A 57671-nucleotide genomic window follows, 5' to 3' on the forward strand; every position below is an offset into this window, starting at 1 on the left:
GGAAAGAAAGTTACACGGTCCGTCGGACGCCGTTCACAGGGGGGTCGATTTTCCGCATCGCCGCAGGTCAGCGACCTCATGGCGCCGCCACCCCGCCACCCCGGCACGCTGGGCCGACGGGCCGCAGGCGCGGCGTCGTCGCACCCCGTCCGGGACCGGGCCGGCGCGTGTGATCGGGACATCGGGGACAAACGATAACCGTCGTGGTTATCGTTCCGGTGACACACTCGGACGGACCCGGCTCCGCCACCCCCCTGCTCGCGATCGAGGCGCTGACGGTCACCGTCGGCGGTCGCGACGTCGTCGACGGGGTGGGCCTGCGGGTCGGACCGGGTGAGCGGGTCGCGCTCCTCGGCCCGTCGGGGTCCGGCAAGTCCTTGACCGCTGCCGCGGTGCTCGGGCGCCTCCCCGCCGTCGCATCGCTGCGGGGCCGCGTCCTGCTGGGCGGTACCGACGTGGGCGCGGTCCCGGCCGCGCGGCGGGACCGCGCGGTCCGGCTGGCGGCCGTCGGGCAGGACACCCGCACCGCGCTCAATCCCCTGGTGGCGGTGGGGACCCAGCTGCGGGCCGCGGTGCGGGCCAACGGGGGTGACGACCGGCCCGGGGCCCTGCGGGAGGCCCTCGCGGCGACCGGCATCGAAGACCCCGGCCGCGTCCTGGGCGGGCATCCCGGCGAGCTGTCCGGCGGGCAGCGCCAGCGCGTGCAGCTGGCGCTCGCCCTGGCCTGCCGCCCGCACCTGCTGGTCGCGGACGAGCCGACCACGGCCCTGGACCCGGTCAACCGGCGGCGCGTGCTCGACCTGCTGGCGTCCGGCCTGGCCGGTTCCGGGACCGCTCTGCTGTTCATCAGCCACGACACCGCCGCCGCGCACGAGCTCTGCGACCGCGCCGTGCATCTGCGCGGGGGGCGCGTCGTCGATCCCGCTCCCCTGCCGGCGCACACCCCGCGGCCCGCTCCCGCGGCGTCCGCCGGCCCCGGTGGCCCGCTGCTCGTCGCCCGTGGCCTGCACCGCGTCCACCCCGGGCCCGGACGGCGTCGCCCGGCGCCGGTGCCCGCGCTGCGCGGGGTCGACCTCACCGTGCACGCGGGCGAGCGCGTCGCCCTGGCCGGGACGTCGGGGGCGGGGAAGTCCACGCTCCTCCGGATCCTGCTCGCCCTCGAGCCCGCCGACGCGGGGTCGGTCACCGCCGACGGCGCGGACGTCCGTCCCGGACCCGTGCGGCGGCTGCGTGCCTTCCGCCGCGCCGTGCAGTACGTCCCGCAGGATCCCGCCGGGTCGCTCGACCCACGGATGACCGCGCGCGAGCTCGTCGCCGAACCGCTGCGCCGCCTCGAGGGCCCGGCCACCCGGTCCGCGGCCGGGCGGACCCGTGCGGCCGCGGCCGCGCTCGACGACGTCGGCCTGCCCGCGGCGCTGGCCGACCGGCGTCCGGGCGAGCTGTCCGGGGGCCAGGCCCAGCGGGTCGCGCTGGCGCGCGCGCTCGTCGTCGGGCCGCGCCTGCTGCTCGCCGACGAGCCGGTGAGCGGGCTCGACCCGGCGCTGCGCGACCAGGTCGTCGACCTGCTCGCCGACACCTGCGCCGCTCGCGGCACCGGGCTGCTCCTGGTGTCGCACGACCTGGCGGTCGCGGCGGCGCTCTGCCCGCGCACCGTCGTCCTGCACGACGGCCTGGTCGTCGAGGACCGGCCGACCGCCGAGCTGCTCGCCGCGCCGCAGCACCCCGCCGTCGCCGCGCTCGTCGGCGCCACGGCTCCCCTGTCCGTCTGAACCGTCCCGCCACCCACGAACCCGGAGGACACCTGTGTCCCGACCCCGCCGCATCGCGGCAGCCCTCGCGCTCGGAGCGTCCGCGCTGCTGCTCACCGGATGCTTCGCCGCCCCACCGCAGACCGGCGGGACGGGCGCGGTCGGCGACCGCGTCGCCGTCGCGATGCTGCAGCCGCCCCGCTCCGGCCTGACCCCCTTCAGCGACGACGCGTTCAAGCTGTCCCGCTGGCGCACCGCCGAGACCCTGGTGCAGCTCGACGCCGCCGGCGACGCCCTGCCGATGCTCGCCACCTCCTGGTCCCGCGTCGACCCCACGACCTGGCGGTTCACGTTGCGCGACGACGTCGTCTTCCACGACGGCACCGCGCTGACCGCCGCGCACGTCGCCGACGTGCTCACCCGTGCGACCCGGGCCTCGCCGCCCCCGCGGATCCTCGACGGCGTCGACCTGGCCGCCCGCGCCGACGGCGACGACGCGGTGCTGGTCACCACCGGCGTGGCCGACCCGCTGGTCCCGCAGCGCCTGTCCAGCCCGCAGCTGTCCGTGCTCGCCCCCGCCGCCTACACCGGGGACCGCGTGGACCCGGTCGGGCACGGCTCCGGCCCGTTCCGGCTCACCGCGGTGCAGGGCACCACCTCGGCCACCCTCGACCGCCACGACGGCTACTGGGGCGAGCCCGCCCGCGTCGCCGGCGTCGACGTCACCTTCGTCCCGGACGGCACCGCCCGCGCGGCGGCGCTGCGCACCGGCACCGCCGACGTCGTCGAGGCCGTCCCGCCCGGCCAGTACCCGCTGCTCGACCCCGCGCTGGTGCACGAGGTCCCCATGCCGCGCACCAACACGCTCTACCTGAACACCGCCCGCGGCCCGTTCGCCGACCCCGCCGTGCGCGCCGCCGCCCGTGCCGCCGTCGACCGCGCCGCACTGGTCGCGAGCGCCTACGAGGGACGCGCGGACGTCGCGCAGGGCCTGCTCGGGCCCGCGCTGCCGTGGGCCGCGCCGCTGCGCGACGACCCCTCCTACGCGCAGGCGCTCGCCGCCCGCCCCGCGCCCGCGGCGGTGCGCGGCGTGCCGATCACGCTGGGCACCTTCACCGACCGCAGCGAGCTGCCCGAGGTCGCGGTGCTGCTGGAGCAGCAGCTGGAGGCGGCCGGGTTCGTCGTCACCCAGGACGTGCGCGAGTACGCGGCGATCGAGGCCGACGCGCTCGACGGCGCGTTCGACGCGTTCGTGCTGTCCCGCGCGACCGTGCTCGACTCCGGCGACCCCGTCGCCTACCTGGCCAGCGACTTCGGCTGCGGCGGCGGGTTCAACATCTCCCAGTTCTGCGACCCGGGTGTGCAGGCCGCGCTGGAGCGCGCCGCGGGCACCGAGGCCGGACCGGAGCGCCGCGCCGCGACCGCCCGCGCCGAGGCCGCCGTCCTCGCCGCCGACGCCGCCGTACCGCTGCTGCACGAGCGCGTGATCCAGGGCGAGTCCGCGCGCGTCGACGGGGTCGCCCGCGACCCCCGCGAACGCGATCTGGTCACCACGGACACGGTGCTGGGGGCGCCGTGACCGCGGTGGCCGTCCCGGCACCGGTCCGGCCGCGGCGGTCCGGGCCGCGCGACGGCGCCGTCGTCGCGCTGTCGCGGGTGCTGGCCGGGGCCGCGGTGGTCGCCGGCGTCGGTGTGCTGCCCTGGCTGTCGCAGCGCTCCCCCGAGCTCGCCGTGCTGCGGGCCCGCTCCGCCGAGCAGGAGGCGACACCGGCGGCGCTGGCCTCGATCCGCGCGGAGCTCGGGCTCGACGCCGGGCCGTGGGTGGTCGTCGGGCGCTGGCTGTCCGGTGTCGCGACCGGGGACCTGGGCTCCTCGTGGGCCTCCGGTGCGCCGGTGCTCGGGTCGGTGCTGTCCGGGCTCGGGGTGTCGCTGACCCTGGTGGGCTTCGCGCTCGTCGTCGCCGCGCTGGTGGCGGCGGTGCTGGTCGTCCCGGCCCTGCGCCGCGGTGTGCGCGGCGCGCGCGCCGGGACGGCGGGGGGCTCGGGTGCGGCCGGCGCCGCGCTGACGGCACTGCCGGAGTTCCTGCTCGCGACGTTCCTGCTGGTGGTCGTCGCGGTCTGGCTCGGCTGGCTGCCACCCTACGGCTGGGCGGGCCCGCGGTACGCGGTCCTGCCCGCGCTGGCGCTGGGCCTGCCCGCCGGCGGCCTGGTCGGACGTCTGCTCGCCGAGTCCGTCGCGTCCGCGGCGACCGAACCGTGGGTCGGCACCTGGCAGACCGCCGGGTTGCCGCGTCGGCGGACCGCCGCGGCGGTGCTGCGCCGCGCGACCGCACCGGTGCTGCCCCAGATCGGGCTGGTGCTGGTCGGGCTCACCGGCGGGGCCGTCGCCGTCGAGCAGGTCTTCGCCGTGCCCGGGCTCGGGCGCACGACCCTCGGCGCCGCGGCCACCCTGGACCTGCCGCTGCTGCAGGGCGGGGTGCTGGCCCTGCTCGCCGTCGCCGTGCTCGCCGGCGCCGGGGCGGGGGCCGCCCGCCGGGCGGTGCTCGGCCGGGCCGCCCGCACCGGTGACGTACCCGTCCCCACCGCGGTGACGGCGGTGCGCCGCTCCCGCTGGGTCGTGCCCGGGGTCGCGGGCGGGGTGCTCGCGCTCGTCGTGCTCGCCGGGCTGCCGCGCGACCCGTTCACCTCCGCCCACCCGCGGCTGGCCTCGCCCTCGGCGGCCCTGCCGCTCGGCAGCGACGCCGTCGGGCGCGACCTGCTCGCCCGGGTCGCCCACGGGGCGCTGCTCACCACGGGGACCGCGTTGCTGGTCGTGCTGGTGGCGCTGGTCGTCGGCGTGCTGATCGGGCTGGCACCACGGATCGCGACCGGGTTCGCCGAGGTCGCGAACGCGGCGCCGCCGGTGCTCGCCAGTCTGGTCGTCGCCGCGGTGCTCGGCCCCTCGGCCGTCGGGGCCGCGGTCGGCGTCGCCCTGGTGAGCTGGGCGCCGCTGGCCGCGCACACGGCGTCGCTGGTGGCCGAGATCCGGGCGCAGCCGCACGTGCGGGTGCTGCCCGTGCTGGGCGTCGGGCCCGCCCGCGCGCTCGGGGCGCACGTGCTGCCCGCCGCGGCCGGCCCGCTGGTGCGGCACGCGGTGCTGCGGCTGCCGGGCACCGCGCTCGCGCTGGCCTCGCTCGGGTTCCTCGGCCTCGGCCCGCAGCCGCCGAGCCCGGAGTGGGGACGGCTGCTGGCCGACGGCATGCCCTACGTCGAGCGCGCCCCCTGGGCCGTGCTGGCACCGGCCGGGATGCTCGTGCTCGTCGCGGTGCTGGCGGTGTCGCTCGCGGCCGCCGGACGGCGGCCGCGAGCGCGCTGAGTCAGGCCGCCCGGGCCGCCGCCGGGCGGCGCCGCAGCCCGCGGCGCTCCCGGCGGTGCTCGGACTCGCGGATCCCGCGGGCGGGCAGCGACAGCCGCCAGATCGACCGTGTGGCCTGCCAGAACTGCCGCGGGAACGGGCCCGTGGTGTAGGGCAGGTCGTACTTCTCGCACAGCGCCCGGATCTTCACCGCGATCTCCGGGTACCGGTTCGACGGCAGGTCCGGGAACAGGTGGTGCTCGATCTGGTACCCGAGGCTGCCGGACATGACGTGCATCAGGCGGTTGCCGGTGAAGTTGGCCGAGCCGAGCAGCTGACGCAGGTACCACTCGCCGCGCGTCTCCCCCTCCAGCTCCTCCTCGGTGAAGACCTCGGCGCCGTCGGGGAAGTGCCCGCAGAAGATGATCGCGTAGGACCAGATGTTGCGGACGACGTTCGCGGTGGCGTTCGCGGTCAGCGTGGAGACCGCGGCGGGGCCGGTGAGCAGCGGGAACAGCAGGAAGTCCTTGCGCATCTGCCGGGCGTGCTTGCGGCCGACGTCGAGCAGCTTGCGGCGGAACTCCTCGGGGTCCTCCAGCTGCATCTTCAGCAGGCCGTCGACGTCGAGGTCGTGCAGCGACACACCGTGCTCGAACAGCAGCATCAGCAGGACGTTCCAGAAGGGCTGCCCCAGGTAGGCGGGGTGCCAGGGCTGGTCGGCGCGGACCCGGAGGATCTCGTAGCCGACGTCCTTGTCCTTGCCGATCACGTTCGTGTACGTGTGGTGCAGGTAGTTGTGCGAGTGCCGCCACTGCTCGGCGGGGCACACGTTGTCCCACTCCCACGTCGACGAGTGGATCTCCGGGTCGTTCATCCAGTCCCACTGGCCGTGCATGACGTTGTGCCCGATCTCCATGTTCTCCAGGATCTTCGCGACCGAGAGCATGGCGGTGCCGGCGAGCCAGAGCGGCGGGATCCGGCTGCCGAACAGCGTGACCCGCGCGGCGACGTTCAGCCGCCGCTGCCAGGTGATCATCGTGCGGATGTAGTCGGCGTCGTGCTGGCCGCGACGCTCCTCGACGTCGGCGCGGATCGCGTCGAGCTCGTGCCCGATCGCCTCCACGTCGGCCTCGGTGAGGTGGGCGAACTCCTTGACGTCGGAGATGGCCACGACGTTCCTCCTGGGTGAGCGGTGTCGGGTCTCGGTGTCAGATCTCCAGGACGCAGTCACCGGCGGCGGCGGTGATGCAGGTCTGGATCCTCTCGGCGGGGGTGTCGGGGTCGCCGCGGCGTTCGGTGCCGTCGCGCAGGTCGCGCACCGAACCCGACCGCAGGCCGACGGTGCAGGTGTGGCAGATGCCCATCCGGCAGCCGTAGGGCAGGTCGAGGCCGGCCTGCTCCCCGGCGTCGAGCAGGGTGGTGGCGCCGTCGATGTCGACGGTGGCGTCGGCGTCGCCCGAGGAGGTGGCGGCGGAGCCGCGCCGGACGAAGGTGACCGTGCCGCCCTCCGCCTCACCCCCGCGCAACGACGCGGAGAAGCGCTCGACGTGCAGCGCCGCGCCCCGGCCCGCGGACTCCCACAGGTCCTCGGCCTCGTCGAGCATCGCCTCCGGGCCGCACGCCCAGGTGCTGCGCTCGCGCCAGTCCGGGCAGTACTCGGCCAGCCCGTCGGGGGTGAGCCTGCCGTGCTCACCGGTGAGGTGCAGCTGCACCCGCAACGACGGGTGCCGCGCGGACAGGGCGTCGAGCTCGTCGGCGAAGATGACGTCGCCGTCGCGCGGGGCCGAGTGCACGAGCACCACGTCGGTGACGGTGTCGCGGCGGTCCAGGGTCCGCAGCATCGCCATGATCGGGGTGATGCCGCTGCCCGCGGTGAGGAACAGCAGCCGCTCCGGTGGCGGGTCGGGCAGCACGAACTCGCCCTGCGGCAGCGCCAGGCGCACCACCGTGCCGGGCCCGACGCCGTCGACGAGATGGCGGGACAGGAAGCCCTCCGGCATCGCCTTCACGGTGATCGAGATGTGCCTGCGGTCGCGGCGCGGCTCGGAGGTCAGCGAGTAGGAACGCCAGTGGAAACGGCCCTCCACCTCGACGCCGATCCCGACGTACTGGCCGGCGCGGTGGTCGAACGACCACCCCAGGCCGGGGCGGATGACCAGTGTCGCGGCGTCGGCCGTCTCGGGCACGACCTTCACCACCCGCCCGCGCAGCTCCCGTACCGACCACAGCGGGTTGAGCAGCAGCAGGTAGTCGTCGGGCAGCAGTGGCGTGGTGAAACGGGCGGCCGCCTTGCGTGCGCGGCGCAGCCCCCTCGGCAGTACGGCGTCGGTCATGACCCACCTCGTCGTCGCGGTCGGGGACCATCGGACCCGATCTCGGTGGCGACGGCAAGTTGGGACGGCGACACCCCCGTCACCAGTGACGACGGCGTCGGCCTCCGACCTGCGGGAACGTTACATCGGTTTCTCCGTCAACGATGTCGAGATCGACTGTCTAGGATCGTCCGGGTGGCGGACTTCCCGATCGAGGAGCTGGCCCGCCGGGCGGGGATGACCGTGCGGACGGTGCGGTCCTACATCACGCGCGGGTTGCTCCCGCCGGGCGAGCGGGCCGGCCGGGCCGCCCGCTACACCGACACCCACCTCGACCGGCTGGACCTGGTCAACGGGCTGCGCCGGCGCGGCTTCTCCCTCGGGGCGATCGAGGTGCTCGTCACCCAGGACCCCGAACGGACCGCCGAGGAGGCGCTGCGGCTCTACCGCGGGATGCTCGCCCCGTGGCAGCCGGAGGAGCCCGTCGAGGTCGACGGGACGGAGCTGCCCACCCACCTCGGGCTCGACCCGGACGCGGTGTCGGCCGACGAGCTGGTCCGGCACCTGTGCGCGACGGGTGTCGTCGAGACCGCGGCGCACGGAAGGCTGCGCATCCTGCGGCCCGACCTCGCCCGGGCCGCCGCGGAGGCCGTACGGCTGGGCATCCCGCCCGCCGCGCTGGTGGGGCTGCGCCGGCGCCTCGACGACCACACCGGCGCCGTCGCCGAGATGTTCGTCGAGCTGTTCGCCCGGCAGGTGTGGGACGAGCACGTCGAGGCCGGGCTGCCCGCCGGCGACGCGCCCCGGATCCAGCAGACCGTCGAGCAGCTGCAGCCGGTCGCGACGCTGGCGCTGCTGTCGTCGTTCCGCTCGCGCATGCAGGACGCGATGGACGCCTTCATCACCCGGATCTCCGACGACATCTCCCCCGAGGCCGGACGCGCGATGGGGATCCGGACGACGGACCTGGACGATCGTTGACTCTTCAACGATGATGCGCCGGTGAGCACCGTGACGACGGACGTCCTCGTGATCGGCAGCGGGCCCGCGGGCTCCTCGGCCGCCCTGTTCCTCGCCGGTCTCGGCGTGGACCACCTCGTGATCACCAAGTACCGGTGGACCGCCGACACCCCGCGAGCGCACATCACCAACCAGCGCACCGTCGAGATCCTGCGCGACCAGGGGGTGGAGGCCGACGTCGTCGCCGAGGGGACGCCGTCGCACCTCATGGGCGAGACGGTGTTCTGCACCGCGCTCGCCGGCGACGAGCTCGGCCGGGTCCGGACCTGGGGCACCCACCCCGCGCGGCGCGCCGACTACACCCTGGCCAGCCCGTCGTCGCACTGCGACCTGCCCCAGAACATCCTCGAGCCGATCCTGGTGGGCCGGGCCGCCGAGCGCGGCAGCCGGGTCCGCTTCGACACCGAGTACCTGCATCACGTCCAGGACGAGGACGGCGTCACCGTCACCGCGCGCGACCGGCTCACCGGGGCGGAGCTGACGATCCGGGCCCGCTACGTGATCGGCGCCGACGGTGGGCGCAGCGCCGTCGCCCGGGACGCGGGCCTGCCCTTCGACGGCCGCGGCGAGCTCGCGGGCAGCATGAACATCGTCTTCGACGCCGACCTCACCGCGCTGGTCGAGCACCGGCCGAGTGTCCTGTACTGGGTGCTGCAGCCCGGTGCCGACGTCGGCGGCATCGGGATGGGCGTGCTGCGCATGGTGCGGCCGTGGACCCGCTGGATGGCGATCTGGGGCTACGACCTCGCCGGTCCCCCGCCGGAGCTCGACGACGCCGCGGCGACGGCGATCGTCCACGACCTGATCGGTGACGACTCCGTGCCGGTGACGATCCGCTCGACCTCGGTGTGGACGGTCAACGAGCAGTGGGCCACCCGCTACCGGTCGGGCCGGGTGTTCTGCGCCGGTGACGCCGTGCACCGCCACCCGCCGTCGAACGGGCTGGGCTCCAACACCTCGATCCAGGACTCCTACAACCTGTGCTGGAAGCTCGCGATGGTGCTGCGCGGCACCGCCGGGCCGGGGCTGCTGGACTCCTACGACGCCGAGCGCGCCCCCATCGGCGAGCAGATCGTGCGTCGCGCGAACCGCTCGGTGGAGGAGTTCGGCCCGATCTTCACCGCGCTCGGGCTCACCCCGGGCGCCGATCCCGAGGCCATGCGCACCTCGATGGCGGCCCGCGCCGACGACTCCCCCACCGGGGCCCGGCGGCGCGCCGAGCTGCGGGCGGCGCTGGAGGCCAAGGACTACGAGTTCAACGCGCACGGCGTCGAGATGGGTCAGGCCTACACCGGCCCCGGCGTCGTCGCCGACGGCACGCCCGAGCCGCCGCCCGAGCGCGACCCGGAGCTGTTCTACCGGCCGACCACCCGGCCCGGGCACCGGCTGCCGCACTGCTGGCTGGGCCGCGACGGGCACCGGGTCTCCACCCACGACATCACCGGCAAGGGCCGGTTCGCCCTGCTCACCGGCATCGCGGGCGGCGCCTGGGCCACGGCCGCGGACACCGTCGCCGCCGAGCTGGGGATCGACCTGGCCGCGCACGTGGTCGGCCCGGGCCGCGAGCACACCGACCTCTACGACGACTGGGCCCGGCTGCGCGAGGTCGGCGAGGACGGCTGCGTCCTCGTCCGCCCGGACGCCCACGTCGCCTGGCGCAGCGACGCGCTCGTCGCCGACCCGGCGGCCGCGCTGCGCGAGGTGCTGGGGAGCATCCTGGACCGGACCCCGGAGGTGACCGCATGACCGGCTTCGTCCACGACCCCTCCCCCGCGCGGGTGGTGTTCGGCCCCGGCACGCTCGACGACCTCGCCGCGGAGGTGACGCGGCTCGGCCGGTCGCGGGTGTTCCTCGTCGGCGGCCGCCACCCCGCGGGCGCGGCGGACCGGGCGCGGGCCGCGCTCGGGTCGCTGCTCGCCGGGCACTTCGACCGGGCCGCCGTGCACACCCCGGTGACGGTGACCGACGAGGCGCTGGCGGCGTTCACCGCGGCCGGGGCGGACTGCGTCGTCGCGATCGGGGGCGGCTCGCAGATCGGGCTGTCCAAGGCGCTCGCGGTGCGGACCGGTGCGGACCAGGTCGTCGTCCCCACGACGTACTCGGGCTCGGAGTGCACCGCGGTGCTCGGCGAGCTGGGGGTGGACACGCCGGGGGTGAAGACCACCCGGACCGACCCGGCGATCCGGCCGGAGACCGTCGTCTACGACACGACGCTCGTCGCCGACCTGCCGTCGCGGGTGGGGGTGCCGAGCGCGGTGAACGCGCTGGCACACGCCGTCGAGGCCCTGTGGAGCACCGACCGCGACCCGCTGACCGACGCCGCCGCCCTGGAGTCGGTGCGGCTGCTCACCGCGGGGCTGCGCGACGGCGACACCGACGCGCTGCTGCGCGGGGCGTGGCTGGCCGGGACCTGCCTGGACCGGGCCGGCATGGCGCTGCAGCACAAGCTCGCCCACACCGTCGGCGGCTCCCTGGACCTGCCGCACGCCCCGACCCACGCGGTGCTGCTGCCGCACGTGATCGCCCACAACGCCGCCGCCGCACCGCGGATCGCCGAGGCGCTCGGACCGGACCCGGCCGGGACGGTGTTCGACCTGCTCGTCGCCGCCGGCGGGCCGACGTCGCTGGCCGGGCTGGGCGTCGACGAGGCCGACCTGGACCGGCTCGCCGACCAGGCCGTCGCGCGGCCGTACCCGAACCCGGTGCCGGTGACCCGCGACGGTGTGCGCGCCCTGCTCGGGCGGGCCTGGGCCGGGGAGCGGCCGGGCGACCCGGTGCGCGCCACCCTGGACGCGCTGACCGCGCAGGTCACCGCGTCGTTCGGCGGGCCCGACGAGCGGCTCCGCACCCTGCTGGCCGCGCTCGCGGCCACCCTGCACGGCTACGCGCGCGAGCACGACCTGACCCAGGACGAGTGGCAGGCCGCGATCGACTTCCTCACCCGGACCGGGCACCTCACCGACGAGCGGCGCCAGGAGTTCGTGCTGCTCTCGGACACCCTCGGGCTGTCCAGTGTGGTGGACGTGCTGACCAACTCCCGCACCCCGGACACCACGTCCTCGGCCGTGCTCGGGCCGTTCTACACCGACGGCCCGCCGGAGCTGGACCAGGGAACCGACGTCTCCGCGGGGAAGAAGGGCACCCCGCTGTGGGTGGACGTGGTCGTCACCGACACCGGTGACGAGCCGGTCGCCGGGGCGGTCGTCGACATCTGGCAGTCCGACGAGGACGGCTTCTACGACCTGCAGCTGCCCGAGACCGAGGGCCCCGTCCTGCGCGGCCGGTTCCGCACCGACGACGCGGGCCGGCTGCGGTTCCGCTCGATCCTGCCCGCCGCCTACCCGATCCCGGCCGACGGACCGGTCGGGGAGATGCTGCACGCCACCGGACGGCACCCCTTCCGGGCGCCGCACCTGCACTTCCTCATCCAGGCGCCGGGGCACCGGCAGCTGATTACGCAGCTGTTCGTCGCCGGTGGGGAGCACCTCGACTCGGACACGGTGTTCGGTGTGAAGGAGGACCTGGTCGTGGACTTCGCGCCGCGCAGCGGCCCGATGCCCGACGGCGTCGAGCCCGACGGGGAGTGGCGGCTGCTGGAGTTCACCTTCCGGATCGCCCGCGATCGCTGATTCCTGCCCGATTCCGGGCAGATTCCTGGCTCTCCGCCCCACGGCCGGTCAGGATCGGCGGCGTGGATCCGGATCTCGTGCGGCACGTGGCCGCCACCACCGGGCTCGCCGAGCCGGTGGCGGCCCGCGTGGTCGCCGACGTCGTCGCCTACTTCGGCGAGACCACCGAGGAGTTCGTCCGCCGCCGGCACCGCGAGCTGCAGGCCCGCGACCGGCGCAACGACGAGATCTGGCCGCGGATCGCGGCCGAGCTCGCCGCGCGGGTGGTCGGCCCCGGTGACGTCTCCCAGCGGCGGCTGCGCCGGATCGTCTACGGCTGAGCGGACGACGGGGGAACGTGCATGTGCGGGATCGTGGGTTACGTGGGGCCGCGGGAGGCGGCGGGCGTGCTGCTCGACGGGCTGTCCCGGCTGGAGTACCGGGGCTACGACTCGGCGGGCCTGGCCGTGGCGCACCGCCGGAGGGTGACGGTGCGGCGCACCGCCGGGCGGGTGGAGGACCTGCGCACGCTGCTGGGTGACGCCCCTCCCCCGGGCCGGTCGGGCGTCGCGCACACCCGGTGGGCCACCCACGGCGAGCCGAGCGAGGCCAACGCGCACCCGCACACCGACGCGTCCGGGCGGGTCGCGATCGTGCACAACGGCATCGTCGAGAACGCCGACGCGCTGCGTGCCGCGCTCACCGCCCGCGGGGTCGTGCTGCGCAGCGACACCGACTCCGAGGCGCTCGCGCACCTGGTCGCCGAGGCCCTCGACGGCGGGGCCGCGACCCTCGCCGATGCGGTGCGCACGGCGCTCGCCGGCGTCGAGGGCACCTACGGCCTCGCGGTGCTCGACGCCCGCACCCCCGACGAGATCGTCGTCGCGCGCAACGGCAGCCCGATCGTGCTCGGCATCGGCGACGGCGAGATGGTCGTCGCCTCCGACCTGGCCGCGGTCGTGCGGCACACCCGGAAGGTCGTGTTCCTCGACGACGGCGAGATCGTCACCGTGCGCGCCGACGGCGTCGAGGGCTCCACCCGGATCAGCCCGACCACCGTCGACACCGGCTCCGAGGACTACGCGCTCGGCGGGCACCCCGACTTCCTGGCCAAGGAGATTGCCGAGCAGCCCGACGCGCTGCGCCGCGCGCTGGCCGGGCGGCTCGACACCCGGTTCGCCACCGCCCGCCTGGGCGGGCTCGGGATGGACCCGCGAGAGCTGCGCGGGGTGCGCCGGGTGCTGTTCCTGGGCTGCGGGTCGGCGTACTACGCCGGGGAGATCGGCGCCGGGCTGGTCGAGCAGCTGGCCCGGATCCCGGCGGCGGCCGAACCGGCCGGCGAATTCCGCCACCGCAACCCGGTCGTCGACCCGGACTGCCTCTACGTCGCGGTCAGCCAGTCCGGCGAGACGGCCGACACCCTCGCCGCGGTGCAGGAGCTGCGCCGCAAGGGCGGCCGGGTGATCGGCGCGGTGAACGTGATCGGGTCGGCGATCTCCCGCGAGTGCGGCGCCGGGGTGTTCCTGCACTCCGGGCCGGAGGTGTCGGTCGCCTCGACCAAGGCCGTCACGACCATGAGCGTGTCGTTCGCGATGCTCGCGGTGCTGCTGGGCCGGGTGCGGGACCTCTCGGTGGCCGACGGGCGGCGGCTGCTCGACGGGCTGGCGGCGCTGCCCCGCCACGTCGAGGCCGTCCTGGCCGAGGACGCCGCCCACGGCACGGTCGCCGCGGTCGCGCAGCGGTGGGCGCACGCGTCGTCGATGTTCTTCGTCGGGCGCACCCGTTGCAGCCCGGTCGCGCGGGAGGGCGCGCAGAAGCTCAAGGAGGTCTCCTACTGCCACGCCGAGGCCTACCCCGCCTCCGAGCTCAAGCACGGCCCGCTGGCGCTGGTCACCCCGGACATGCCCAGCGTCGTCGTGGTGCCCGACGACGAGCTGCTCGCGAAGAACGTCGGCACGATCGAGCAGATCCGGGCCCGGGGCGGGCCGGTGATCGCGGTGACCGACGCCGAGCTGCCCGCCGGGCTCGCCGACGCCGTGCTGCGGGTGCCGCGCACCGAGCCGGAGCTGGCGCCGATCCTGCTCGGGATCCCCCTGCAGCTGCTGGCCCGGCACGCCGCCGTCGCGCTCGGACGCGACGTGGACCGGCCGCGGAACCTCGCGAAGTCGGTGACGGTGGAGTGAGGGTCCTCGGGCTGCACGTGGCCGCGGAGCGGGGTGCGCCGATGCACGACGTCGAGCGGGTCGAGGTGGTCGCGGGCAGCGGTGTCGTCGGCGACCGGTACTTCGGCACCCGGCACCGGCACGTCTCGGTGCAGAGCCGCGACGAGCTCGACGCCGCCGCCGACGCGCTCGGCGCCCCGGTGCCCTCGGGCGGCACCCGGCGCACCGTCACCGTCGACCACGGCACCGTCCCGACGACGCCCGGCACCCTGCTGCGGCTCGGCGACGTCGAGCTGGAGGTGGTGCGGAAGGCCGCACCGTGCCGGGTGATGGAGACCGCCGTCGGGCCGGGGGCGCGCCGCGCGCTGCACGACCGCGGCGGCGCGGTCTGCCGGGTGCTGACCTCCGGCGCGATCGCCGTCGGCGACCCGGTGCACATGCCCGCCGGGACGTGACTCGTCCGGTCACCGACGGTCACCCGTCGGTGACGCGGAATGCCTGCCGACCGTCACGGGATCCCCGTACGTGCGTTGGAGAGGTGACGGACTTCGACGAGCGGGGAGCGCCGGTGACGGATCCGATCGGGCGCCGGCGGGCGGCGGGCATGGTGGCGGGGCTGGTCGTCCTGGCCGGGGTCGCGGGCGCCGGGGTCGCCGCGGCGGACGCCGGCGCGACCGCCGCCTCGGAGACCTCCTCGGGTGCCGCCGAGGGTGAGAACAGCCAGGTCGCGCGGCAGGCGCACGCCGAGGCGCAGGTGCCGGGCACGCCGTGCTCGGTGTCGGCGCGGGCGTGTGTCGACCTGGACTCGCAGCGGGCCTGGCTGGTCACCGACGGCGTCGTGTCCTACGGCCCGGTCCCGGTCGCCTCCGGCGGGGCGGGCCAGGAGACGCCGGTCGGACACTCGTTCCGGGTGTACCGCAAGGCCGCCGACCACCGCAGCGGCGAGTTCGAGACACCCGACGGGGAGCCCGCCCCGATGCCGTGGTCGGTGTTCTTCGCCGACGGCGGGGTCGCGTTCCACGGCGGCGACCGGGAACGGGCGTCGGCGGGGTGTGTGAAGCTCGACCCGGAGCCGGCGGAGGAGTTCTTCGCCGGGCTCCGGGTCGGGGACAAGGTGCAGGTGCTCAGCGCCGCCACCGAGCGCGAGCACCGCGCCGCCCTCAGCTGACCGGGGCCTCCGCCACGGTGCGGCGGCGGACGAGCAGCGACAGCAGGACGGCCAGCACCCCGACCCCGCCGGCGACGGCGAACGCGGCGTGCAGCCCGTCGGCGTCCGGGGAGGCCCCGGCGGCGCTCGCCGAGCCCAGCGCGGCGACGGTGACGAACAGCGCCGTCCCCAGCGCGCCCGCGACCTGCTGCAGCGTGGACAGGATCGCGCTGCCGTGGGAGTACAGCTCGTCGGGCAGCGAGCCGAGCGCCTCGGTCATCAGCGGCGTCATCATCAACGCGAGCCCGCCCATCAAGACCAGGTGGAAGCCGACGACCACGCCGAGCGGGGTGCCCGGACCGAGGGTGGAGAACAGCAGCAGGCCGGTCGCCATCAGCACCGCGCCGGGGATCACCAGCGGGCGGGCGCCGACGCGGTCGAACAGCGCGCCGACCGGGCGGCCGAGCAGTCCGAGCAGCAGCCCGCCGGGCAGCACCACGAGCCCGGAGACCAGCGTGCTCGTCCCGAGCACGGTCTGCAGGTAGAGCGGCAGCAGCACCGCGGCGACGCCGATCAGCGACAGCAGCACCAGCGCGGTGAGCACCAGCGCCACGACGAACTGGCGGCGCCGGAACGGGCGCAGGTCCAGCAGCGCGCGGTCGGAGCGCATCAGCCGCAGCTGGCGCAGCACGAACACCGCCAGCGCGACCAGCCCGACGACGACCGGCGCCCACGGCGGGAGCCCCCCGCCGCCGTGGCCGCCCAGCGAGGACAGCCCGTAGACCAGGCCGCCGAACCCGACGGCGGACAGCAGCACCGAGACCACGTCGAGCGGGACCGGGCGGCCGCCGCCGTCGATGCGCAGCCACCGGGCGCCGGCCGCCGTGGCGAGCACGGCCAGCGGCAGGACCAGCCAGAACATCCAGCGCCAGCCCAGACCGGACAGGATCGCGCCGCCGATCGTCGGGCCGATCGCGGGCGCGACCGCGATGACGATCGTGATCGTGCCCATCGTCGCGCCGCGGCGCTCCGCGGGCACCAGACGCAGGATCGTGGTCATCAGCAGCGGGATCATCATCGCCGTGCCGCCGGCCTGCACGATGCGGCCGACGAGCAGCACCGCGAACCCGGGCGCGAAGCCGGCGATCGCGGTCCCCGCGGTGAACAGCCCGAGCGAGGTGAGGAAGACCTGCCGCGGGGTGAAGCGGTCCAGCAGGTAGCCGGTGGTGGGGATGACCACGGCCATCGTCAGCAGGAAGCCGCTGGTCAGCCACTGGGTGGTGGTGGCGGGGACACCGAGGTCGACGCTCAGGTCACGCAGCGCGACGCTCAGCACGGTCTCGTTGAGGATCATCACGAACGCGGCGCCGACGAGGACGGCGATCAGCGGTCCGGTCCGGATCGCCGGTACCGGTTCGGTACGGGACGGGGTGGTGGTCACGCGGGATCTCCTGCCCGGGGAAGGGTCGTGGTGGCCGCGCGCAGGGCGCGGCCGAGTCGGTCGACGGGGTCGGCGCACCGGACGCCCGCGGCGAGCTCGACGGCGAGGTCCTCGCCGCTGATCCGCAGGGCGGCGGCGACGGCGGCGGCGTGCACCCGGACGTCCAGGTCGCCGGGTTCGCGGCCGGCGCGGGCCGCGATCACCTCGGCGAGCACCGGCTCGGCCCGCTCGTGCACCGCCAGCCACACCGCCCGCAGCCCGGGCTCGGTGCGCGACAGCGCGATGACGGCCATCGCGGCGTCGGCGTCGGCGGCGTCGACCGGGTCATCCGGCGGGCGGTACTCGGCGAGCAGGTGCTCGTCGAGGCCCACCCCCGCCGGCCAGCGCCGCAGCGTCGCGACGACGGCGTCGATGCTGCGCGCCAGGAGCGGCTCCACGCAGCTCTCCTTGGTGCGGAACCAGCGCCACAGCGTCCGGCCGGACAGCCCGACCTCCTCGGCGATCCGCTCGCCGCTGGTGGCGTGCACGCCGTGCTCCCGGAACAGCGCCACAGCCGCACGGGAGATCTCCAGGCGCTGCAGCTCGCGCCGGCGGTCGCTCATCGGCGCCCGCCCGCGTCTGGTGTCGTCGAGTGTCTTCATGTCACTGCCTGACAGTAATGAGATCGGCCGGGACCGACCACGAGACGATCGTCTCACAATGCCTTTTTGGCAGTTTGTGCCACGCTGGTCGAGCACGTGATCATGCAACGTCGAGGGAGCCACGAGCGTGACGACGACCGGGACCACCGACCCCACCGCGGCCGACCTGGACCGGCCGCGGGAGCGCTACCGCGCCGAGCGCGACCGCAGGCTGCGCCCCGACGGCACCGCCCAGTACCGGGCGTCGACCGGGGAGTTCGGCTTCTACGCCGACGACCCGTGGTCCGGGCCCACCGAGCGCGACCCGGTGGACGACGAGGTGGACGTGCTGGTCGTCGGCGGCGGCTTCGGCGGACTGGTCGCCGCGGCCCGGCTGCGGCAGGCCGGCCACGAGCGGATCCGGATCGTCGACGTCGCCGGGGACCTCGGCGGGACCTGGTACTGGAACCGCTACCCCGGCATCGCCTGCGACATCGAGAGTTCGATCTACCTGCCGCTGCTGGAGGAGATCGGCGGGATGCCGAGCCGCCGCTACCCACCGGGCGGGGAGATCCGGGCGCACGCCCGCGCCATCGGCGAGCGCTTCGATCTCTACCGCGACGCCCTGTTCCACACCGAGGTCACCACCCTGGTCTGGGACGACGACGCGCGGGCCTGGCAGGTCGGCACCGACCGCGGCGACGAGGTCACCGCCCGGTTCGTCGTGATCTCCTCCGGGCCGTTCAACCGGCCCAAGCTGCCCGGGATCCCCGGCATCGCCGACTTCGCCGGGCACACCTTCCACACCAGCCGGTGGGACTACGGCTGGACCGGCGGCGACGAACGGGGCGGCCCGCTCGACCGGATCGGCGACCGCACTGTCGCGGTGATCGGCACCGGGGCGACGGCGATCCAGTGCGTGCCGCACCTGGCCGGGGCCGCGCGGCACCTCTACGTCGTGCAGCGGACGCCGTCGTCGGTCGACACCCGCGACGACGCCCCCTACGACGAGGCCTGGTGGCGGGCGCTGACCCCGGGCTGGCAGCGCCGCCGTCGCGAGGACTTCCTGCACCTGATGGACATGCGCCCGGCGCCGCACGGTTCGTCCGGCCCCGACGGCGTCGCGGACAGGTGGACCGACACCGCCCCGATCCGGGGCGCGCAGCGGCTCGCCCGGACCCGGGGCACCGAGGATCCGGCCGAGGCGCTCGAGATCGCCGACGCCGAGAAGATGGACGAGATCCGGTCCCGGGTCGACGAGATCGTCGCCGACCCGGTGACGGCCGCGGCGCTCAAGCCCTGGTACCGCCAGATGTGCAAGCGGCCCACCTTCAGCGACACCTACCTGCAGACCTTCAACCGACCGGACGTGACCCTGCTCGACACGGCCGGGCAGGGCGTCGAGCGGATCACCCGCGACGGCCTGGTGGTCGACGGCGTCGAGTACCCGGTGGACGCGATCGTGTTCGCCACCGGGTTCGAGCTCGGCGCGGACCCCGCCACCCGGGCCGGCGCCGACATCCGCGGTCGCGACGGCGTCACCCTCGCGGAGCACTGGGCCGACGGGCTGTCCACCCTGCACGGCTGGGTCAGCCGCGGCTTCCCCAACCTGTTCCACGTGGGCGCCGGGCAGAACTCGGCGTCGGTGAACTTCGCGCACGTGCTCGACGAGCAGGCCGGGCACATCGCGGCGGTCTGCGCCGAGGCCGCGCGGCGCGGGGTGCGGGTCGTGGAGCCGACCGCGGCGGCGGAGGCGGCGTGGGTCGCCACCATCCGCGAGCGGGCCCGCGACCAGCACGCCTTCCTCGCCGGGTGCACGCCCGGCTACTACAACTTCGAGGGCCGCCCGCGGACGCGCAGCGAGCAGTTCGGCGGCGGCCCGGTCGAGTTCCACGAGATCCTGCGCGACTGGCGCGCCGGTGGGATGGACGACGTGCTCTCCGGCGGGGACGCGTGAGCGTGCGCCCGGTCGCGGGACCGGACCGGGGACCCGTGCGGACCGCACCCGGGCTGCGCGCCGCGCCGCTGTGCCCGCCGAACCCGCTGTGGGCCTCCAACGGGATCGTCACCGGTCCGGACGGCCGGCTGTGGATCGCGCAGTTCCTCGGCGGGACCGTGTCCGCCTTCGACCCGGCGACCGGCGGGCTCGAGACGGTGCTGGGGCCGGACGGGCCGCTCACCGCCCCCGACGACCTCGTGTTCGGCGCCGACGGCGAGCTGTTCGTGGTCGACCTGCCCGCCGGGCTGGTGTGGCGCCGGGCCCCCGACGGGGCGACGGCCGTCGTCGCCGACGGGATCACCGCCCCGGACGGGATCGCCTGGCACCGCGGGCGGCTGTTCGTCAACGAGCTGTGCCCGGACGGACGGCTGCTGGAGATCGACCCGGCGGGCGGGCCGCCGCGGGTGCTCGCGACCGGGCTCGCGCTCGGCAACGCGATGGAGGTCGGCCCGGACGGGCTCCTGTACTACCCGCACCTGCTCTCCGGCGAGGTGTGGCGGGTCGACCCCGACGGCGGCACCCCCGAACGGCTGCTGACCGGGCTGGACCGGCCGGTGGCCGTGCGCTTCGACCCCGCGGGACGGCTGCGCATCCTGTCCAACGGCGACCGCGGCGCCCTGTGGACCGCCGACGGCGGGCGGGTCACCGCCACCCTCGACACCGGCGTCGGCGGCGCGGACAACGTCGTGTTCACCGCCGACGGCGCGGCCTGGGTGACCGGCGCCTTCCACGGCGGGCTGGTCCGGGCCGGTGTCGACGGCACGGTGACCACGGCGCTGCCGGCCGGCCTGTGCGGCCCCTGGGGCGTGGCCGCCGACGGTGCGGGCGCGCTCGTCGCCGACCACTTCTCCCTGGCCCGGGTGGCCGGCGGCGCCGTCACCGCGCTCGGCGACGTCGTCACCGAGGTCCGCGGCGGGGTCCGCGGACTCGCCCGGCACCACGGTGACACGGTCGTGACCACCGGCCCCGGGGTGTGGCGCGGGTGTCCCGGCTCCTGGACCCCGCTGGCCGACGGGCTGGCCGGGGCGACCGGCGTCGCTTCCTGCCGGGACGGGCTGCTGGTCGCCGAGACCGGCGCCGGGCGGGTCCTGCACCTCGCCGACGACGGCACCGCCACCGTGCTCGCCACGGGTCTCGACGGGCCGGTGGACGTGGCCGTCGACGGGACCGGCACCGGCTACGCCACGCTGACCGGCGGCGGACAGGTCGTGCGGCTCACCCGCGACGGCGACGCCACCGTGCTCGCCGCGGGTCTGCACCGGCCGGAGGGGATCGCCGTGGCCGGGGGCGCGCTGTGGTGCGCCGAGGCCGCCGCGGGACGGCTGCTGCGGATCGACCCGGCCGACCGGACGGTCACCGTCGCGGCGTCGGGGCTGCCCTTCGACGTGCGCCCACCGCACGTGCCCGCGGACTGCCGCAGCGGTGCGGCAGCCCGGCCCGCCCCGTTCGCCGGGGTCGCCGCGGCCGACGACGGCTCCGTGCTCGTCGCGGTCAACGGCGCGGGCTACGTGCTGCGGGTCGGCTCCTGACCGGCCGCGCGTTCGCCGTCGACGCCGTGGGTCGCGGCGTCGACGGCCGCCGACAGCCGCTCGCGCAGCTGCGCGGCCGGTGGGCGGCGCCCGTCGGCGGTGGCGGCGGCGATGTCCTCGGTCGCGACCCGCAGCGCCCCGTTGAGCGCGGCGGCCTGCACCCGCACGGCGACGTCGCCGGGATCACGGCCGAACCGGCCGGCGAGGATCCCGGCGAGGACCGGCTCGGCCCGCTCCTGCACGACCAGCCAGATCGCGCGCAGCGCGGGCTCGTCGCGGCTCATCCGGATCACGGCGAGCACGAGGTCGCCGTCGTCCGGGCCCGCGTCGGGGTGCTCGGCGTAGTCCGCGGCGAGATGCTCGGTCAGCCCGACGCCCGCGGGCCAGCGGGTCAGGCTCGCGGTGAACGCGTCGGTGGCCAGGCTCAGCACCGGCTCGACGCAGCTCTCCTTCGTGCGGAACCAGCGCCAGAACGTGCGCGCCGACAGCCCGACCGCCTCGGCGATCTGCTCCCCGCCGGTCGCGGCGACGCCGTTCTCGCGGAACAGCCGGATCGCGGCCCGGGAGATCTCCAGGCGCTGCAGGGTGCGGCGACGGTCGCTCATCGGCCGCCGTCCGCGCCGGACCGCCGTCCCCTCCGTCACACCGCACCCCCGAGTGCTCGCCGGGCGGTCAGCCTAGACGGCGGGCGTTGGCCCGCACCCGGGTGCGGATCGGCTCCAGCGCCCGCTCGAGGGTCGCAGGCCCCGGCTTCGAGGTGACCAGGACGACCGCGGCCCGGGAGAACCCGTCGACCTTCTCGGCCCACATCCGGTGGAACTCGCGGACCTCACGCGCCGGGGGCGGGAAGCCCGAGGTGAGCATCCGGGCGGTGCGACGCGCGATGACCAGCGGCGCGAACACCGCGATCTCGGCGAGCGAGAGGACGGCACGAGTGGTGGCGGGCACGGGACGGACGGTAGCCCCTGCCCCCGACACCCACGGGCCGCGCGCCGGTCACCGAGGGCTCGCCGCCGGTCACCGCCGGTTCGGGTGGCGACACCCCCTCCCGCGTTAACGATGGGGCGCGGGGCCACGACAGGTAACCGAACGCGACCCCGGGGAGGGCTCACACGCATGGCCGTCGAGACGTTCTGGGACGGGCTGGAACGGCGCATCGCCGCCGGCGAACCGCCGTACGGGGAGCACCCGGGCGTCGCGCCGGACGGGGTGACACCCGAGGCGCTGCGCCGCGTCCTGGACCTCGAGGCGCACCACCTGCGCCGCTCCGGCACCGCGCCGGTCGCCCAGCACCTGCTCGCCGGGGCCGTCCTGGCCGGGGAGGCCGCGCTGGCCGGGGCCGCCCGGGCCCGGCTCACCGCCCAGGGCGTCCCCGCGCTGACCACCCGCTGGCGCACCCGGCCGCCGTCGGCCGCGCTGAGCCGGGTCCTGGAGGGCCACGGGGACGCGGTCGTCGCGCTGCTCGCCGGACCGGACGGCCTGTTGCTGTCGCTCGACGCCTCCGGTGAGAGCGGTGCCTGGGACGCCGGGACCGGGCACGCGGTCCCGGACCCGCTCGCCGGGCCCGGCGGTCCGCGGCCCCCGGCCTCCGCGGTCCACGCCCGGACGGTCGCCCTGTCCCCCGACGGCGGCCTGGTCGCCCTCGCCGGTGACGACCCCGAGGTGCGGGTGCTGGCCACCGACGGCCCGGCCCGCGGCGCCGAGGTCACGACCCTGGCCGGGCGGCCCGGCCCGGTGACCGCGCTCGCGGTGACCGGGACCGCCCCGACCCGGGTGGTCGCGGGCGGCGCCGACGGCGCGGTGCGGGTGTGGGACGTGACCAGCGGCGCGGCCGTCTCGGTCGCCCGCGGCCACGCCGGCCCGGTGACCGCGCTGACCGCGACCGGCCAGGGCACCGTCGTGTCCGGCGGGGTGGACGGCACGCTGCGGTCCTGGGACCCGGCCACCGGGGCCCCGCTGGGGCTGCTGGAGGGCGGGCCCGCCGTGGTCGCCGTGCTGGTGCCGACCGCGGGGCAGCTGCTCGCGGCCACCGCCGACGGTGCGCTGCACGTGTTCGCACTGGTCGACGGGGTGCCGCAGGACGCGGTGCGGCTCGACGTCCCCGGCGACGGCGTCGCGGTCACCGCGGCCGCGTGCGCCGGTGAGGGCCGGGTCGTCGTCGGGCGGGTGGACGGGACCGTGCAGCTCGTCCCGACCAGCGGCCCCGGCCCGGTCGCCGAGCTCGCCGGGCACGGCGCCGCGGTGCGGGCGGTCACCGCCGACGCCGCGGGCACCGTCGTCGCGACCGGGGACGACCACGGCCGCGTCCTGGTCTGGGACTCGGCACGGGCCCGGCCGGGTGCCGGCGGGCACGCCGGGGTCTCCCCCGCGGTCGGTGCGGTCGCCGCGGGCCCGGGCCTGGTCGTCTCGGCCGGTCGCCGCTCCGACGGGCTGCTCGCGCACGACCCGGCCACCGGCGCGCGCCGCTGGGGCGCCCCGGCCGGTGCGGGCCCGCTGTGGTTCGACCCGTCCGGCACGAGGCTGTTCGCCGTCACCGGGGCCGCGACCGTCGAGGAGCGCTACGCGACGACCGGGGTGCGGGCCGGTGCGGTGTCGCTGCCCGGCCGTGTGCTGGCCGGGCGGGGCGCGCTGGTCGTGACCGGTGAGCCGGACGGCACGGTCGCCGTGCGCGACGCGCGCAGCGGGCGGGCCTTCCGCACCACCCGGCTGCCGTCGGCACCGCGGGTGGCCGCGCCGACCCCCGGTGGGGCGACGGTGCTGCTCGCCGCGGACGGCCTGCTGGCCTGCTGGCGGCCCGCCTCGGCGGAGGTGGTCACGGCGGCGCTGCCGGCCGGGCTGGTCACCGCCGTCGCCGTCGACGACGACGGCTGCCACGGCGTGGTCTGCGACGCCGACGGCCGGGTGCACGTCTGGCGGGCCGGGTCGGCCGCGGTGACGACGGTGCGCGCCGACGCGGCGCACCTGACCGCGGCCGCCGGTGCGGGCCGGTGCCGCGCGGTGACCGCGGGCTCGGACGGCACGGCGGTGCTGTGGGACCTGACCTCGGCGACGGCGCTCGGCCGGGTGCCGCTGGACGCGCCGCTGACCGCGGTCGCGGTGGGGGGCGGGACGGTGGTCGTCGGCGACGGGTGCGGCGAGGTGCACTGCCTCGACCTGCTCGCCGGGGCCGCCGCGGCCGTCCCGGACGGTGTCATCCCCGAGCAGGGCGGCGCGGCCGTGGTCCCGGCGCCACGCACCGGGACCACGGACCGCGAGGCGGCCGCTCAGCTCAGCGAGTAGCCCTCGAACTTCTCCCGCAGGGTCTTCTTGGAGAACTTGCCGACGCTCGTCTTGGGCACCTCGTCGATGAACTCGACGGCGTCGGGGAGCCACCACTTGGCGACCCGGCCGGTGAGGAAGGCGAGGAGCTCGTCGGCGGTGAGGGTCTCGCCGTCCTTCACCACGACGCAGGCCATCGGGCGCTCCACCCAGCGCTCGTGCGGGATCGCGATGACGGCGGCCTCGGCGACCTTCGGGTGCGCCATGATCTCGTTCTCCAGCTCCACCGAGCTGATCCACTCACCACCGGACTTGACCAGGTCCTTGGTGCGGTCGACGAGCTTGACGTAGCCCGAGCCGTCGACGACGGCGACGTCGCCGGTGCGCAGCCAGCCGTCGGAGGTGAACTGCGTGCCGCCGCCCTCGCCGCGGTAGTACTCCGAGGCGATCCACGGGCCCGCCACCTGCACCTCACCGCTGGTGGTGCCGTCCCAGGGCTGCTCGGCACCGGTCTCGGGGTCGGCGATGCGCAGGTCGACGAGCGGGACCGGGGGTCCCTGCAGGGCGCGCACGGTGGCCTTGTCGTCGTCGGACAGGTCGTCGTGCTGGGAGCGCAGCACGCCCAGGGTCGCCACCGGCGAGGTCTCGGTCATCCCCCATCCCTGCAGGACCGGCAGGCCGATCGCGGTGCGGAAGCCCTCCGACATCGACTTCGGCACCGCCGAGCCGCCGCAGAGCAGGACCCGCAGCGACGAGCAGTCGTACTCGCCGAGCCTGGGCAGCAGGCCCATCCAGATCGTCGGGACGCCCGCGGCGACGGTGACCCGGTGGTCCTGGATCAGCGTCAGGACCGCGTCCGGGGTCATGCCGGGCCCGGGCAGCACCAGCGAGGTGCCGGCGAGCAGGCAGCCGTAGGGCAGGCCCCAGGCGTTGGCGTGGAACATCGGGACGACCGGCAGGACCACGTCGCGCTCGCAGAGCCCGACGCCGTCGGCGAACAGGGTCGCGAGCGAGTGCAGCAGCGTCGAGCGGTGCGAGTAGACGACGCCCTTGGGGTTGCCGGTGGTGCCGGAGGTGTAGCACATGGCGGCGGCGGTGTTCTCGTCCTCCACCACGAACCGGCCCGCGAACGGCTCGGCCGCCGCCAGGAGCTCCTCGTAGATCCGGATGCGCGGGTCGTCGGGGATCTCGGTCGGCGCGCCGTCGTCGATGACGACGACGTGGCGCACCGTGGTCATCCGGTCCACGTGCGGCCAGAACAGGCCGAGCAGGGAGCGCTCGACGAACACGACCTCGTCCTCGGCGTGGTCGGCTACGTAGACGAGCTGGTCGGGGAACAGCCGCAGGTTGAGCGTGTGCAGGACCCGGCCGGTGCACGGCACCGCCAGGTACAGCTCCAGGTGCCGGTCGGTGTTCCAGCAGAACGTCCCGACCCGGCCGTCGGCGGAGACGCCGAGGGTGTCGAGCACGGTGGCCAGCCGGCGGGTGCGTACGGCCCACTCGGCGACCGTGGTGGTGCGGACCGTCCCCGCCGGGGTGGCGGTGACGATCTCCTTGTGTCCGAAGTACTGCTCGGCACGGTGGAAGACGTGCGGCAGCGTCAGGGGACGGTCCTGCATCAGACCGAGCATCGTTGCTCCTGGGGGCTTCCGGGGTGGGGTCGGCCCGACCCTACCGTAACTCGAGATATGGATTGGACTATCCGGTCACTGCATCCGGGGGTCGGGAACGCGGCGTCCGGAGTAATCGGACACCCACTGTCAGCAGGCGTGACGCACTGTCCTAACGTTCTTCCCGACGTCCGCGAACCGTCAGGTTCCGGACGCGAGCACGCAGGGTCAAGCAACCGGCCCGGCATCCCGGGGTCCACCCCGGGAACCGTTTCCGCAGACATCATCTGCCGGACGCGCCGGGCCAGGTCTCCGGTGCCGCTCGCCGCGGCACCCGCCGAACCGTCGCGTTCCGGCGCGGCGGAGGTCAGATGCTTTCCGGGCCCTCGGACGCGCAGATCCTGCGCGCCTGCTGCGACGATCCCGTGTTCCGTGCCACGCGCTCCCCGTACCTGGTCGTCGACGGGGAGCTCACGGTCGTGGGGGCGAACGCGGCCTTCTGTGCGGCGACCCTGCGCACGTCCGGCGAGCTGGTCGGCAGGCCGCTGACGGCCGCGCTGCCGGACGACCCCCACCGGCCCGGCGCCGACGGCGTCGCCAGGCTGACGGCGTCGCTGTCGCGGGTGCTGCGCCTCGGGCTGCGCGACCACCTGCCGGTGCAGCGTCACGACGTGCCCGCGGCGACGGGCACGCCCGGCTTCGTCGAACGGGTGTGGGTCACGGTGAACTCCCCGCTGGCCGCCCCGGACGGGCGGGTCATCGGGGTGCTGCACCACGTCGAGGACGTCACCGGGTTGATCAGCCCCGGCGCCGACGGCAGCGACCTCCCCGCCGCGGCGCTGGCCCGCGCCCTGGACACCGAGAACAGCCACCTGCGGGCCCGCTTCGCCCGGCACGTCAGCATCGAGCAGGCGAAGGGGGCCCTCATGGCCCAGCGCGGCTGCTCCGCCGACGAGGCGTTCAGCCTGCTGCGCCGGCTCTCGCACGAGACGAACCGGAAGCTGCACGTGGTCGCCGAGGCGCTGCTGGCGGACACGGTCGGGCAGCGGCCCTGAGTCGTCACCACCCGTTCGCCCGCAGACCGTGCCGGAGCGCGATCACTGGGGCACGATGGGTGGTCACGAGTCGATCGACGGAGGCGACATGGTGGACCCGCACGCGGCCGTCCCGGGCCGGACCGCAGGCACGCTGACCGGCCGGTACCTGCTGGTGCTCAGCGATGACCTGGTGGCCGACCACGACACGGCACGCTCGGCGGTGGCGGAGCTGACCGGCCTGTCCGAGGTGACCAGCAGCCGCGACGACACCCCGGGGGCCCACCCGACGCTGTTCGCCCGGCTCGGCGTCGCCGTCGCCGAGCTGGACCCGGCCCGGCTGCGCACCGTGCGGGCCGACCGCCGGGTGCTGTCGGTGGAGCCCGAACGCGTGCTGCGCGCCCTGTCCGGGCCCGGGCTGAGCGCCGACTACCTGCGCGGGTTCGCCGACGCGGCGGGCTTCCTGGCCGAGCGCGCCGCCGCGTCGGAGACCGCCGACGCGCCCGTCGCGGCCCGGTTCGCCGACAACGACCAGGTCACCTGGGGGCTGCAGGCCACCGGTGCGGACCTCGCCGCCGAGACCGGCGCCGGGATCACCGTCGCCGTCCTCGACACCGGCCTCGACCTCGGGCACCCCGACTTCGCCGGGCGGCAGATCGAGTCGCGCTCGTTCGTCGACGGCCAGGAGGTCGCCGACGTGCAGGGGCACGGCACGCACTGCATCGGCACCTCCTGCGGGCCGCTCGCCCCCGGTTCGGGACGCCGCTACGGCATCGCCCACGAGGCGAGGATCCTGGTCGGCAAGGTGCTCGGTGACGACGGCTCCGGCACCGACGCCGGCATCCTCGAGGGCATCGAGTGGGCGATCTCCTCCGGCGCGCAGGTCGTCTCGATGTCGCTGGGCGCGGACCTCGACGAGGTCTCCGCCGCCTACGAGAACGCCGGGCGGCGCGCGCTGGACGCGGGCACCCTGATCGTCGCCGCGGCCGGCAACAACGCCGAGCGCTCGGCCGGGAACGTCGGTTTCGTCGGTGTCCCGGCGAACAGCCCGTCGATCATGGCGGTCGCCGCGGTGGACGCCGCGCTGGCCATCGCCGACTTCTCCGCGGCCAGCTCCGCGGTCGAGGGCGGGCAGGTCGACATCGCCGGCCCCGGTGTGGACGTCTACTCGTCGTGGCCGATGCCCCAGCGCACCAACACGATCTCGGGCACCTCGATGGCCACCCCGCACGTCTCCGGGATCGCGGCGCTGTGGTCGCAGCGCACCGGAGCCCGCGGGCGCGACCTGTGGACCCAGCTCACGCAGGCCGCCCAGCGGCTGCCGCTGCCCTCGGGCGACGTCGGCGCGGGACTCGTCCGGGCCCCGGGCCGATGAGCACGACCGGGAGGCTGCTGGTGTCGGTGGCCGACGGGCACGTCGCCGACGACGTCGCGCGGGCCTGCGCGGCCGCCGGGCTGCAGGTGGAGAAGGTGCTCACGGGGGTCGGGGTGGTCGTCGGGACGTGCGACGACCCGGACGTCCTGCGGGGTGTCACCGGGGTCGCCGCGGTCGAGCCCGACCGCGAGGTCCACCTGGACCGCGATCAGCCGGGGCCCGCGTAATCGGTCGACGCGCGACCCGTACGTCCGATACGGTGGTGCCAGTCGATCGCGCCCGGTGACACGCCGGCCGCGACGAACCGCCCGGACCGTCCCCGGGAGGCGCCCACCCGGCGCCCCGGCCACGGCCGGTGCCACCGACCCCGTACCGGCACCGCGCGATCCCGCGCGGCGCGGCACTCCGCCGCGTACCGGACACCACCTCGACCGAAACGACCATTCCTGTGCAGGCCTCCGTCCACCCACCCGTCACCGACCCCACCGTCCGGGGCGCCGTCGACCGGCTCACCGCCGAGTTCGCCGGTCGTTTCTCCCCCGACCTCGTCGACCACGTCGTGCGCGGCTCCCGCCGCGACCTCGACGTCGTCTCCGCCGCAGCGCTCCCCGAGATGGTCGAGCGCCTGGCCCGTCAGCGGCTGATCGAACACCTCTGATCCGTCCGGCCCCGTCGCCGGGCAGGATGGTCGCCATGTCGCGTCCGCTGTCCGGTCTGCACGTCGTCGAGTGCGCGAGTTTCGTCGCCGGTCCCACCGGTGGCATGACGCTCGCGCAGCTCGGGGCCTCGGTCGTCCGCATCGACCCGCTCGGGGGCGGCCCCGACCACGGTCGCTGGCCCGCCGCCGGGCACGGCACCGGCGACTCCTACTACTGGGCCTCGCTGAACAAGGGCAAGCGGTCGATCAGCATCGACCTGCGCTCCGACGAGGGCCGTGAGCTCGTCCTGGGCCTGGCGACGGCGCCGGGCCCGGACCGCGGTGTCCTCGTCGACAACGTCGTGGGCCGCCGCTGGATGGCCAACGACGCGCTCGTCGCGCGTCGCCCGGACCTGGTGCACGTGCGCGTGCAGGGCTACCCGGACGGCCGACCCGCCGTCGACTACACCGTCAACGCCGAGGTCGGGATCCCGCAGATCACCGGCAGCGAGGAGGGCGCGGCCCCGGTCAACCACGTACTGCCCGCGTGGGACCTGGTCACCGGCATGTCGGTCGCGACGGCCGTGCTCGCCGGGGTGTACCAGCGCTCCCGCACCGGCGCCGGGGTGTACTCCGAGATCGCGCTGTCCGACGTGGCGCTGGCCGGCGTCGCGAACCTGGGCTGGCTCTCCGAGGCCGACGAGCGCGGGCACGAGCGGCCGCGGCACGGCAACCACGTCTACGGCAGCTTCGGTGTCGACTTCGCCTGCTCCGACGGGAACCGGGTGATGGTCGTCGCGCTGACCCCGGCGCAGTGGAACGCCCTGGTGTCGGTCACCGGGACCGGTGACGTGTTCGCCGCACTGGAGCCCGCCCTCGACGCCGACCTGACCTCGGAGACCGAGCGCTACCGGCTGCGCGAGACGATCGCGGCGGTACTGCGGCCGTGGTTCGCCGCGCGCGACTCGGCGACCGTGGAGTCCGAGCTGAACCGGGCCCGCGTGCTGTGGGGCCGCTACCAGGGGATGACCCACGTCGTCGCCGAGCACCGCGCCGGAGGGCACCCGCTGCTCGCCGATCTGGCGCTCCCCGGGGGCGCCACCGGTATCACCGCGCGCTCGCCGATCCGGTGGGACGCCGACCACGGTGACCCCGGCGCCGCCCCCGAGCTGGGCCGGGAGACCGACGAGGTACTCGCCGACGTCCTCGGTCTCGACGAGCGCACCATCGGCGGGCTGCACGACCGCGGCGTCGTCGGGTAGAGAATGCCCGTGACCGACGCACAGCTGACCGAGGCGCGGTGGACCCACGTCGCGCTGCCCACCGGCGACCTCGACGCCGCCATCGACTTCTACACGACGATGACACCCCTCACCGTCGTCGAACGCTTCTCCGACGACGCCGGGCGGAGCGCCTGGCTGTCCAACGCCGGTCAGGTGGAGACGCCGATGGTGCTGGTCCTGGTGTCGTTCGACGCCGAGCAGGGTGGCGAGCTGGGGTTGCTGCGCCCCTTCGCCCACCTGGGGATCGAGGTGCCGACCCGCGACGACGTCGACGCCGCCGCCGACCGCGCCCGGGACGCGGGGTGCCTGCACTGGGAGCCGCGGCAGATGCCGGGGCCGGTGGGGTACATCTGCGCGCTGACCGATCCGGACGGGAACGTCGTGGAGTTCTCGTACGGGCAGAAGGTGTTCACCTCGGTGCGGGAGAAGTGGGGCTGAGGTCCCGGGGTTCGCGTTGGGGCCCGGTCGAGCCCACCGTCCCGACCGGGTGGGGCTGTCGGAGCGCCGCTGTTCAGGGGCACCGAGGTCGGTCGTCGGGCGGCGTGCCCCCTGGTCGCACCTGCGTCGTGCTCGTGCCGTCGGTCGTGGGCCTTGCCGGCGGGGCCGACGACGAACGGGTTGATGCGCGATCTCCACCCCACCAGCCGCCCCCGGGGAGTCGGGTGATCCCGTCCCCCGCCACCTGGCCGGCGGTGGTCGCGCCGTCCAGGTGAGAACCGGTATGTAGGCGCTTCCCTCTCGTGCCGGAGACATCACCCCAGCTCAAGGATTCGCGATAGCGAACGAAAACTAGCGATCGAACACACGTTCGAGTATCGTCGACGGTGTGACCGCCACCCAGGAACCACCCGCCCACGCCACCGGCGTGCTCGCAGGCGGGTTCCCCTCGGGTGACCTCACCCTGCTCCGGTTCCACCTCGACCACGCCCTCGCCGCCGACACCTCCACGTTGTCCGAAGCCGAGCTGATCGACCAGATCCAGGAGATCGAGTCGCTCCGGGCTTCCCTCGCCGCCCTGCAGACGGACCGGATCCGCGCCTTCGCCCAGGCCCACGTCGACAGCCACCGCGTCGACGACCGGACCGACGTCGACAAGATCCACCGCAGCGTCGTCGCCCAGATCCAGCTGGCCTGCCGGGTCTCCACCACCGAGGCCCGCACACGCGTCGCCGACGCCCGCGATCTGCACGCCGGGCTCGACGACGTCCGGCGCCTCCATGAGACCGGGCAGCTCAGCGCCGCCAAGGTCACCGCGATCGCCGTCGAATGCCGCGACCTCGACACCACCCAACGCGCGCGGGTCGACGCCCGGCTCGCTGCCGTGCACGACCTCACCCGCTACGGCATCGGGCGCCTGCGGGCGATGACGCGGCGTCTGGTCGCCGAGATCGCTCCCGACCGGTTCCGCGCCCGCGTCCACGCGGCCAGGGTCGAGCGCCGGGTCATCCTGCGGCCCGCGCCGGATGCGATGAGCTACCTGACCGCGTACGTGCCGGTCGAGCAGGGCGCCGCCTGCCTGGCCGCGCTGCAGAAGGCGTTCGTCGAGGTCCAGGTCGACCCGCAGCCCCTGACCCGCACCCGCGGGCAGGTCCTGGCCGACACCCTCGTCGAGCGCGTCACCGGGCAGGCCACCGCGACCGCTGTGAACCTCGAAGTGCAGGTCACCGTCCCGGTCCAGGCCCTGCTCGACCCACGGTCCCCACTCCCCGCCGAGATCCCCGGCCTGGGGCCCGTCCCGGCCGACCTGCTCGCGAACCCCGAGGGCGCCAAGTCCCTGCGCCGCCTGCTCACCGACCGCGGTCTGGTCATCGGCGGCGACTCCCGACAGCGCACCTTCACCGGACTCCTCGCCACCCTCGTGAAAGCACGCGCGGAGAACCGGTGCACCGAGCCCTACTGCGACGCTCCCGTCCGCCATCTCGACCACATCCACCGCGACGCCGACGGCGGACGCACCGAGCTGGAGAACGGGCGTGGACTGTGCGAGTTGCACAACCACGTCCGCGAACAACCCGGCTGGAACGTCTTCCGCGCGCCCGACGGCATCGTGGTCACCGTGACACCGACCGGACACAGGTACTGCGGTCCGGCACCACAACCGCCACCGCGTGCACCGACATGACCTCGACGCCGCGCGCACCCCACCGATCCGATGGGGTGCGCGAGGTGGTGGCGAGCGGGTCAGGAGGTCGGGGCGGACAGGTCGTAGACGGTCTGACCACCGACGGTCGTCGCCGTGTAGTGCTCGGCGACCCAGGTCGCGATCCGGCTGCTCGTCGAGTCGCTCTGCCCACCGGGGCCGCCGCCCTGGCCGCCCGCCACGTAGTAGGCGATCCGGCCCTGCTCCACGTAGGACCGGAACTCGGCGAGGGTGACGGCGGAGTCGCTGCCGGCCCACCCACCGGTCGACATGACCGCGGTCCCACTCGCCAGCTCCAGCGACGCGGCGGTCTGGGAGGTGGCGACCGCAGCCGCCCAGGTCGTCCCGGACGAGGACCGGGTCGCGGTGAGCAGTGAGGTCAGCTCCAACGAGGTCGCGCCGCCGGAGCCGGGCCCGCCACCGCCCTGCCCCGGGGGCGTTGCCCCGGCACCACCGGACCCGTCCGCGCCGACGGCCGCACCCGGGCCGGCCGGGCCCGAGCCGGGACCGCCGGACGAACCGGCGGTGGTGCCGAACGAGCTCGACACCGTCCCGACCGAGGGGATGCTGCCGGTGTGCCCGGTCGACGCCGTCGCCACCGCGTACACTCCGGTCCCGAGCATCCCCGCCACCAGCACCGCGACCAGACCGGACCGCACCACCGCTCGCCCCCGGCCGGGCGCGAGCATCAGCCCCGCCGCGACCACCGTGACCACCCCGACCGGCCAGCACAGCCAGGAGAACGACTCCGCGCTCACCACCAGCAGCGCGACCGCCCAGCCACCGGTGACGAGCACCGTCGTCGCGGCGACGATCCGCGCCCACCGGGCACCCCGCTCCCGCCACAGCGCCGCCCCGCCGACGGCCACCACTCCGGCGAGCCCCGGGGCCAGCGCCACCGTGTAGTACGGATGCATCGTCCCGCTCATCATCGAGAACACCGCCGCCGTGACGAGGGTCCAGCCACCCCACAGCAGCAGCGCCGCACGGGTCCGGTCGGTCCGCGGCGCCCGCCGGGTGACCCACAGCCCGGCGACGAGCAGGATCAGCGCGGCCGGCAGCAGCCAGGAGATCTCGTAGGCGAGCTCACCGGTGAACAGCCGCAACGGACCGGCCGCACCGCCGAAGCCGGTGTTGCCACCACCGCCTCCCCTGCCGGGGCCAGCACCGTTGCCGGTGCCGCCGAGCAGCCGGCCGAGGCCGTTGTAGCCCAGCGCGAGCTCGAGCAGCGAGTTCGTTGTCGATCCGCCGATGTAGGGCCGGTCGGACGCGGGCCACAGCTCCACCAGCGCGATGAACCACCCCGCGGAGACGACCATCCCCGCCACCGCGGCGCCCATCTGCACGATCCGGGTCCGCAGCCGCGGCGAGCCGGCGACCAGGTACACCAGCCCGAGCGCCGGGACGACCAGCAGCGCCTGCCCCATCTTCGTGAGGAACGCGAACCCGACCGCCGACCCGGCCGCGACCAGCCACCAGGTGGACGCCCGCACCGAGGCGGCGTCGACGGCGCGCGAGCCGGCCCAGGCTGCGACGACCAGCAGCAGCGTCAGCAGCGCGTCCGGGTTGTCGAACCGGAACATCAGCACCGCGGACGGCGTCAGCGCCAGCGCTGCACCGGCGAACAGGCCCGCGGCGGGCCCGGCCCACCGCAGCACCGTGGAGTGCAGCAACCCCACCGCCGCCACACCCATCAGGGCCTGCGGCACGAGCAGGCTCCACGACGAGAACCCGAACAGCCGCGCCGAGGCCACCATCACCCACAGCGCCGCGGGCGGCTTGTCGACGGTGATCGCGTTCCCGGAGTCCAGCGACCCGAACAGCCAGGCCTTCCACGACTGCGTCCCGGCCTGCACCGCGGCGGCGTAGAAGTCGTTGGCATGGCCCGAGGCCGACAGGTTCCACAGGTAGAGCACTGCGGTCGCGGCGAGCAGTACCAGCAGCCCCGGCCGCGCCCAGCGCGGGCCGTCGTGGGGCCCGCGGAGCAGCCGCGCCACCCGCCCGGGCGGCGCGACGGACGGGCCGGAGCCGGTGGGCGGGACGGGTGGGGGGACGGACGGCGGCGGGGTGTCGCGGTGCCGTCCCGGTCGGACCGGGGTCGCGGTGCTCACGGGGGTCTCCTCGAGTCGTGGAGGTACGCGGACCACCGTCGTCCGCGGCTCTGTCGCACTCCTGTCCGGTTCCTGTGCGCGGTCTGTGAGCGATGAGTTCCGGGCGCGACGCCGGTCACCCCTCACATGACCGAGCCGACCACCACCGCCCTGCCCCCCGTCGTCGACACCGCCACCTGGGAGCGCGAGCTCGCCGCGCTGCGCGTCCGCGAGAAGGCCGCCACCCGCGAGCTCGACGCCATCGCCGCCGCCCGTCGCCGGCTGCCGATGGTCGAGATGCCCGACTACGTCCTGCGCGGCGAGGACGGCCCCGTCCGCCTCGCCGAGATCTTCGACGGCCACCCGCAGCTGATCGTCTACAGCCACATGTGGCACGACGGCGCCGACTGGCAGTGCGGCGGGTGCACGGGGTTCACCTCGCAGTTCACCCGGCTCGCCGGTCTGGAGAAGTTCGACGCCCGCTTCGTGATCGTCACCCAGGGCCCGATCGACGAGGCGCTGGCCTACCGGCGTCGCGTCGGCAACACCATGACCTGGTACTCGACGGCCGACAGCAGCTTCGGCACCGACGTCGGCGCCCCGCCCGGGGGCGGCTTCGCGGTCAACGTGTTCCTGCGCGACGGCGACCGCGTCTTCCGCACCTGGCACACCGACGGCCGCGGCACCGAGCAGCTGTCCTACCTGTTCCCGCTGGTCGACGTGCTGCCCTACGGCCGCCAGGAGGTCTGGCAGGACTCGCCGCAGGGCTGGCCGCAGGGCCCCACCTACAGCCGGTGGGCCGGGCCGCAGGAGATCGCCGCCGCCTACGGCGAGGGCTGAGCCCGCGCCCGTACCCCGGCCAGGACGGTGTCGACGACCGCCACCGCGTGACCCCGGGCGTCGTCGCGGGCGGCGAGGTGTGCGGGGGTGGTCGCGACGTGGTTGCGCACCGCCCCCGCGACCAGGTCCGCGACCAGCGCCACCGACGTCCCGGCCGGGAGCTCGCCGCGCTCGATGCCGCGGCGCACCATCGTCCGGGCGCCGCGGACGTGCTCGGGATAGGCGTCGTCGGCGAGCGCGCCCGCGATCTCCGGGACCCGGTGGGAGTCGACGAGCAGCCGCTCGACCAGCCGGCCGTCGTCGCTCGTGGCGAACGCCGTCCACAGCTCGGCGAAGGTCACCAGGTCCTCGCGCAGCGAGCCGGTGTCGATGTCGGCGACGAAGCGGGCCCGGTCGCGCACCGCCGCCACGAGCAGCGCCGCCCGGGTCGGCCAGCGCAGGTACAGCGACCCCTTCCCGATCGACGACCGGCGGGCCACCTCCTCCAGCGACAGCCCGGACCAGCCGCGCTCGCCGTAGACCTCGCGGGCGGCGGCGAGGGCGCGACGGTCGACGTCCGGGTCGCGCGGACGTCCGCTGCGGCGCGACGGCGGGGGCACGGCGGCGATCCTGCCAGACGGGCTGTGACCACCGACCCACTTCTGGACGGTGTCCGTCCGTAATACGCTCACCGGTGTGATCAGGACAGCGCTGACCGATCTGCTGGGCGTCGAGCACCCGATCGTCGGGTTCAACCGGTCCCCCGCGGTGGTGACCGAGGTGAGCCGCGCCGGCGGGTTCGGGGTGCTCGCCGCGGTCTCCTACACCGCCGAGGAGCTCGACGCGCAGCTGACCTGGATCGAGGAGCAGCTCGACGGGCGGCCCTACGGGGTCGACCTGCTCGTCCCGGAGAAGACCGCCGACACCGGGGCCGACCGGGAGGACCTCGTCGCCGCGCTGCGTGCGCAGCTCCCGGCCGAGCACCTCGCCTTCGTCGACGACCTGCTCGACCGCTACGGCATCCCGCGGGTGCCGGTCGACCCCGGGCGCGACGCGATCGCGGCGGGGATGAGCCGGCGCGGCGCCGAGGCCCAGCTCGACGCGGTGTTCGCCCACCGGCCCGCGCTCGTCGCGAACGCGCTCGGCACCGCGCCGCCGCACCTCGTGGAGCGCGCGCACGACGCCGGGACGGTCGTCGCCGCGCTGGTCGGGACCCGCCGGCACGCCGAACGGCAGCTCGCGGCCGGGGTCGACGTGCTCGTCGCGCAGGGCACCGAGGCCGGTGGGCACACCGGCACCATCGCGACGACGGTGCTGACCCCGGAGATCGTCGGTGTCGCCGGGGACCGGCCGGTGCTGGCCGCGGGCGGCATCGCCTCGGGCGACCAGATGGCCGCCGCGCTCGCGCTCGGCGCGGCCGGGGTGTGGTGCGGCTCGGTGTGGCTGTCCAGTGTGGAGGACGTGGCGCCGGAGTCGGTGAAGCGCAAGTTCCTCGCCGCGGGCAGCGGCGACACCGTCCGCTCCCCCGCCCGGACCGGCAAGCCCGCCCGGCAGCTGCGCAGCGCCTACCACGACGCGTGGTCCGCACCCGGCGCGCCGGCGCCGCTGCCGATGCCGCTGCAGCCGCTGCTGACCCTGCAGGCCTGGTCGAGCATCGACGCCGCCGCCGACGCCGGGAACCCCGGCGCGACAGAGCTGCAGTCGTTCTTCATCGGGCAGGTCGTCGGCGCGTTCACCGAGCTGCGCGGCGCGGGCGAGATCACCCGGGAGATGGCGCACGACTGCGAGCAGCGCATCGCCGCGCTCGCGGGGCTGGTCGGATGAGCCTCGACCCGCGGACACCCGTCGTCGTCGGGGTCGGGGAGGCCTCCGAGCGGATCGGCGAGCCCGGTTACGCCGCGCTGTCACCGGTCGGGCTCGGTGCCGCCGCGGCCGCCGCGGCGCTCGCCGACACCGGTGCGGACCCGGCCGCGGTGGCGGCGGCGCTGACCGTCGTCGCGGGGGTGCGGCAGTTCGAGATGTCGGTGCCCGGGGCGGTCGCGCCGCTGGGCCGGGCGGACAACTACCCGCGCGCGGTCGCCCGCCGCGTCGGCGCCGACCCGCGGCGGGCGGTGCTCGACGTCGTCGGCGGGCAGTCCCCGCAACGGCTCGTCAGCGAGTTCGCCGGCGCGATCGCCCGCGGGGAGGCCGGGGCGGTGCTGCTCGTCGGGGCCGAGGCGATGTCGACCGTGCGGGACCTGATGTCGCGCCCCGAGGCCGAGCGGCCCGACCACGGCGAGCACGTCGGCGGCACGCTGGAGGACCGCGGGTACGGCTCGGAGCTGCGCAGCCCGGTCGCCGAGGCGCACGGCGTGCTCTCCCCCGCCGCCTACTACGCGCTGTGCGAGAACGCCCGCCGCGCCCGGCTCGGCCTCGGCCGGGACGCCCACGCCCACGGGATGGGCGAGCTGTTCGCGCCGTTCACCCGGGTCGCCGCCGGGCACCCGCACGCCGCCGCGCCGCGGGTCCGAACGCCCGAGGAGCTCGTCACGACCGACGACCGCAACCGGATGATCACCGATCCGTACCCGCGGTTCCTCGTCTCGCGCGACCAGGTCAACCAGGGCGCCGCGGTCGTCCTCACCTCGGTCGGCACCGCCCACGACCTGGGGATCGACCCGCAGCGGTGGGTGTTCCTGCACGGCCACGCCGACCTCACCGAGCGCGCGGTGCTCGACCGCCCCGACCTGGGCGCCTACCCGGCCGCCGAGGCCGCCGTCCGGCACGCCCTGGACCGCGCCGGGACCCGCGTGGACGACCTCGCCGCGATCGACCTGTACTCCTGCTTCCCGATCGCGGTGTCCTCGGTCGCCGACCCCCTCGGGCTGGCCGCCGACGACCCCCGCGGGCTCACCGTCACCGGTGGGCTGCCGTTCTTCGGCGGGCCGGGGAACGACTACTCGATGCATGCGGTCGCCGAGGTCGTGCGACGCCTGCGGGCCGACCCGGGCACGTACGGTCTGGTCGGCGCGAACGGCGGGTTCCTGTCCAAGTACTCCGCGGGGGTCTACTCCACCCGCCCCGCCCCCTGGCGCGACGACGACAGCGCCGCACTCCAGGCCCGGCTCGACGCCGTTCCCACCGTCCCGACGACAACCGCCGCCGACGGCACGGCGACCGTCGAGACCTGGACGGTGCGCCACGACCGCGACGGCAGCCGGCACGCGGTCGTCGTCGGCAGGCTCGACGACGGCGGTGCGCGGTTCATCGGATGCGGTCGCGACGACGAGCTGCCGGACCTGCTCGCTGGCGACCCGGCCGGGGCGGCGGTCCGGGTCCGGCCCGACGGGAAGCTGACGATCGTCACGCCGCGCTGACGGATACCCGGGCCCCGTGACCGGGAGGTCGCCGAGCGCGGGCCGTCACGTCGCTGCGACGCCGGACCGGCGTGCGGCCGCCGTCGAGGGCTGAGCCACCTCCCCCAGGGCCGTGCCGAGGATGTCCACGCCGCGGCGGATCTCGGCCTCGGTCGCGGTCAGCGGCGGCGCGATCCGGAACGTCCCGCCCATGCCGGGCAGCTGCACGATGTTCATGTGCAGCCCCAGCTCGGCGCACCGCGCGGTGACGGCCGCCCCGAGCGCGTCGGTGTCGGAGCCCGCCAGCTCCAGCCCGACCAGCAGGCCGCGGCCGCGGACGTCGCCGATCGTCCCGGTCGTGCGGGCCAGGTCCCGCAGACCGTCCTGCAGCAGCGTGCCCAGCTCGCGGGCGCGCAGGTCGAGCCGGTCGCGGGTGAGCACGTCGAGCACGGTGAGCCCGACCGCCGCCGGGAGGGGGTCGTTGACGTGGGTGGTGAAGAACAGGAAGCCGCGCTCGTGCGCGACCTGCTCGATCGCGGCCGTGGTGAGGACGGCGGCGAGCGGCAGGCCGGCCCCGAGCGTCTTCGACAGCGTGAGGATGTCGGGGACCACGCCGTCGCGCTGGTGGGCGTACCAGTCGCCGGTGCGGCACAGACCCGTCTGTGCCTCGTCGAGGATCAGCAGCATGCCGCGCTCGTGGCACTTGTCGCGCAGCGCCGCCAGGTAGCCCGGCGGCAGGTCGACGACCCCGCCGGAGGACAGGACCGGCTCGACGATGCAGGCGGCGAGACTGCCGACGGACTGGGCGTCGATCAGGGCAAACCCGAGGTCGAGCTGGCGGCGCCAGTCGAGCTCCCCCGCGTCGTCGACGAGGTCGGGGCGGTAGCGGTCGGGCACCGGCAGCGCGAAGTTGCCGGGGGCGGCGGGCCCGTACCCGGCGCGGCCGGCGACGTAGGTCGCGTTCGCCGCGGCCTGGGTCATGCCGTGCCAGGACCGGGCGAAGGAGACGATCTCGTGCCGGCCGGTGACGAGCTTGGCCATCCGGATCGCGGCCTCGTTGGACTCCGCGCCGGTGGTCAGCAGCATCGCCCGGTCCAGTCCGCCGCCGACCGAGGCGCACAGCCGCTCGCACAGCTCCAGCACCGGCCGCGACAGCATCCCGCTGTAGAGGTGGTCGAGCCGGCCGACCTGGTCGCGGACGGTCGCGACGATCTCCGGGTGCGAGTGCCCGAGGATCGCGCTCATCTGCCCGGAGGTGAAGTCGAGCAGCTCCCGGCCGTCCTCGGTGGTGACGGTGCTCCCCTGGGCCCGGGCGATCACGCCGGGGGTGAAGCCCCCGCGGCCGGAGTAGCGGATGAGGTGCTCGGTCACAGCCAGGTCCTCTCGCGGGCCCGGACGGTCCGGGCGACGGTGTCGTTGACCGGGGTCGGCACGCCGAGCCGGGCGCCCTCGCGGGCCACCGCCCCGTTGATGGCGTCGATCTCGCAGCGGTGCCGGGCGAGCGCGTCGAGCAGCATCGACGGGCGGGCGTGCGGGATGGCGCCGCCGAGCCGGCGGACGTGGTCGATCGGGTCGCCGACCTGCAGGGTCACCCCGGACGCCGCCGCCACCGCGACGGCCTCGGCCGCGCAGGCGCGGGCGACGGCCCAGGCGTCGGGGTCCTCGAGCACCCCGCCGATGGTGAGACCGGTCAGGCAGGTCGAGCCGGAGAACGCCGCGTTCATGACCAGCTTCTCCCACACCATCCGGCCCAGGTCGGTGTGGAGCGCGACCCCGAAGCCCGACGAGCGCCAGATCTCCGCCGAGGCCTCCAGCTGTGCCGCGGGCAGCCCGTCGTAGGGGCCGAAGCGGACCATCTCCATGCCGTTGTGGTGCGCGACGCCCGGCTCGGGCAGCGACGCCCCGAACCCGCCGACGACGCCGACCGCGATCCGCCCCGGGTCCAGCTCGGCGGCCGCGACCTCCGGGGAACCGAGACCGTTCTGGATGGTCTGCACGACCGTGCCCGGGCCGACCAGGTGCGCGCACGACCGCGCGGCGACGGCGACGTCGTAGGCCTTGGTCGCGACGACCACCAGGTCCACGGGCCGGTCGAGGGCGACGTCGGCGGCGTCGAGGACCGCCGAGGCGAGTGCGACCGTGCGGTCACCGCTGTGCCCGGTCACCCGCAGGCCGCGTTCCCGCAGCGCCGCGGTGTGCCCGGCGCGCCGGCAGACGGCGTGCACCTCGTGCCCGGCGTCGGCCATCAGCCCGGCGTACACCGAGCCCATCGCGCCGCAGCCGACGATCACCACCACCGCCATGCCGACCTCCTCCGGCGCAGTCTGGCATCCCGGGGACCTTCGGGTCAGCCCGCCGACGGCGCCGCGATCCGCACCCCGTGCCCGGCGGCGTGCGCGGCGACCGCGTCCGGCGCGGGCGGGCCGGAGCGCCCGAGCTCGCTCATCCCGCGCAGGAACGGCACCTGCGTCGCACCCGTCACCAGCACGACCAGCCGGGCGTCGGTGTCGGCCCGGTACCGGTGCAGCACCCCGGCCGGGACGTGTGCGACGTCCCCGGCGCGCAGCCGGTGGGTGACGCCGTCGAGGTCGACGTCGAGCTCGCCCGCGGCCAGGTAGAACATCTTGTCCGCGGACAGCGTGTGCGGCGGCGACGCGGCCCCGGGGCCCAGCGTCAGCTCGAGTGCCTCCCAGGCGTCGCCGGTGTCGGCGCCGGTCGCGAGCGGGACGGCGCGGGTGTGCGGCATGCCGAACGCGTCGGCGTCGTCAGTCGTGATGATCCTGGCTTCCATGGCGGCCTCCTGTGGGGTGTGCTGCTGGGACGACCGTAGGGAGCGGCGGGTGCCGGTCCCATCCCTGCTTCCAGGGGGGTGGCCCCGTGGCCGATCACGCCGAGCTGCGTCGCCGTGCCGCCGCGGCGCTCGCCCGCCGGGTCCCCGCCGACCTCGCGGTGTGGGCGGTGCTGGACCCGGCGACGCTGCTGTGGTCGGACTGCGTGCTGGTGGGCGCCGAGCGCGACGTGGCGTTCGAGAACGCGGTGTTCGACAACGAGTACCGCGTCGACGACGTGCTCAAGCTGACCGACGTCGCCGCGACCGGCCGGGCCGGGGCGCTCAGCGCCGTCACCGGCGGGGACCCCGCGGCCAGCGCCCGCTACCGCGACGTCCTGGCCCCGCGCGGGTTCACCGACGAGATGCGGGTGCCGCTGCACGACGGCCGCACCACCTGGGGCGCGGCGGTGCTGCTGCGGGCGGGCGGCACGTTCGCCGCCGCGGACGTCGCCGCGGCCTCGGCGGTCGCCCGCCCGCTCGGCGAGGCCCTGCGCGACGCGCTGGTGCGGACGGGGCGCGACCTGGTCGGCGGTGCCCCGGCCGGGACGATCCTCACCGACGCCGACGGCCGGGTGCTCGACCTGTCCGACGACGCCCGTGCCCTGCTGGGCGGCGACGCCGTCCCGCAGGTGGTGCAGGCGGTCGCGGCACGCCGGGCCGCAGGCCTGCCGGCCGAGGGCACGGTCCCGCTGACCGACGGCCGGTGGCTGTCGTTCCGGGCGTCGCCGCTGGGTGGGGCGCTCGCCGTCGTGGTGGAGGAGGTGCGCCCGCACCAGGTCGCCGACCTCGTGGTGCGCAGCAAGGGGCTCACCCCGCGTGAACGGCAGGTGCTCGCCGCGCTCGCCCGGGGCGCGTCGAACCGGCGGATTGCCCGCGAGTGCGGGATGAGCGAGTACACGGTGCTCGACCACGTCAAGCGGCTGTTCGCGAAGTTCGGGGTGTCCGGGCGCGGCGAGCTGACCGCGGCGCTGTTCTTCGACCACTACGCCGAGGCCCACTCGGGACGCTGACCCGCCGGATACGGCAGGCTGCAGGAAGGAGCGGGAACCGGACGAGGGGGACGTCGTGACCTGGAGTACCCGTGAGGTCGCCGAGCTGGCGGGGACCAGCCTGCGGGCGGTGCGGCACTACCACGAGATCGGGCTGCTGGCCGAGCCCGATCGGCGCGCGAACGGCTACAAGCAGTACGGGGTGGCGCACCTGGTCCGGCTGCTGCGGATCAAGCGGCTCGTCGACCTCGGGTTCTCGCTGGCCCAGATCTCCGAGATGAACGACGCCGACGCCCACCCGGAGGAGGCCGCCCGCGCGCTCGACGCCGAGCTGGCCGCCACCATCGAGCGGCTGCAGCAGGCCCGCACCGAGCTGGCCCTGATCCTGGACGGTACCGCGCCCACCGACCTGCCCACCGAGTTCGCCGCGGCCGCGGACCAGCCGATGTCCGAGGCCGACCGGTCGCTCACCCTCGTCCTGCCGCGGGTGCTGGGCTCGGAGCGGCTGCAGGCCGTCGCGGACATGCTGGCCGACGCCCGCCCGGACCCGACGCAGGACCGGTTCGACACGCTCCCGGCCGACGCCGACGAGGCCACCCGCCAGGAGCTCGCCGACCGGATGGTGCCCTACATGCGCGCGCTCTACGAGACCCATCCCGGCCTGGTCGCGCCGAACACCGACGCACCCGTCGGTGAGCAGCGGGCGGAGCAGACCCTCGGCCGGGCGATGCGGGAGCTGTACAACCGCGCCCAGCTCGACGTGCTCGTGCGCGCCGGGAAGGCACTCGCCGCGGAGCGCGACGCGGACTGACCCACCCGCCTCAGCCGGGCTGCAGCTCGCGGCACGGACGCCCGCCCGCGGTGCCGGGTCGTCCGGCGGCTCCGGCCCGAGCGCGACTTCACCCGCATCGCCCAGGACACCGCCGCCCAGCTCACCCCCGAGCTGGCCCGCCGCAGCAAGGCCTTCACCGAGAATCCGGGAGGGCAGCTGCTGCGCCAGTTCCTGGCCGGGGGCCTGCTGGCGTCCCGGGTGGCCGACCACCTGAAGGTCGACGAGGCGACGGTGCCCACGATCGTGCTGACCTTCTCCGCCTCCGCCGAGGCGGAGAACACGACCGCCGAAGCCGTCGCGATGCGGTCGCGTGCGGTGCGGGCGCTCGCCCTCCATACCGAGCTGCACCTGCCGGGATGCCTGGTGGGCAGCATCGACCAGCAGGTCTACCTGCTCCACGCCGACCCGGCCCTGACCGCGCAGTCGGTGGACAACCTGCTCGACAGGCTCGTGCAGCAGGTCGAGCGCGGCACGGGGGTGACGGCGCTGGCCACCGCCGGACGAGTGCACCGCGGAGTGGGAGCCGCGGAGCAGTCGCGAGGCGAGGCCGACGACGCGATGCGCGTGTTGCGCGGGCGCGCGACGGATGTCCGTACCGGCACGTTCGACCGCCTGCGCGCCGCGATCGTGGTGTCCGAGGTCGTCGAGGCGCTGCGCGGGCGTCCCACCCTCGTGCAGGGGGTCATCGCCCCCCTGATCGATCAGGACCGGCAACGCGGAACCGACTACGTGCACACGCTCTCGGTCTACCTGGACGCGTTCGGCGACGTGCGGAAGGCCGCCGCGACCCTGCACGTGCACCCCAACTCGCTGCGCTACCGGATCCGCAGGATCGAGGAGGTGGCCGGTCTCGACCTCACCGACCCCGAGCTGCGGCTCGCCCTGCAGCTCGTCATCGCGGCCCGGGGCCCGAGACCGTTCCCCGAGCCGGGCGACGACGCGGGGACACCGCGGATCTGAGGCGTCGGGCCACCGCGTCGGCCGCCGTCGGCCCGGCTCAGGCGCGGGGCGGACCCGCCGGGGTCACGGCCTCCGACGAGGGATGGCGCGCGCGGACCAGATCGACGAGGTGGGACACGGCCGCGGATCGGGGCCGGTCGCGGCGCATGATCATGCAGACGCGGAACGACGGGTGCGGCTCGAGCTCGATCAGCTGCGCACGGACGGATTCCGGCGCCGAGGACGGCGCCACCAGGGCGATGCCGAGCCCGGCGTGAACCAGCGCTGTGACGGTGGCGACGTCCCCTACCTGGACCACGACATCGCGGTCGATCCCGCGCTGGGCGAAGAACCGGTCGACGCTGGCCCGGCTGCCCCACCCCAGCGGCACGTCGATGAAGGGTTCGCCGCTCAGCTCCACGGGATCGACCCGGCTGCGGCCGGCGAGCGGATGTTCGGGCGGGCAGGCCAGACGGATGGGTTCCCGGGACAGTTCGTCGACGTGCAGCTCCGGTCGCGGCGACGACGGGTCGAGCGCGGCGATCGCGAGGTCGAGGCGGTGCTCGACGACATCGCGAACCAGCCCCTCGGAGCCCTGGGGTGAGGTCGCGGGAAGCAGCCGGACCCGGGGCCGTCGACGATGGAACTCACCGAGCAGTGCGGCCAGGTCGACGCCGGGCTGCGCGTGCATGATCCCGATCCGGATCGTGCCCCGTGTGCCGTCGCCGACCTCGGCCACGCTGTCGCGCGCGGCCGCCGCCCCGGCCAGCGTCGCCCGCCCGGGTTCGACGAGCGCCCGACCGGCCTCGGTCAGCCGGACGCGGCGGGTGGTGCGATCGAACAGGCCCACCCCGAGCTCGCGCTCGAGCCCGCGGACGGCCACCGACACCGCGGACTGGACGAGATGCAACCGGTCTGCGGCCGCGGTGAACGTCCCCTCGTCGACGACGGCCAGAAAGGCCTCCAGCTGCCGCAGCTCCATCTCCGCCTCCGCATTCATGCACCAGAGCGATCAAAAGTATCGCGAACGTTCGTTGGAATCGATAGAACGACGGGCGCAGCATGGTGCGGTAGCCGAGAAGAGGAGACCAGCGATGTCGCGCTCGTCCAATGTGGTGCGGACCGGTCCGCGGGGTGGCACACCGGTGGTGTTGCTGCACTCCGCGGGCCTGGACCTGAGCTACTGGGACCGCCAGATCGAGGTGCTGCGGACCGATCGGGACGTGATCGCCCCGGACCTGCCCGGCCACGGGCGCACATCCGGGGTGCCCGAGGACTGGACGATCGGCACGATGGTCGAGTTCGTCCGCACCGTCCTCGAGCAGGCGCAGGTGGACCGGGTGCACCTGGTCGGACTGTCGCTGGGCGGGATGCTGGCCCAGGCCACCGCACTGGCCGCGCCGGACTCGGTCGCGTCACTGACCCTCATCGACACGGCGTCGTCGTTCGCGCCCGCCGGGCGCGCAGCCATGCGCACCCGGGCCGGCGTCGCCCGCGAGCACGGCATGCCCGCCGTGCTGGAGTCGCTGTTCGACCACTGGTTCACCCCGGCCACCCGGATCGAGCGACCCGACCTGCTGGAGCGGGTGACCACGACCGTCCTCGGCGACGATCCGCTCATCCACGCCGCGATGTGGGAGATGATCGCCGGGTTCGAGATCACCGAGGAGCTGCCCGGCATCGCATGTCCCTCCCTGGCGATCGTGGGCGAACACGACTCCAGTTCCCCGGTCTCCTCGGCTCGGCTGCTGGTCGAGAGGATTCCCGACGCCCGACTGCGCGTCGTCCCCCACACCGCGCATCTCGCGCCCCTGGAACGACCGGACGTCGTCACCCGGCACATCACCGACTTCCTCGACACCGTCGCCTGATCGGGGGATCACGATGGCCCGCATCCCGCTCGTCCACGTCGAGGACATGGACTCCCGACAACGGGCGCAGTACGAACGGTTCCCGTCCAACCTGACCCGGACGTTGACCCTGCTGGATCCCCGCTTGTCCGAAGCGCTCCCGGCCACCGCCAACGCGCTGCGCACCTCCGGCCTGGATGCCGGCCTGCGCGAGGGGGTCATCCTCCGCGTCGCCGCTCTGACCGGCAGCGCCTACGAGCGCATGCAGCACCTCGACCAGGCCCGCCTGACCGGCTGGAGCGACGACGCGATCGCCGCGATCGAAGCCGGTGATCACGACGGACTGCCGGACGGCGTCGCCCGTGTCCTGCGGTTCGTCGACGCGCTGGTCGACGGCGGCCCGGTCGGCGACGAGCTCTTCGACGCCACCCGCGCCGTCCTGTCCGATCGCGACCTGACCACGGTCATCGTCCTGGTCGGCCACTACATCACCGTCGCGCTCCTGACCGTCGTCCTGGACGTCGACCTCGACCCGGAGCCCGACAGCTGGACCCACGAGCACTGACGTCGCGCTCCCGACCGCTGACCACCATCGCATGAAGGAGGCACACCCCATGTCGTTCGCCGCTCGCCGCGTCGTCGTCGAACACGACGACCACGGCCGGTCGGTCGTCACCGCCGACGAGACCCTGACCGCCGTCGCCCCGTGGCCCCACCTCGACATCACCGGATGCGAGATGTGGACCACCTCGGACAGTCCGGTGGACAACTCGCCCTCGGCGTCGACCGGTCAGGCCGAGGGCGCCCTCGCACGCCACCGCAACCTGTTCGTCGGCAACGGTCACGGCACCGCTTTCCGCGTCACGCAGTTCCCCGTCGACAACGCCCCGGTCTTCCACCGCACCGAGACCGTGGACTACGACATCATCCTCACCGGCGAGATCGATCTGGATCTCGACGACGGCCGCTCCGTCCGCCTCGCCGCCGGTGACTGCGCGATCGTGCGGGGCTCCGGTCACGCGTGGGTCAATCGCGGTACCCGACCGGCCACGGTCGCGTTCGTGATGATCGATGCCGACCCCGTCGTCGTCGCCGGCGAGACGCTCGGGACCTCCTACCCGGAAGCACCGTCGCCCTCCGCGCAGTCCTACGCCGACACGATCATCGTCTCCGGGCTCACGACCGGTTGCCGGCGGGAGCGATCAGCCCGCCGCGTCGCCCAGCCTGCGGGCCCCGACCGCACGCCGGCGCATGGCCGCCTCGGCGAGCTCGTCGTCGACGCCGACCCAGATGGCGCCTTCCTCCTCCCGGACCGGGAAGACGGTGATGGGCCGGGTCGCCGGCGGGCACAGCGGCTCGCCGGAGGTGTAGTCGAAGACGCTGCCGTGACACGAGCACAGCAGTCCCTCGTCGGTGACCTTGCCGCTGGACAGCAGGCAGTCGAGGTGGCTGCAGTAGTTCGAGGTGGCGTGCACCTCGCCGTCGGAGCGGGAGACGGCGACCTCGACCTCTCCGGCGAAGAAGCGGCGGACGACCCCCTCGGGGACCTGACCGGAACGGGCGATCTTGTGGAAGTCCACGGCGTCTCTCCTCAGGCGCTGATGGTGTCGAGCAGGTCGAACAGGTCGTGGTCGTCGTCGGCGAGCTGTGCGCGGGGCACCGGGGCGTCGAGCGCGAGCAGGGCCCGGACGGCCGGGACGTCACCGCCGCGCTCGACGCAGAACGCGGCGCGCACCCGGTCGTCGATCAGGTAGAAGGCGGTGAAGTCGCGGTCGGCGACGCTGCCGCGGACCACGACCTCCGCCCCGGCCGGGGCGTGTCCGACGACCTGCAGGTTGAGGTCGAACTGGTCCGACCAGAACCACGGCGCCTCCGGCGGCGGCACCGCCTTCCCGAGCAGGGCCCGGGCGACGGTCCCGCCCTGGGTCGTCGCGTTGTCCACGTGCTCGACGCGGACGAACCCGTCACCGACGGCACGGCAGGCGACGTCCCCGGCCGCGAACACGCCGGGAGCCGAGGTCCGGCAGAGCTCGTCGACGACCACTCCCCCGCGGACCGGGTCGACGGCGATCCCCGCCGCGCGGGCGAGCTCGTCGCGGGGCACCGACCCCACCGCGACGACGACGAGGTCGGCCTCCACCGGTCCGGACGAGGTCTCGACCACGACTCCCGCAGCCGTCGGCGAGACGGCCGAGATCTCCTGGCCGCACCGCAGGTCCACACCGTGGTCGCGGTACAGCCCGGCGCAGAACGCGGCCATGTCCGGCCCGAGCGCACCGAGCATCGGCAGTGGTCCGGCTTCCAGCACCACGACCTCGACCCCGAGCTCCCGCGCCGACGACGCGACCTCGGCGCCGATCAGCCCGCCGCCGACGACGACGAGCCGCCGCAGCCCGGGCAGGGCGTCGCGGAGCCGGACGGCGTCGCCGACGGTCCGCAGGTGCACGACCCGGTCGCCGGACACCCCGGGCAGCGTGCGGGCCCGTACCCCGGTGGCCAGCAGCACGGCGTCGGCACCCAGGTGCGACCCGTCCTCCAGCTCCACCCGGCCCGGCGCGACGGCGGTGACGGCGGCCCCGGTCCGCAGCTCGACGTCGTGGGCCGCGGCCCAGGTCTCGTCGAGCAGCACGAGGTCGGCGGAGCCGGCCTCGCCGCGGAGGAACTCCTTCGACAGCGGCGGCCGCTGGTAGGGCAGGTGCGGCTCGTCGGACAGCACCGTCAGCGGGCCGTCGAAGCCACGACGGCGGAGCATCCGGACGGTGGCCACGGCGGCCTGCCCGGCCCCGACGGTGACGAGGCTGCGTACCGGCTCGGACATCAGTTCTCCTCCTGGCTGCGGGGGCGGGCGTCGACGTGGATCACGCCGTCGACGACCCGGACGTCGTGGACCGGCTGGCACTCGTCACGTCCGTCGGCCCGGCCGGTCACGGGGTCGAAGGCCCACTGGTGGGCGGGGCAGACGACCCGGCCCTGCCACAGCACGCCCCGGGCCAGGGACCGTCCCTTGTGGATGCAGACGTCGTCGAGCGCGACGACGTGGTCCCCGGCCAGGAACAGGGCGACCGGCCTGCCGTCGACCTCCACGCGGAGGCGACGGCGGCGGGCCAGGTCGGCGAGCGGGACGGTGGCGACCCACCGGGTGGTCTCGATGTCGCTCACGTGCACTCCCGGGCGTCGGGCCGCGACGGGCGCGCGGGGTGCGCGCCCGTCGCGGTGGTCGGTCAGAGGGACGGAGCGACGTAGGTGTCGTACAGCGCGCGGGTGTAGGAGAAGCGCATCTCCGCGCCCCAGCGCACGAACTGCAGGCAGCGCTGCTGCAGCTCGGGGGTGTCGGCGTGGTCGAGCACGATCTGGTAGCCGCGCTCGCCGTGCACCTCGTCGGAGGTGATGTGCAGGTCGAAGAACTCGATCTCGTCCTCGGTGAACCCGTAGGTCTCGCGCAGCGGCACGATCTGCTTCCGGTAGATGCCCGGGACCTGCGACTCGAGCCCCACGACCAGCGCCGCGGTGGCGACCACGAAGTGCTCGCGCATCGCGACGGCGTAGCACCAGGACTGCAGCCCGCGGGTCACCGCGTTCATGTTGTCCGGGTTCTCGATGCGCTCCCTGCTCGTGCCGCAGGCCTCGCCGAACCGGATCAGCAGGTCGGTGTGCCGGATGTCGGCGAGCTCCTCCTCGTACATGTTCTGGAGGGTGAAGTCCTTGGCGTCGGTGCAGTGGTCGGGGGTGTTGCCGTAGATGTAGCCGAGGTAGTCGGCGAACGGCCCGACGTAGTGGTAGTGGTTCTCCGCCCACCGGCTGAAGTGCTCGCGGGTCAGCGTCCCGTCCGCCCAGGCCTGGGAGAACGACGCGTTCTTGGCCTCGCGGCCCTTGATGGCGTCCTCCAGTGCGGCCCGGAAGTCCTCGCGGGAGAGCAGACCCGGCACCGGGGTGCCTGCGGTCTCGTCCACGGTCAGGGTCATGACGAACCCTCCAGATCAGGGATGTGGGGTGGAACCGGGGGCGTCGCTCCGCCTCTCCGGTGACCTCGACGCTAGGCGTCGGCACCCCCGTCCTCCCTGGTCAGACAGCACAAGGATCGGCGAGGAGTTGCAGCAGGACGCACTGGCACCGCCGGCGGGCGGGCGCACGACGACGGCCCCGGTCCCCGCAGACCGTCGCTGCGGGGACCGGGGCCGGGTGGGCGCCGCGGGGACTCAGAGCAGCAGGGCCGCCACGAGGGTCGAGACCGCGAGCCCGGCCATCACCGGCAGGAAGCAGCGCCGGGCCAGCTCGATCACCGGGACCCGGGTCACCCCGGCGACGACGAGCAGCGACGACCAGGCCACCAGGACACCACCGCCTGCCCAGACCGAGCCCATCTGCCCGACGGCGGCCAGCGTCGCGGGGTCCACCCCCACGCTGGGCCCGAGCGCACCGGCGAGCGACCCGGTCAGCGGCAGCCCGGAGAACCCGGAGCCCTCCAGCCCGCAGAGCAGGCCGATCACGAGCACCCCGAAGCACATGACCACGGGGTTGCCGGGGATGAACCGCTCGGCCGCGACGACGAGGTCGACCAGCAGGCCGGGGGCGTGGGTCCCGTCCGGCAGCCCCAGGATGCGGCCGGCGAACTCGGCGTTGCCGAGGAAGAAGAACCCCGCGATCGGCAGGACGACGCCCATCGCCCGGAAGGCGAACACCAGTCCGTCGGTGACGTGCTCGCCGACCGAGGTCAGCGCGGCCCGCGGGCCGTCGAGCGCGACGCAGGCGACCACGACGAGGACGGTCGCGAGCCCGCCGACCAGGGCCGCCGCCGACCCGCTCTGCACCGCGGGCACGACACCGACCTGACCCAGCACGAGGTAGACCATCATCAGGCCGAACGCGGCGGGCACGGCGACGGCGAAGACGCGGGCCAGCCGCTGCGTGCGCGGGTCGTCGGGGGCGCCGTCCGGGGCGGGGCCGGGAGTGGTGGGGCCGGGGGTGGCGGGGCCGTCGCCGGGGGCGGGGCCGGCGGGTCCGGGGACGTGCGGGACGTCGCCGGACGCGGGCGGCGGTCCGCCGACCCCCACCGCGACACGCTCCTCGACCTCCTCGACGACCGTCACCGGCTCGGCGGCGCCGGGACCTCCGCCGAACCGTCGGCGCAGCCGCCGGAGCAGCCCAGTCGACGGCCGTGGCCCGGTGACCACACCGGACTCCCACTCCTCCAGCAACGCGTCCGAGGGCGTCCGCATCTGGCGGGCCAGCATCAGCCCCATGATCGTCAGCGCGGTGCCGCCGGTGACGAGCGACAGGAGCAGCGCGATGTCGGCCACCCGGCCGGGGTCCGCACCGGCGGCCGTCGCCGACAGTCCGGGCGCCACCTGCATGACGTAGTCGCTGGACAGCGCCATGCCCTGCCCGGCCACCGCGATCGCCATCGCGGCGCCCATCGCGGGGAGCCCGGCCCGGATCGCGGCCGGCACCAGGATGGCCCCGATCAGCGGCACCGCCGGGGTGGGCCAGAAGAACAGGCTGATCACGAACGTCGCGACGATCAGCACCGTCCAGGCCGACCACCCGCCGCGCATGACCTTCTGGAAGGGCGTGACCATCCGCTGGTCGGCGTGCATGGCCCGCAGCGTCCCGAGCAGCGCCGTCACCATCGCGATGATCAGGAAGATGTTGAACAGCTCGGATGCGGCGGTGAGCGTGGCGTTGAACAGGGCCTGGATCGCGACGACGGGGTCACCCGTCATCGCGGCGGCCGTCGCGACCGTCGCCAGGAGTGCCGGGACGAGGACGTTCCTCCGGGCGATCGTCGTGCCGAGGATCAGCACGATCCCGCCGAGATAGACCCAGTGCGCAGCAGACAAGGCCACTGCGGCCTCCTTCCCGCCGGGATCCGGCGGTGGTGTGTGGTGGTGGTGTGACGGAACACACTCACACCCCGTCGCCACCCCGAGAAGGCCCACAGTGCACAGGCAGCGGGTTTCCGATTGTGCACCGTGCTGTTACGGCACCATGCCCACCTCGGGGCCGTGCCGGTGTGCACCTTCGCCATAGGCGCCGGGTCGTCGCGCGGGGAGGGTCCCGCGCATGACCGTCCTCGCGCCCGCGTCCTTCCCCCCGTCCACCCGGGTCCCCGCCCTCGGCGCCGACGGCATGGTGTCCGCCAGCCATCCGGCGATCAGCCGGGCCGGCGCCGAGGTGCTGTCCTCGGGTGGCAACGCCGTCGACGCCGCGCTCGCGATGGCGGCCGTGGCCTGGCTCGCCCTGCCCGGCCAGTGCGGCGTCGGTGGCGACGCGTTCGTCCTGGTCCGCGACCCCGACGGCCGGGTCCGGGCGTTCTGCGGGAGCGGCTTCGGCCCCGACGGCGGCACACCGGAGCACCACCGCCGCGCGGGGTCCGGACGGCTGCTCCCCCGGTACGGGGCGTCGTCGGTGACCGCGCCCGGTGCGGTCGCGGCGCTGGCCGCCCTGCACGCCCACGGCGCCTCCCGGCCGCTGCCCGAGCTGTGGGAACCGGCGGTCCGGATCGCGACCCGGGGGCTGCCCTGCACGGCGCGGACCCGCGACGACATCGCCGGACACCGCGACCGGCTCGCCGCCGACCCGGACACCGCCGCGGCGTTCCTCCCGGGTGGCCGGCCGCCGCGGGTCGGGACCCGGCTGGTCCACCCGCGGCTGGCGGCCACGGTCGCGATGCTGGCCCGGGACCCGGCCGCGTTCTACACCGGGGCGCTCGCCGACCGGGCGGTCGCGGACCTCGTCGCGGGCGGCGCCCCCTTCTCCGGCGACGAGTGGGCCGAGTCCGGCCGGGTCGTCGCCGAGGACGCGGTCTCCACCCGCTACGCGGGCCACGTCGTGCACCAGACCCCGCTGCCGACGCCCGGCTGGATGGTGCTCGACCAGCTCGCCCTCTGCGACGGTCTGCTGGGCCCCGGCGGTCCGGCCGGGGCGCCCCTCGGCGTCGACGCCGTGCACCGGCTGGCCGGGGCGGCCCGGATCGCCTTCGACGACCGGTTCCGGCTCGCCGGGTCCGACCGGCCCGCCCCGGACCGCAGGCTCGACCCGGTGCTGCTGGCCCGGGGTCGTGAGCTGCTGGGGACCGGTCCGCTGCCGGATCCTGCGGGCGCCCGTCCGGACGGGGACACCACCTCGATGGTCGCCGTCGACGGCGACGGACGCGCGGTCGGTCTCATCGGGTCGCTGGCGTTCACCTTCGGCTCCGGGCACGCGGTCCCGGGCACCGGTGTCGTGCTGAACAACCGGCTCGGCCGGGGCGCGTACGCGATCCCCGGGCACCCCAACGAGGTGCGGCCGCGGCGGCGCCCCCTGCACACGCTCAACACCTGGATCGTCACCGACGACGCGGGCCGGCTGCGCCACGTCGGCAACACCCCCGGCGGTGACGGGCAGGTCCAGTGGAACACCCAGCTGCTCTCGCACCTGCTCGACCACGGGGCCGGACCACAGGACGCGGTCGACGCCCCTCGGTTCACCGTGTTCCCCGGCAGCGACGCCGGAGACCTCGGCCGACCCGCCGAGCTGCGGTGCGAGGACCGGCTCGGCGCGGACGTGCTCGCGGGTCTGGCCGACCTCGGGCACCGGGTCGTCGGGGTCGGTGACCACGGTGCGGGCGGCAGCGCGCAGGTCGTGTCGGTGGACCCGGACACCGGCTGTCTCGCCGGCGGCAGCGACGGGCGCCAGGAGGGGGTGGCGCTCGGTGTCTGAGGCCGCCGCACCCGCGCCCCGGGGTCGCTACGTCGCGGCGGTGGTGCACGGCGACGCCGCGCACAGCGCCGGGATGACGCCCCGCCGCAGCGACGGGGTCCTGCTCGTCACCGGCCGGGTGGGGGCCGGGACCGACCTCGCCACGGCCGTCGACGCGGCCGGTCTCGCCGCCCGCAACGCCCTCGCCGCCTGCGCCGACGCCGCCGCATGCGCCGGCCGGACCCTGCTGCGCCCGGTCGCGATGACGGTCTGGGTCGCGTGCACCGACGCGTTCACAGCGCACTCCGCGGTGGCCGACGGCGCGTCCGCGGTGCTGGCCGACCACTTCGGTCAGGACGGGCTCCCCGCCCGTGCCGCGGTCGGGGTGTGCTCGCTGCCCGGGGGCTCCCCGGTGGAGGTGGCGCTCGTCGTCGCCCTCGCCCCGGACCGACCCCGGTGACCCGCCCGGCGGCGGCGCCGGCGACGGTGTACCTCGTCGTCGGGACGTTCGCCAGCACCATCGCCAACACGCTGGTGACGGTGCCGCTGGACCGGATCGTGACCGACCTGGGCGCCCCGCTCGGGGCGGGCAGCCTCGTCGTCGTCGCGTTCAACCTGACCTGCGCGGCGATGCTGCCACTGGCCGGCTGGCTCGGGGACCGGGTCGGGCGGCGCCGGCTGTTCCTGGTGTCGATGGTGGGGGTCGCCGTGGGCGCGGCGGGCGCCGCCCTGGCTCCCGGGCTGTCGGCGCTGGTCGCGTTCCGTGCGGTGCAGGGGCTCTCCGGTGCGCTGGTGCTGCCGACCGTCCTGGCCCTGCTCACGACCACCGCGGGCCCGGAGCACCGGGCCCGCGCGGTCTCCTGGTGGGCCGCCGCGAACGGCGCGGGCCAGGCGGCCGGTCCCTCGGTGGGCGGGGTGCTGGCCGACGCCACCGGATGGCGCAGCGTGTTCGTGGTGATCATCCCGTTCGCGCTGGTCGCGTTCGCGGGTGCGGCCCGGCTGCTGGAGCGCGACGCCCCGCGGCCGGTCCGGCTCGACGTCTCCGGGGCGCTCACGTCGACACTCGGCACGCTCGGCCTGCTGGGGGGTGCCGCGACGGCGGCCGCGGCGGGCCCCTCCTCCCCCGCGGTCTGGGTGCCGGTGGCTGCCGGCGTACTGGCGCTGGTCGCCTTCGTCGTGGTGGAACGGCGGGTGGAGCAGCCCTTCGTCCCCCTGTCGCTGCTGCGCGAGGCCCGGTTCGCCCGCTCCGCGGTCGCCGCACTGGCGCAGATGCTGTGCCTGACCGCGACGCTGCTGGTGGTCCCGCTGTACCTGCTGACCTCCCGCGGGATGTCGACCGCCGAGGCCGGTCTGCTCGTCGTCGCGGTGCCGGCGGTGATGACGGTGCTGGCGCCGGTCGTCGGGCGGCTGACCGAGGCCTGGCGGCCCCGCCTGGCCCTGCGCCACGGGTTGGGTGTGCTCGTCGCCGCCGAGACGTGCCTGGCCGTCGCGGTCGGCCGGGGCGCCGGCCCGGTGGCGCTGGCCGTGGTGTGCGGTGTGGTCGGTGTCGGTATGGCGCTGACCCAGACGCCGGCGGCGGCGGGCGCGGCGCGTTCGGCGCGCGAGGCGGACTCCGGGGCCGGGCTGGGGGTGTTCAACGCGCTGCGCTTCGTCGGTGCGGCACTGGGGGGCGTGGTGGTCGCGCTGGCCGTCGGCGACGCGCCCGCGGACCGCCTGTCCACCGTCGTGGTCGCGCTGGTCTGCGCGGGCTGCGCGCTGGTCGCGCTGGGTGTGTCGTTCGCGGGTCGCGTCCGCTGACGCGGGACGGCCCCCGTCGCGCGCGGGCGACGGGGGCCGGTGGGGTGGGAACGGGTCAGGCCGGGACGGCCGCGACCAGGTCCGCGAAGGCCGCGAGCGTCGCGGCGCCGACGGCCTTGTCCTGCTCCCCGTTGCCGCCGCTGATGCCCACGGCTCCGACGACCTGCCCGTCGTGGACCAGCGGGAAGCCGCCGACGAACACCGTGAAGCGGCCGGGGTGCATGTGCTGGATGCCGAAGGCCTCGTTGCCGGGCAGGGCGGGGCCGTCGGGTGCCTCGTTGAACAGATGGGTCGCCCGCTGGTGCCCGGCCGCGGTGAACGCCTTGGCGATGGCGATCTCCACGCCGGTGAGGCGGGCGCCGGTCATCCGGTGCAGGGCGATCGGGTGGGCGCCGTCGTCGGCGATGCAGATGGTCTGACGGACGCCGATGCGCTCGGCCTCGGCCTCGGCCGCACGCAGCAGGACCAGGGCGTCGTCGAGGGTCAGGCGGTGGACGGTGTGCACGGTTGCCTCCGGGGCGGGTGGTCGCGGTCAGGGCGTGAGGTAGACGGTCCGGGTGTCGGTCACGAAGTCGAGGGCCTGGCGACCGCCCTCGGGGAAGGCCCCGCCGGACGACGCGCGGTGCCCGCCGAAGGGCGGGGCGACGCCGTTGCCGGTCGTCGGCCCGTTGATCTTGATGACGCCGCAGGGGACCTCGGCGGCGAAGCGGTGGGCGGTGGCGAGGTCACGGGTGTGCACCGACGCGGCCAGCCCGTGGGTCGAGGCGCCGACGATCCCGAGCGCCTCGTCGAGGTCGGCGACGGGCAGCACCGTGGCGAACGGCCCGAAGACCTCCTCGGTCAGCAGGTCGTGCCCGGCCGGGACGTCGGTGAACAGGGTCGGCGGCACCCAGTAGCCGTCCGGGTCGCGGCCCTCGACGTCCCACGCCGTGGCCACGACCCGGGCCCCCGCCGCGAGGGCGCTCGTGCGCAGCGCGCCGAGCCGGTGGAACTGGGCCTCGGTGGCGACCGGGCCGGTGGTGGTCGCCGGGTGGTCGCCCGGGCCGACCCGCAGCGAGCGGACCCGCTCGGCGAGCAGCGCCATGAGCTCGGCGGCGACCGGGGTGGCGACCAGGATCCGGTCGGTCGAGGTGCACGCCTGTCCGGTGAGCCCGAACGCGCCGGTCACGATGTCGTCGGCGGCCCGCTCGAGGTCGGCGTCGGAGCACACGACGGCGCAGTTGCGCCCGCCGAGCTCCAGCTGGAGCCGGGCCTGGCCGTGCGCGCGGTCGCGGATCAGCGCGCCGACCCGGTCGGAGCCGGTGAAGCTGACCGCGCGGACCCGCAGGTCGCCCAGGAGCACGTCCATCGCGTCCGGGTCGTGGCCGTGCAGGACGGGCATCGCGTCGCGGGGCAGTCCGGCGTCGTACGCGGCCGCGGCGAGGGCCGCACCGACCCCGGCGGTGACCGGCGAGGGCTTGAACAGCACGGTGTTCCCCGCCGCCAGCGCCGGGCCGATCTTGCGGGCGGCCAGCGACAGCGGGAAGTTCCACGGGGTCACCGCGGCGACCACGCCCAGCGGTCCGCGCAGCGTGTGCGCGGTCGTGCCGGGGGTCTCGGCCGGGAACGTGGTGCCCTCCACGAGGAACGCCAGCTGCGCGGCGAGCCGGAACTGCTCGGCCGCCTTGCCGACCTCGCCGCGGGCGGCGGCGAGCGGCTTGCCCTCCTCGGCCGTGATCAGGGCCGCGATCCGGTCGCGGGACTGCTCCAGATCCTCGGCGAGGCGTGTGAGCACGGCCGCCCGGCGGGCCGGGGTGGTCGCGGGCCAGTCGCTGCCGGCGGCGCGGTCCACCGCGGCACGGACGTCCTCCGGGGTGGACGGCCGGTAGTGGCTCACGGTGCGGCCGGGACGCGCCGGATCGACGGTCCGGGCCTCGGACCCGGACGCATCCGGGGCGGGACGTGTCGGTGCGGGGTGCACGAAGAACCTCCGGCGGATTGTGGAGTGTGACGGCTACCGCCGATTCTGGGGCGGGGCCAGCATGACCGGCACTGGACGAAGTGCAGCCGCCCACGGATCGGATATAGGCAGATGGCACAGAGCGCAGGACCCGTCGAGGAGCACGACGTCCCGGCCGCCCGGGGCGAGGAGGCCGAGACCGTCACCGTCACCGACCTGCTGGCGGAGCCACAGCTGCGCAACACGCTGGTGGCGGGCCGGGACGGGACGTCCGCGGTCGCGCGGTGGTGCGTGCCGCTGTCCGAGCTGGCCGACGGC

General features: G+C 75.4%; 52 protein-coding genes (1 of these 52 running past the window's edge). 32 read left to right on the forward strand and 20 right to left on the reverse strand.

Annotated elements, in window-relative coordinates:
* Window positions 1-218 precede the first annotated feature (218 nt).
* The 3 genes from ND486_RS22470 to ND486_RS22480 are packed head-to-tail and all read left to right on the forward strand — an operon-like array spanning window position 219 to window position 5102.
* Entirely contained in the window at window positions 219-1769 is a 1551-nt protein-coding gene (locus ND486_RS22470; protein WP_251786478.1) for an ABC transporter ATP-binding protein, read from the forward strand.
* A gap of 34 nt (window positions 1770-1803) precedes the next feature.
* Window positions 1804-3327: an ABC transporter substrate-binding protein gene (locus ND486_RS22475; protein ID WP_251786479.1), complete on the forward strand. Its 1524-nt coding sequence runs from the start codon at window positions 1804-1806 to the stop codon at window positions 3325-3327.
* Complete coding sequence (locus tag ND486_RS22480; protein WP_251786480.1) at window positions 3324-5102, forward strand: ABC transporter permease subunit; 1779 nt, start codon at window positions 3324-3326, stop codon at window positions 5100-5102. The genes ND486_RS22475 and ND486_RS22480 overlap by 4 nt, the downstream gene beginning before the upstream one ends.
* A gap of 1 nt (window position 5103) precedes the next feature.
* On the opposite strand, the gene ND486_RS22485 is transcribed toward ND486_RS22480, so the two are convergent.
* Together ND486_RS22485 and ND486_RS22490 are read right to left on the reverse strand one after the other, a co-directional pair.
* A complete protein-coding gene (locus ND486_RS22485) occupies window positions 5104-6252 on the reverse strand; it encodes a fatty acid desaturase (protein ID WP_251786481.1) in 1149 nt (382 codons plus the stop codon).
* A gap of 37 nt (window positions 6253-6289) precedes the next feature.
* A complete protein-coding gene (locus ND486_RS22490; protein ID WP_251786482.1) occupies window positions 6290-7414 on the reverse strand; it encodes a ferredoxin reductase in 1125 nt (374 codons plus the stop codon).
* Between the two features lie 174 nt (window positions 7415-7588).
* Here ND486_RS22490 and ND486_RS22495 point away from each other — a divergent pair, with 174 nt between their 5' ends.
* From ND486_RS22495 to ND486_RS22525, 7 genes are all read left to right on the forward strand, one after another.
* The gene (locus ND486_RS22495; RefSeq protein WP_208825359.1) at window positions 7589-8374 is read left to right on the forward strand and encodes a MerR family transcriptional regulator; all 786 of its coding nucleotides are present in this window, start codon (window positions 7589-7591) and stop codon (window positions 8372-8374) included.
* A gap of 21 nt (window positions 8375-8395) precedes the next feature.
* Complete coding sequence (locus tag ND486_RS22500) at window positions 8396-10159, forward strand: FAD-dependent monooxygenase (RefSeq protein ID WP_251786483.1); 1764 nt, start codon at window positions 8396-8398, stop codon at window positions 10157-10159.
* Window positions 10156-12042, forward strand: a complete 1887-nt coding sequence (locus tag ND486_RS22505; protein ID WP_251786484.1) for a maleylacetate reductase and hydroxyquinol 1,2-dioxygenase domain-containing protein — start codon at window positions 10156-10158, stop codon at window positions 12040-12042. Before ND486_RS22500 ends, ND486_RS22505 begins: the two co-directional genes overlap by 4 nt.
* Window positions 12043-12104: 62 nt before the next feature.
* The gene (locus ND486_RS22510; protein ID WP_083658930.1) at window positions 12105-12362 is read left to right on the forward strand and encodes a hypothetical protein; all 258 of its coding nucleotides are present in this window, start codon (window positions 12105-12107) and stop codon (window positions 12360-12362) included.
* A gap of 21 nt (window positions 12363-12383) precedes the next feature.
* Window positions 12384-14204: a glutamine--fructose-6-phosphate transaminase (isomerizing) gene (gene glmS, locus ND486_RS22515; RefSeq protein ID WP_251786485.1), complete on the forward strand. Its 1821-nt coding sequence runs from the start codon at window positions 12384-12386 to the stop codon at window positions 14202-14204.
* Window positions 14205-14245: 41 nt separating this feature from the next.
* A complete protein-coding gene (locus tag ND486_RS22520; protein ID WP_251786486.1) occupies window positions 14246-14638 on the forward strand; it encodes an MOSC domain-containing protein in 393 nt (130 codons plus the stop codon).
* Window positions 14639-14751: 113 nt separating this feature from the next.
* Window positions 14752-15351, forward strand: coding sequence for a L,D-transpeptidase (locus tag ND486_RS22525; RefSeq protein ID WP_251786487.1), 600 nt, complete (start codon window positions 14752-14754; stop codon window positions 15349-15351).
* Here ND486_RS22525 and ND486_RS22530 read toward each other — a convergent pair.
* Entirely contained in the window at window positions 15344-16771 is a 1428-nt protein-coding gene (locus ND486_RS22530; protein ID WP_251786488.1) for a DHA2 family efflux MFS transporter permease subunit, read from the reverse strand. The genes ND486_RS22525 and ND486_RS22530 overlap by 8 nt on opposite strands.
* The gene (locus ND486_RS22535) at window positions 16768-17412 is read right to left on the reverse strand and encodes a TetR/AcrR family transcriptional regulator (protein WP_251786489.1); all 645 of its coding nucleotides are present in this window, start codon (window positions 17410-17412) and stop codon (window positions 16768-16770) included. Before ND486_RS22535 ends, ND486_RS22530 begins: the two co-directional genes overlap by 4 nt.
* A 127-nt stretch (window positions 17413-17539) precedes the next feature.
* Between ND486_RS22535 and ND486_RS22540 the strand changes: the two genes are divergently transcribed.
* Window positions 17540-19348, forward strand: a complete 1809-nt coding sequence (locus ND486_RS22540; protein WP_251786490.1) for an NAD(P)/FAD-dependent oxidoreductase — start codon at window positions 17540-17542, stop codon at window positions 19346-19348.
* A 35-nt stretch (window positions 19349-19383) separates the two neighbouring features.
* A complete protein-coding gene (locus tag ND486_RS22545; RefSeq protein WP_251786491.1) occupies window positions 19384-20919 on the forward strand; it encodes a hypothetical protein in 1536 nt (511 codons plus the stop codon).
* Here the strand turns inward: ND486_RS22545 and ND486_RS22550 are convergent.
* Both ND486_RS22550 and ND486_RS22555 read right to left on the reverse strand, forming a co-directional pair.
* Window positions 20895-21524 (reverse strand): TetR/AcrR family transcriptional regulator, encoded by a 630-nt coding sequence (locus tag ND486_RS22550; protein ID WP_251786492.1) that lies wholly within the window; start codon window positions 21522-21524, stop codon window positions 20895-20897. The two genes, ND486_RS22545 and ND486_RS22550, sit on opposite strands and share 25 nt — an antisense overlap.
* A gap of 67 nt (window positions 21525-21591) precedes the next feature.
* Entirely contained in the window at window positions 21592-21867 is a 276-nt protein-coding gene (locus tag ND486_RS22555; RefSeq protein WP_251786493.1) for a hypothetical protein, read from the reverse strand.
* A gap of 168 nt (window positions 21868-22035) precedes the next feature.
* Here ND486_RS22555 and ND486_RS22560 point away from each other — a divergent pair, with 168 nt between their 5' ends.
* Window positions 22036-24198: a WD40 repeat domain-containing protein gene (locus ND486_RS22560; RefSeq protein WP_251786494.1), complete on the forward strand. Its 2163-nt coding sequence runs from the start codon at window positions 22036-22038 to the stop codon at window positions 24196-24198.
* On the opposite strand, the gene ND486_RS22565 is transcribed toward ND486_RS22560, so the two are convergent.
* A complete protein-coding gene (locus ND486_RS22565; protein WP_251786495.1) occupies window positions 24183-25808 on the reverse strand; it encodes a long-chain fatty acid--CoA ligase in 1626 nt (541 codons plus the stop codon). The genes ND486_RS22560 and ND486_RS22565 overlap by 16 nt on opposite strands.
* 350 nt (window positions 25809-26158) lie before the next feature.
* On the opposite strand from ND486_RS22565, the gene ND486_RS22570 reads away from it, so the two are divergent.
* The 7 genes from ND486_RS22570 to ND486_RS22600 all read left to right on the forward strand — a co-directional run bounded on the left by ND486_RS22570 (window position 26159) and on the right by ND486_RS22600 (window position 32238).
* Window positions 26159-26842, forward strand: coding sequence for an ANTAR domain-containing protein (locus ND486_RS22570; RefSeq protein WP_251786496.1), 684 nt, complete (start codon window positions 26159-26161; stop codon window positions 26840-26842).
* Window positions 26843-26930: 88 nt separating this feature from the next.
* Window positions 26931-28196, forward strand: coding sequence for a S8 family serine peptidase (locus tag ND486_RS22575; protein ID WP_251786497.1), 1266 nt, complete (start codon window positions 26931-26933; stop codon window positions 28194-28196).
* The gene (locus ND486_RS22580; protein ID WP_208825390.1) at window positions 28193-28423 is read left to right on the forward strand and encodes a hypothetical protein; all 231 of its coding nucleotides are present in this window, start codon (window positions 28193-28195) and stop codon (window positions 28421-28423) included. Before ND486_RS22575 ends, ND486_RS22580 begins: the two co-directional genes overlap by 4 nt.
* 221 nt (window positions 28424-28644) lie before the next feature.
* Window positions 28645-28854, forward strand: coding sequence for a hypothetical protein (locus tag ND486_RS22585; RefSeq protein WP_062396439.1), 210 nt, complete (start codon window positions 28645-28647; stop codon window positions 28852-28854).
* 35 nt (window positions 28855-28889) lie between these two features.
* Window positions 28890-30095, forward strand: a complete 1206-nt coding sequence (locus ND486_RS22590) for a CoA transferase (RefSeq protein WP_208825392.1) — start codon at window positions 28890-28892, stop codon at window positions 30093-30095.
* Window positions 30096-30104: 9 nt separating this feature from the next.
* Window positions 30105-30554 carry a VOC family protein gene (locus ND486_RS22595; protein WP_060711293.1) on the forward strand — a complete coding sequence of 150 codons (450 nt, stop codon included), beginning with the start codon at window positions 30105-30107 and terminating at the stop codon, window positions 30552-30554.
* A 388-nt stretch (window positions 30555-30942) separates the two neighbouring features.
* Window positions 30943-32238 carry an HNH endonuclease signature motif containing protein gene (locus tag ND486_RS22600; RefSeq protein WP_251786498.1) on the forward strand — a complete coding sequence of 432 codons (1296 nt, stop codon included), beginning with the start codon at window positions 30943-30945 and terminating at the stop codon, window positions 32236-32238.
* Between the two features lie 59 nt (window positions 32239-32297).
* On the opposite strand, the gene ND486_RS22605 is transcribed toward ND486_RS22600, so the two are convergent.
* Window positions 32298-34367 (reverse strand): ArnT family glycosyltransferase, encoded by a 2070-nt coding sequence (locus ND486_RS22605; protein WP_374231623.1) that lies wholly within the window; start codon window positions 34365-34367, stop codon window positions 32298-32300.
* A 126-nt stretch (window positions 34368-34493) separates the two neighbouring features.
* Between ND486_RS22605 and ND486_RS22610 the strand changes: the two genes are divergently transcribed.
* Window positions 34494-35186, forward strand: coding sequence for a DUF899 family protein (locus ND486_RS22610; protein ID WP_251786499.1), 693 nt, complete (start codon window positions 34494-34496; stop codon window positions 35184-35186).
* Here ND486_RS22610 and ND486_RS22615 read toward each other — a convergent pair.
* Complete coding sequence (locus tag ND486_RS22615) at window positions 35171-35785, reverse strand: TetR/AcrR family transcriptional regulator (protein WP_208826650.1); 615 nt, start codon at window positions 35783-35785, stop codon at window positions 35171-35173. The two genes, ND486_RS22610 and ND486_RS22615, sit on opposite strands and share 16 nt — an antisense overlap.
* Before the next feature lie 76 nt (window positions 35786-35861).
* On the opposite strand from ND486_RS22615, the gene ND486_RS22620 reads away from it, so the two are divergent.
* Together ND486_RS22620 and ND486_RS22625 are read left to right on the forward strand one after the other, a co-directional pair.
* Window positions 35862-36989, forward strand: coding sequence for a nitronate monooxygenase (locus tag ND486_RS22620; protein ID WP_251786500.1), 1128 nt, complete (start codon window positions 35862-35864; stop codon window positions 36987-36989).
* Window positions 36986-38521 (forward strand): acetyl-CoA acetyltransferase, encoded by a 1536-nt coding sequence (locus ND486_RS22625; protein ID WP_251786501.1) that lies wholly within the window; start codon window positions 36986-36988, stop codon window positions 38519-38521. The genes ND486_RS22620 and ND486_RS22625 overlap by 4 nt, the downstream gene beginning before the upstream one ends.
* 45 nt (window positions 38522-38566) lie before the next feature.
* Here the strand turns inward: ND486_RS22625 and ND486_RS22630 are convergent, their stop codons facing one another.
* Genes ND486_RS22630 through ND486_RS22640 form a run of 3 tightly spaced genes read right to left on the reverse strand, consistent with a single transcriptional unit; the run spans window position 38567 to window position 41291 of the window.
* Window positions 38567-39871 (reverse strand): aspartate aminotransferase family protein, encoded by a 1305-nt coding sequence (locus tag ND486_RS22630; protein ID WP_374231627.1) that lies wholly within the window; start codon window positions 39869-39871, stop codon window positions 38567-38569.
* Window positions 39868-40803, reverse strand: coding sequence for a ketopantoate reductase family protein (locus tag ND486_RS22635; protein ID WP_251786502.1), 936 nt, complete (start codon window positions 40801-40803; stop codon window positions 39868-39870). The genes ND486_RS22630 and ND486_RS22635 overlap by 4 nt, the downstream gene beginning before the upstream one ends.
* 44 nt (window positions 40804-40847) lie before the next feature.
* Complete coding sequence (locus tag ND486_RS22640; protein WP_251786503.1) at window positions 40848-41291, reverse strand: cupin domain-containing protein; 444 nt, start codon at window positions 41289-41291, stop codon at window positions 40848-40850.
* A gap of 86 nt (window positions 41292-41377) precedes the next feature.
* Here ND486_RS22640 and ND486_RS22645 point away from each other — a divergent pair, with 86 nt between their 5' ends.
* The 3 genes from ND486_RS22645 to ND486_RS22655 all read left to right on the forward strand — a co-directional run bounded on the left by ND486_RS22645 (window position 41378) and on the right by ND486_RS22655 (window position 44111).
* Window positions 41378-42340 (forward strand): helix-turn-helix transcriptional regulator, encoded by a 963-nt coding sequence (locus tag ND486_RS22645; protein ID WP_251786504.1) that lies wholly within the window; start codon window positions 41378-41380, stop codon window positions 42338-42340.
* A gap of 55 nt (window positions 42341-42395) precedes the next feature.
* On the forward strand, window positions 42396-43130 hold the full coding sequence (locus tag ND486_RS22650; RefSeq protein ID WP_251786505.1) for a MerR family transcriptional regulator: 735 nt from the start codon (window positions 42396-42398) through the stop codon (window positions 43128-43130).
* Between the two features lie 219 nt (window positions 43131-43349).
* The gene (locus tag ND486_RS22655; protein ID WP_251786506.1) at window positions 43350-44111 is read left to right on the forward strand and encodes a helix-turn-helix domain-containing protein; all 762 of its coding nucleotides are present in this window, start codon (window positions 43350-43352) and stop codon (window positions 44109-44111) included.
* Window positions 44112-44148: 37 nt separating this feature from the next.
* Here the strand turns inward: ND486_RS22655 and ND486_RS22660 are convergent, their stop codons facing one another.
* Window positions 44149-45072: a LysR family transcriptional regulator gene (locus ND486_RS22660; protein WP_251786507.1), complete on the reverse strand. Its 924-nt coding sequence runs from the start codon at window positions 45070-45072 to the stop codon at window positions 44149-44151.
* Window positions 45073-45235: 163 nt separating this feature from the next.
* On the opposite strand from ND486_RS22660, the gene ND486_RS22665 reads away from it, so the two are divergent.
* Together ND486_RS22665 and ND486_RS22670 are read left to right on the forward strand one after the other, a co-directional pair.
* The gene (locus ND486_RS22665) at window positions 45236-45961 is read left to right on the forward strand and encodes an alpha/beta fold hydrolase (RefSeq protein WP_251786508.1); all 726 of its coding nucleotides are present in this window, start codon (window positions 45236-45238) and stop codon (window positions 45959-45961) included.
* 13 nt (window positions 45962-45974) lie between these two features.
* On the forward strand, window positions 45975-46505 hold the full coding sequence (locus ND486_RS22670) for a carboxymuconolactone decarboxylase family protein (protein ID WP_251786509.1): 531 nt from the start codon (window positions 45975-45977) through the stop codon (window positions 46503-46505).
* Between the two features lie 637 nt (window positions 46506-47142).
* Here ND486_RS22670 and ND486_RS22675 read toward each other — a convergent pair.
* The 5 genes from ND486_RS22675 to ND486_RS22695 form a co-directional block, all read right to left on the reverse strand.
* Window positions 47143-47520, reverse strand: a complete 378-nt coding sequence (locus ND486_RS22675) for a non-heme iron oxygenase ferredoxin subunit (protein WP_208826643.1) — start codon at window positions 47518-47520, stop codon at window positions 47143-47145.
* Between the two features lie 11 nt (window positions 47521-47531).
* Window positions 47532-48758 carry an NAD(P)/FAD-dependent oxidoreductase gene (locus tag ND486_RS22680; protein ID WP_251786510.1) on the reverse strand — a complete coding sequence of 409 codons (1227 nt, stop codon included), beginning with the start codon at window positions 48756-48758 and terminating at the stop codon, window positions 47532-47534.
* Entirely contained in the window at window positions 48758-49099 is a 342-nt protein-coding gene (locus ND486_RS22685) for a Rieske (2Fe-2S) protein (RefSeq protein ID WP_251786511.1), read from the reverse strand. The genes ND486_RS22680 and ND486_RS22685 overlap by 1 nt, the downstream gene beginning before the upstream one ends.
* A gap of 62 nt (window positions 49100-49161) precedes the next feature.
* Window positions 49162-49902, reverse strand: coding sequence for a TenA family transcriptional regulator (locus tag ND486_RS22690; RefSeq protein WP_208826639.1), 741 nt, complete (start codon window positions 49900-49902; stop codon window positions 49162-49164).
* A 234-nt stretch (window positions 49903-50136) separates the two neighbouring features.
* The gene (locus tag ND486_RS22695; RefSeq protein ID WP_251786512.1) at window positions 50137-51783 is read right to left on the reverse strand and encodes a hypothetical protein; all 1647 of its coding nucleotides are present in this window, start codon (window positions 51781-51783) and stop codon (window positions 50137-50139) included.
* A gap of 217 nt (window positions 51784-52000) precedes the next feature.
* On the opposite strand from ND486_RS22695, the gene ND486_RS22700 reads away from it, so the two are divergent.
* From ND486_RS22700 to ND486_RS22710, 3 genes are read left to right on the forward strand one after another with little or no spacing between them, the layout of a single operon-like run.
* Entirely contained in the window at window positions 52001-53638 is a 1638-nt protein-coding gene (locus tag ND486_RS22700; protein WP_251786513.1) for a gamma-glutamyltransferase, read from the forward strand.
* Complete coding sequence (locus ND486_RS22705) at window positions 53631-54077, forward strand: RidA family protein (RefSeq protein WP_251786514.1); 447 nt, start codon at window positions 53631-53633, stop codon at window positions 54075-54077. Before ND486_RS22700 ends, ND486_RS22705 begins: the two co-directional genes overlap by 8 nt.
* The gene (locus ND486_RS22710; protein ID WP_251786515.1) at window positions 54074-55414 is read left to right on the forward strand and encodes an MFS transporter; all 1341 of its coding nucleotides are present in this window, start codon (window positions 54074-54076) and stop codon (window positions 55412-55414) included. Before ND486_RS22705 ends, ND486_RS22710 begins: the two co-directional genes overlap by 4 nt.
* 55 nt (window positions 55415-55469) lie before the next feature.
* Here the strand turns inward: ND486_RS22710 and ND486_RS22715 are convergent, their stop codons facing one another.
* Together ND486_RS22715 and ND486_RS22720 are read right to left on the reverse strand one after the other, a co-directional pair.
* Entirely contained in the window at window positions 55470-55919 is a 450-nt protein-coding gene (locus ND486_RS22715; RefSeq protein WP_208826100.1) for a heme-binding protein, read from the reverse strand.
* A 27-nt stretch (window positions 55920-55946) separates the two neighbouring features.
* Window positions 55947-57374 carry an aldehyde dehydrogenase family protein gene (locus ND486_RS22720; RefSeq protein WP_308215873.1) on the reverse strand — a complete coding sequence of 476 codons (1428 nt, stop codon included), beginning with the start codon at window positions 57372-57374 and terminating at the stop codon, window positions 55947-55949.
* Between the two features lie 111 nt (window positions 57375-57485).
* Here ND486_RS22720 and ND486_RS22725 point away from each other — a divergent pair, with 111 nt between their 5' ends.
* A protein-coding gene (locus tag ND486_RS22725) for a CdaR family transcriptional regulator (protein WP_251786517.1) crosses the window boundary here: on the forward strand, window positions 57486-57671 show its beginning. It continues 1575 nt past the right edge of the window; the window shows 186 of its 1761 coding nt (coding positions 1-186); its start codon is at window positions 57486-57488; its stop codon lies beyond the right edge, outside the window.

Origin of the sequence: Pseudonocardia sp. DR1-2 (assembly GCF_023717215.1) — a bacterium.
GTDB classification, from domain to species: Bacteria; Actinomycetota; Actinomycetes; order Mycobacteriales; family Pseudonocardiaceae; genus Pseudonocardia; species Pseudonocardia alni.

Bases quoted from the DNA above. Each gene is read 5' to 3' on its own strand.
- ND486_RS22700 (WP_251786513.1), top strand. From the start codon at position 52,001: ATGACCGTCCTCGCGCCCGCGTCCTTCCCCCCGTCCACCCGGGTCCCC.
- ND486_RS22680 (WP_251786510.1), bottom strand. From the start codon at position 48,758: ATGTCCGAGCCGGTACGCAGCCTCGTCACCGTCGGGGCCGGGCAGGCC.
- ND486_RS22520 (WP_251786486.1), top strand. From the start codon at position 14,246: ATGCACGACGTCGAGCGGGTCGAGGTGGTCGCGGGCAGCGGTGTCGTC.
- ND486_RS22625 (WP_251786501.1), top strand. From the start codon at position 36,986: ATGAGCCTCGACCCGCGGACACCCGTCGTCGTCGGGGTCGGGGAGGCC.
- ND486_RS22610 (WP_251786499.1), top strand. From the start codon at position 34,494: ATGACCGAGCCGACCACCACCGCCCTGCCCCCCGTCGTCGACACCGCC.
- ND486_RS22590 (WP_208825392.1), top strand. From the start codon at position 28,890: ATGTCGCGTCCGCTGTCCGGTCTGCACGTCGTCGAGTGCGCGAGTTTC.
- glmS (WP_251786485.1), top strand. From the start codon at position 12,384: ATGTGCGGGATCGTGGGTTACGTGGGGCCGCGGGAGGCGGCGGGCGTG.
- ND486_RS22560 (WP_251786494.1), top strand. From the start codon at position 22,036: ATGGCCGTCGAGACGTTCTGGGACGGGCTGGAACGGCGCATCGCCGCC.
- ND486_RS22635 (WP_251786502.1), bottom strand. From the start codon at position 40,803: ATGGCGGTGGTGGTGATCGTCGGCTGCGGCGCGATGGGCTCGGTGTAC.
- ND486_RS22690 (WP_208826639.1), bottom strand. From the start codon at position 49,902: ATGACCCTGACCGTGGACGAGACCGCAGGCACCCCGGTGCCGGGTCTG.
- ND486_RS22570 (WP_251786496.1), top strand. From the start codon at position 26,159: ATGCTTTCCGGGCCCTCGGACGCGCAGATCCTGCGCGCCTGCTGCGAC.
- ND486_RS22670 (WP_251786509.1), top strand. From the start codon at position 45,975: ATGGCCCGCATCCCGCTCGTCCACGTCGAGGACATGGACTCCCGACAA.
- ND486_RS22490 (WP_251786482.1), bottom strand. From the start codon at position 7,414: ATGACCGACGCCGTACTGCCGAGGGGGCTGCGCCGCGCACGCAAGGCG.
- ND486_RS22640 (WP_251786503.1), bottom strand. From the start codon at position 41,291: ATGGAAGCCAGGATCATCACGACTGACGACGCCGACGCGTTCGGCATG.
- ND486_RS22575 (WP_251786497.1), top strand. From the start codon at position 26,931: ATGGTGGACCCGCACGCGGCCGTCCCGGGCCGGACCGCAGGCACGCTG.
- ND486_RS22565 (WP_251786495.1), bottom strand. From the start codon at position 25,808: ATGCTCGGTCTGATGCAGGACCGTCCCCTGACGCTGCCGCACGTCTTC.
- ND486_RS22505 (WP_251786484.1), top strand. From the start codon at position 10,156: ATGACCGGCTTCGTCCACGACCCCTCCCCCGCGCGGGTGGTGTTCGGC.
- ND486_RS22580 (WP_208825390.1), top strand. From the start codon at position 28,193: ATGAGCACGACCGGGAGGCTGCTGGTGTCGGTGGCCGACGGGCACGTC.
- ND486_RS22550 (WP_251786492.1), bottom strand. From the start codon at position 21,524: ATGAGCGACCGTCGCCGCACCCTGCAGCGCCTGGAGATCTCCCGGGCC.
- ND486_RS22535 (WP_251786489.1), bottom strand. From the start codon at position 17,412: ATGAAGACACTCGACGACACCAGACGCGGGCGGGCGCCGATGAGCGAC.
- ND486_RS22660 (WP_251786507.1), bottom strand. From the start codon at position 45,072: ATGGAGCTGCGGCAGCTGGAGGCCTTTCTGGCCGTCGTCGACGAGGGG.